Genomic DNA, 57,671 nt, shown 5'->3' on the forward strand with positions numbered 1-57,671 from the left:
GGAGGCGCGTGAGGGACCCGAAGTCGACGTCCGTGCCGGCGGCGATGCGCGTCGCCGCGATCGGCTGCCCCTTCGCCCGTCCCGGGATGAGGACCGGTGCCCACGACCGGATGACGGACGCGTCGGTGCTGAACTCGAGCCCCTGGAACAGCGGGTGCTCGCGCAGGGCCTCGTGGCGCTTGCGGAGGTACTCGACGTTCTTCTCGCCCCAGACGAAGCTCATGTGCGGGGTCGAGTTGATGAAGGCGTCCGGCTGGGGCAAGGCCCCCTCGGCCACGAGGAACGACCAGAACTGCCGCGACACCTGGAACTGCTCGTTGACCTTGACGGCGCTCGACGTGTCGATGGTGCCGTCGGAGCGCTCGGGCGTGTAGTTGAGCTCGCAGAGGGCGGAGTGGCCCGTGCCCGCGTTGTTCCAGGGGTTGCTCGACTCGAGGGCGACGTCGCCCAGCGCCTCGTAGATCTGGATCGTCCAACTCGGCTCGAGCTGTTTGATCATGGCACCGAGGGTGGCACTCATGATGCCTGCCCCGATGAGGGCTACGTCGACGGGCTTCTTCGCATCGGTCACGACGTCAGTCTAGGCCCGGCCCCCTCGGCGACCCCGGGTGGCCGCCGGAGCACGACACCCCGGTGTCTCGATGTCGAGAGACCGGGGTGCGACGCATCACCGGCCCCTCGGGCGACCGGCGTCGACGGATCAGGCGACGGCGCGTTCGGCGGCGACGAGCTCGGCGATCTGCACGGCGTTGAGCGCCGCACCCTTGCGGAGGTTGTCGTTGCTGATGAAGAACGCGAGCCCACGGTGACCGGGGACGCCCTCGTCGTGCCGGATGCGGCCGACGAAGCTGGGGTCGGCTCCCGCCGCCTCGAGCGGGGTCGGGACGTCGGTGAGGACCACCCCGGGGGCGTCGCGCAGGAGTTCTTCCGCGCGCTCCGCCGTGATGTCCGAGGCGAACTCGGCGTTGATCGAGAGCGAGTGCCCCGTGAAGACCGGCACCCGGACGCACGTGCCGCTGACCAGCAGGTCGGGGCGCTCGAGGATCTTGCGGCTCTCGTTGCGCAGCTTCTTCTCTTCGTCGGTCTCGTTCGTGCCGTCGTCCACGATGCTGCCCGCGAGCGGGATGACGTCGAAGGCGATGGGACGGACGTACGTGACCGGCTCGGGCAGGTCGACCGCGCGACCGTCGTGCACGAGGCCGATGGTGTCGCCCTCGATCGCGGCACGGGTCTGCTGCAGCAGCTCGTCGGCGCCGGCGAGTCCACTGCCCGACACCGCCTGGTAGGTGCTGACGATCAGGCGCTGCAGGGTGGCCTCGGTGTCGAGCACCTTCAGCACGGGCATGGCCGCCATGGTCGTGCAGTTGGGGTTGGCGACGATGCCCTTGACCGCCTCGCGGAGGGCGTGGGGGTTGACCTCGCTGACCACCAGGGGCACCTCGGGGTCCATGCGCCAGGCGCTCGAGTTGTCGATGACCAGTGCCCCGGCCGCGGCGAACCGTGGCGCGTGGGCCCGCGAGCCCGTCGCGCCCGCCGAGAAGAGGGCGATGTCGAGACCCGCGGGGTCGGCCGTCTCGACGTCCTCGACCACGATGTCGACACCGCGGAACGGCAGGGTCGTGCCCGCCGACCGGGCGGTGGCGAAGAAGCGGATCTCGGCGATCGGGAAGTCGCGCTCGTCGAGCAGCGTGCGCATGACCTTGCCGACCTGTCCGGTCGCGCCGATCACGCCGACGCGCAGTCCTTCGGCCATGGGTGCCTCCTGGGTTTCGGTGGTGCGGGGTTCGGTGGTGCGGGTCCTGGCCCGGTGGGAGCCGGGTCGGGAGGCGCGGTGCGGTGGCCGCGCGCCTCCTCGGGTGGTGGGTCGCGTCAGCGGCCGGTGCCGCCGTGGACGACGGCGTCGACCTCGGCGTCGAGGCCGAAGGCCGAGTGGACGACGCGTAGGGCGTCGTTCAGGGTGTCGGCCCGCGTGACCACCGAGATGCGGATCTCGCTGGTCGAGATCATCTCGATGTTGATTCCGGCCTCGAAGAGGGCCGTGAACAGCCGCGCCGAGACGCCGGCGTTGGTGCGCATGCCCGCGCCGACGAGGGCCAGCTTGCCGATCTGGTCGTCGTACTGCAGGGACTCGAAGCCGATCTCGGCCCGGTCGGACTCGAGGGCCTGGAGCACGACGGCACCCTCGGACTTCGGCAGGGTGAACGAGATGTCGGTGCGGCTGGTCGACGCCGCCGACACGTTCTGCACGATCATGTCGATGTTGGCGCCGGTCTTGGCGACCGTGCGGAAGATCTGGGCGGCCTTGCCCGGGACGTCGGGGACGCCGACGACGGTGATCTTGCCCTCGCTGAGGTCGCCCGCGACCCCGCTGATGATGGGTTCTTCCACGTTCTCTCCCTCTTTCGGGTTGACGACGAGCGTGCCCTCGTTGTTGTTGAACGACGAGCGGACGTGCAGGGTGACCCCGTGACGCCGGGCGTACTCGACGGCACGGATGTAGAGCACCTTCGACCCGGCGGCGGCGAGCTCGAGCATCTCTTCGCTCGTGACGCGGTCGAGCTTGCGGGCCTTGGGCACGACGCGGGGGTCGGCCGTGAAGACGCCGTCGACGTCGGTGTAGATCTCGCACACGTCGGCGTCGAGCGCCGCGGCGAGGGCGACGGCGGTCGTGTCGGAGCCGCCGCGACCGAGGGTCGTGATGTCGCCCGTGGACCGGTTGAACCCCTGGAAGCCGGCGACGATCGCCACGTACCCGGCGTCGAGCGCGTCACGCACCCGTCCGGGCGTCACGTCGACGATGCGGGCCTTGCCGTGCTGGGCGTCGGTGATCATGCCGGCCTGGCTGCCCGTGTACGAGCGGGCCTCGACGCCCAGGCTGCGGATCGCCATGGCGAGCAGGGCCATGCTGATGCGCTCGCCCGCGGTGAGCAGCATGTCGAGCTCGCGACCGCCGGGCAGCGGGCTGACCTCGTTGGCCAGGTCGAGCAGTTCGTCGGTGGTGTCGCCCATCGCGCTGACGGCCACGACGACGTCGTTGCCGGCCTTCCGCGTCTCGACGATGCGCTTGGCGACGCGCTTGATGCTCTCGGCATCGGCGACGGACGACCCGCCGAATTTCTGCACGATCAAGCTCACGGTGACTCCTGAGAAGGGGGACTGGGCGCGCCGGAGGACGGCTCACGCCTGCGTCCGGCGATTCTATTCGGTGTCGAGAGCGTGTGACGTACGTCGGTCGCGGGGCGTCATCGGCGCCTCTCCCCTACGGTGGACCGATGCCCGACACCACCGACCAGGCCCGCGGCGCCGCCAGCCGCCTCCAGGACAGCCGCGCCCTCACGACCGCCGCCCGCGTCGGCTTCGCCATGAACGGCCTGCTCCACGTCGTGATCGGCGTGATCGCCCTCGGCGTCGCGTTCGGAGGTGGAGGAGAGGCCGACCAGGGCGGTGCCCTCGGGCAGTTCGCGTCCCGCCCGGGCGGGGTCTTCCTCCTCTGGCTGATCGTCGTCGGGCTCTGGGGCCTCGGCCTCTTCCAGCTGCTCGAAGCCGCTCTCGTCCGCGGGACGGACAAGGACGCCTGGGCCGAGCGCGCGAAGGAGGGCGGCAAGGGCGTCGCCTACCTCGCCGTCGGGTTCACGGCCTTCACCTTCGCCCGGGGCTCGTCGTCGGACAGCTCGGGGCAGACCCAGACGCTCAGCGCCCGGCTGCTCTCCGCACCCGGGGGCGTCGTGCTCCTCGTCGTCGTCGCGCTCGCCATCGTGGCGATCGGGGCCTACTTCGTCGTGAAGGGCGTGAAGCAGAAGTTCCGCGAGGACCTCACGCTGCCGGGCGGTGCGGCGGGACGGGGCACGGTCGCCCTCGGCGTCACGGGGTACGTGGCCAAGGGGATCGCCCTGGGCGTGGTGGGCGTGCTGTTCGCGGTCGCGGCCGTCACCTCGGACCCGAGCGAGGCCACGGGGCTCGACGGCGCGCTGAAGGCCCTCGCGGCCCTCCCGTTCGGCGTGGTGGTGCTGACGGCCGTCGCCCTGGGGCTCATGGCCTACGGTGTGTACTGCGCCGTTCGGGCACGGCGCGCCCGCCTCTGACGGGCAGGCGCGCGCCGGACGGGTTCAGGAGGCGCGGGTCGTCATTCGGAGACGAGCCGGCGGCCCTCGAAGGCGCGGCCGAGCGTGACCTCGTCGGCGTACTCGAGGTCGCCGCCCACGGGCAACCCCGAGGCCAGTCGCGTCACCCGGAGACCGAAGGGCGCGAGCATCCGGGAGAGGTACGTCGCGGTCGCCTCGCCCTCGAGGTTGGGATCGGTGGCGATGATGACCTCTTGCACGGTGTCGTCGGCGAGACGCTGCACCAACTGGCGGATGCGCAGATCGTCGGGACCGATGCCGTCGATGGGACTGATCGCCCCGCCGAGCACGTGGTACAGACCGCGGAACTCGCGGGTGCGCTCGATGGCCTGGACGTCCTTGGCCTCTTCGACGACGCAGATCGTGGCGGGCGAGCGACGCGGGTCACGGCAGATGTTGCACGTCTCTTGTTCGCTGACGTTGCCGCAGATCTCGCAGAAACGCACCTTGGTCTTGACGTCGACGAGCAGCTCGGCGAGGCGTGACGTGTCGAAGGACTCGTTCTGCACGATGTGGAACGCGATGCGCTGCGCCGACTTGGGCCCGATGCCGGGGAGGCGACCGAATTCGTCGATCAGCTCTTGGACGATGCCTTCGTACACGCGCTACTCGCTTCTCTGAGGCGTGACCCGGGGGGCGATCGTCTCTTCTTCGATGAACTGGGCCCCGAGGATCTCGCGCACGACGGCCTCGCCGTAGCGCGACCCGGCGGGGATGCCCCGGCGCGGGTCACCGGTCGCCGCGCGACGCTCGGCCACCGACGGACCCGCACCGGCGGAGGCGGTCGGTGTGCTGGTGGCCGCTGTGGAGGGCGACGGGGCGGCGGCGGCGGGGCGAGCCGGGGGCACGTCGACCTCGGGCGGAGGAGGCGCGGCGTCGACCGTCGGGACGCCGCCGGGCGGTTCTTCGGTGATGTGCTCGGGTTCGTCGGGCTCGGGGGCGGGGTCTGCGGGATGGGGGCGACGTCCCACCCGGTGACGGGGGTCGAGCCGCCGGACCGCCCGGCGGACGCGGACGCCGGAGCGCCGGACCGCCCCGCCGACGCGGGCGCCGGGGCGCCGGACCGCGCGGCGGCCTCGGGCGCCGCAGCCGGCGCGGGAGCCAGGGACGGGCTCGGCGCCGGCGACGCGGAGGCCTCGGGCGTCGACGACGTCGCGGCGGGGGCCGTGGCCCGGCCCGTCTCGGACGGCGCCGACCCCGGAGACGCGGGCCCGGACGGCTGGCGTCCGGCCTCGGGCGCCGGTGTGGTCGACCGGCCGGTCTCTCGCGGCGCACCCGACGTGGCGGGAGGGGCGGCGGCGTCGACGGGTGCACCCGTGGGGGTCGGGCCCGCGGGCCCGTCGCCCTCGACGCGGGCGATGTACTTCACCTTGACGCCGAGGACGTCGACGATCGCGCGTCGCAGGTACTCGCTGACGCCCTCGGCCGCGCCCTGCGGCCGCTTGAAGCTCTCGACGTCGTTGGCGCTGGGGAAGGCCAGCGTCAGCACGTCGTCGACGAAGTCGACGACGGTGGCCGTGACGACGACCATCCAGGCCGTGCGCCGCGCCTTCTGGACGACCTCGACGATCTCGGGCCAGCTGTCACGCAACTGCTGGAGCGTGACGGGAGCCGCGCCGCTCCCGGACGCCTGGCCGGTGTCGGGGCTCTGTGCCCACGCGGCCGAGTGCGGTGCGGACGGAGGCGCGGGTTCGGTCGGCGTGGCGGAGTCGGCCTGGTCGGCCCGGGTGGCAGAGGTCGACGGAGCGGCCGTCGCCCAGGACGCCGTCGCACTCTCGACGGCCGACGGGCCACCGGCCGCCTCGGTCGACGGCGTGGCCTCGACGGGCGAGGCGGACGGGGCCGACGCGGACGGGGCCGACGCGGACGGGGCCGACGCGGCGACGGGAGGCGTCGATCGACCCGCCGTCCGGACCTCGGCCGGCCGGGCAGCCGCCTGCGTCGACGGGGCAGCGGACGGACCGGGCACGGCGGACGGACCGGAGCCGGAGCCCTCGACCCCGACGCGTCGTTCGAGGCGCTCGACCCGGGCGAGGGCGCCCCGGCCGGTCTGGTCGCTCTCGGGGACGAGGACGCGCGCGATCATCAGTTCGAGGTGCAGCCGCGGCGAGGTGGCCCCGGTCATGTCGGTGAGAGCGCGGTTCACGACGTCGGCCGAGCGCGACAGCTCCGCGGCGCCGAAGGCGTGCGACTGGTGCACGAGACGGTCGAGCTCGTCAGCCGTGACGCCCCGCAACACGGCCGAGGCACCCTCGACGGTCGCTCCGACGACGATGAGGTCGCGCAGGCGTTCGAGCAGGTCTTCGACGAACCGCCGAGGGTCTTGCCCGGTCTGGACGACGCGGTCGACCGCAGCGAACGCCGCGGCGCCGTCACGGGCGCCCAGCGCCTCGACGACGTCGTCGAGCAGCGATGCATGGGTGTACCCGAGCAGCGCGACGGCGCGCTCGTACTGGATGGCGCCGTCCTCACTGCCGGCCATCAGCTGGTCGAGGAGCGAAAGGGTGTCGCGCACCGACCCGCCGCCGGCACGGACCACGAGCGGGAGCACGCCCGGGGCGGCCTCGACCGACTCGCTCTCGCAGAGTTCGTGGACGTACTCGAGCATCTGGGCCGGGGGCACGAGGCGGAACGGATAGTGGTGGGTGCGCGACCGGATGGTGCCGATCACCTTGTCGGGCTCGGTGGTCGCGAAGATGAACTTGACGTGCTCGGGCGGTTCTTCGACGACCTTCAGCAGGGCGTTGAATCCCTGCGGGGTGACCATGTGGGCCTCGTCGAGGATGAAGATCTTGAAGCGGTCGCGAGCCGGGGCGAACACGGCCCGGTCACGGATGTCGCGGGCGTCGTCGACGCCGTTGTGGCTGGCCGCGTCGATCTCGATGACGTCGAGCGAGCCGCCGCCGTCGCGTGAGAGCTCGACGCACGACGCACAGACGCCGCACGGGGTGTCGGTCGGGCCCTGGGCACAGTTGAGGCAGCGGGCCAGGATGCGCGCGGACGTCGTCTTGCCGCAACCGCGCGGCCCGCTGAAGAGGTAGGCGTGGTTGACGCGGTTGGTGCGGAGTGCCGTGCGGAGCGGATCGGTCACCTGCGTCTGCCCGATGAGCTCGGCGAAGTTCTCTGGCCGGTAACGGCGATACAGGGCGGTGACCACAGAGCAAGAGTAGTCGGGGCTACCGACAACGGTCGACGGCGGGAGTCGCCGTCGAGGGCCCCTCGCGGCGCCCCGGGCGCACGAGAGGGCCCGTCGTGTCGACGGGCCCTCGGGTGCGGCTCCCGGCCGGGGTGGACTACTCGGCGGACCCCCTCGCGCGACGGCGGACCCTGGTCGCCGACACGAGGCCGAGGCCGATCAGCAAGGCGAAGGCCGCGAGCGAGAACCAGCCGAGGGCGTCCGACCCCGTGTACGCCAGGCCCGAGACGGAGCCGGTCGGGACCGCTCCCCCACCGGTGCCGGTGCCGTTACCGGTGCCGGTGCCGGTGCCGGTGCCGCCACCCGATCCGGGCAGCCCCGGGAAGCCGGGGGTGCCAGGGGTACCCGGGGTCCCGGGCGTCCCGGGAGTGCCCGGGTCGCCCGGCGTGCCCGGGGTCCCGCTGGCCGCCGCGACGGTGAACCCGGTGGTGACCGGGGCCGACGTGGCGCCCGCGATCGTCTCGGTCGCGGCGACCACGTGGGGTCCGACGGCGACGCCCGCGAGGACGACCGTCCAGCTCCCCGTCCCGGGGTCGGCCTGGACGACCTGCGCGGTGCCGTCGTCGAGCTGCACCGTCACCGTGGCACCGGGTTCCGCCGTCCCGACGACCGTCACGGGCGTCGTGCCGCCGGTTCCGGCCTGCAGGACCGAGCCGGCCACCGGGCTGGTGATCACCACGGGGTCGACCGAGGCGATCAGGAGGTCCTGGCTCACCGTGGGCGTGCCCGCGTCCGCGGTCTGCGTCGCCGTGACGACGTAGGCGCCGACCGGGACGTCCGTGAAGTCGACCGCCCAGGTGCCGTCGGCCCCGACCGTCGCCGACTGCGTCGGCCCGCCGCCGAGATCCACCGTGACGAGCGCACCGGGTGTGCCGGTGCCCGTCACCGTGACGTCCTCGAGGCCGTTCCCGTCGACGTCGGCGATCAACGCGCCGGGTGCCGGCGAGGTGATGACGACGGCGTCGGTGCTCGCGGCCGGCGAGACCGTGAACACGACGGTCTCGGGGGCCGACACCGCGCCTCCCACGGTCTGGGTCACGGACAGGGTGTGCTGCCCCTGCTCGACCCCCACGAGGGTGGTCGACCAGGCGCCGTCGGCGTCCACGTCGACCACGACCGGGAGGCCGCCGTCGATGCTGACGGCCACCGAGGCGTTCGGCTGGGCCGAACCGCCGACGAGGACGTCCGCCGTCCCCGCCGTGCCCGCCGGCAGGATCGAGCCCTGTTCGGGCGAGGTGACCACGAGCGGCGCGACCTCGGCCGCGGGGGCGAGGGTGACGTCGACCGACGCGCTGCCGGTGACGACGCCGCCGACCGTCTGTTCGACGATCACGGTGCGGGTGCCGACCGGGACCGCCGGCAGGGTCACCGACCAGGTGCCCCCGTCGGTGACGGTGGCCGTCTGCGTGATGCCGCCGACGGAGACGGTGACGGTCGCTCCGGGCTCGCCCGTTCCGGTGACCGGCAGGTCGACGAAGCCGTCACCGTCGGTGTCGACGACGAGCTGTCCGTCGGACGGCGAGGTGATGGTGGGCGCGGCGGCGGGGTCGGCCGGGACGGGCACGACGACCACCGAGACCTCGACGGGAGCGCTCGTGGCGCCTCCGATGGTCTGCACGGCCGAGACCGTGTGCGTCCCGGTGCCGAGCACGACCGGCACCTGCCACGAGCCCGAGGCGTCGACCGTCGTGGTGAGGGGGTCTCCCCCGTCGACCGTGACGGCGACGGGTGCGCCCGGCTGCCCCTGGCCACGGACGACGACCGGCGCGGTGCCGGCGTCGCCCGCCTGGTACTGCTGGCCGTCGGTCGGTGCCGTGATCGTGAGCGTCGCGGCGGCCTCGACCACGACCGTGGTCGTGACCGGAGCCGACTCGACCCCGCCGACGGTCTGCGTCGCGGACACCACGTGCTCGCCCACGCCGACCCCCGCGAAGGTGGTCGACCAGTCGCCGTCGTCGTCCACGTCGACCGTGACGGCCGTGCCGTCGTCGAGCGTCACCGCGACGGTCGCGCCGGCCTGGGCCGAACCGGATACCGGCAGGTCCACCGTCGAGGCGGCGGACGGCACGAGGAGGCGCGTGCCCGTCGCCGGGTCGGTGATCCGGATCGGGTCTGCCGCGACCACCGCGAACGGCTGGGTCACGGGGACCGTCGTGACGGTGTCGTACTGCTGCACCACCGAGATCGGTCCGGCACCCACCGGCACCGCGTCGAAGGTCGTGGTCCACGCCCCCGTCGTCGGGTCGGCCGTGACGGCCTGGGTCAGGTCGCCACCGAGCGAGACCGTGACGGTCGCGCCGGGCTGGGCGGTGCCCGACACCGTGACCGGCGTCGTCCGGCCGTCGAGGACGACGACCGTGGCACCCGGGGCGGGCTCGGTGATGGTGACCGGGGTGCCGACCACCACGTCGAGCTGCTGGGTGGCGGGAGTCGTCGAACCGGCCGGCACCGTCTGCGTCACGACGACCGGGTACGAGCCGACGGGCACGTCGCCCACCGTGACGGTCCAGGTGCCCTCGGGGGTCACCGTCGTCGTCTCGGAGAGGTCGTCGCCCACCGCGACCACGACCGTGGCGCCGGGCTGACCCGTGCCGGTGACCGTGACGTCGGTGGTGTCGTCGGCGTCACGGACGACGATCGACGACCCGGCGGGCGGCGAGGTGATCGTCACCGGGGCGGCCACGACGACCGACACGTCCCGCGTGATCGGGGTCGATACGACGCCGTCGATGGTCTGGGTGACCGAGGCGGTGCGGTCGCCGACCGGGACGCCGTCGACCGTGACGCTCCAGGCGCCGGTCGTCGGGTCGGCCACGACGGTCCCGACCAGGCCGTCACCGAGGTCGACCGTGACGGTCGCTCCGGGCTGGGCCGTGCCGGACGCGACCACCGGGGCGGTGTCGCCCGCGGCGAGCACGACGACCGTCGTGCCGTCGGTGGGCCGGTCGACGACGAGACCCGCTGCCGCCGCGACCGTGAACGGTTGCGTCGCCGCGGCCGAGGTCGCGCCTCGGATCGTCTGCGTGGCGGTCAGGGTGTAGTCGCCGACGGGGACTCCGTCGACGGTCGTCTGCCAGTCACCCTCGGGCCCGACGGTGGCGCCGGCCGTGAGGCCCGTGCCGAGCGAGACGGCGATGGTGGCGCCGGGCTCACCGATGCCCGAGACGACGACCGACGTGGTGCCGGCCGGGTCGAGCAGGGAGACCGTCGCACCGGGGGTGGGGGTGACGATCGCGGGCGCGGCGGGGGCCACGACGATCGACACGTCCCGCGTGACCGGGGTCGAGGTCGAGCCGTCGACGGTCTGCGTGACCGCGATGGTGCGGTCGCCGACCGGGACGCCCGGCACGGTGACGCTCCACGCGCCGGTCGTGCCGTCGGCCGTGACCGTGCCGGTCAGGTCGTCGCCGAGGTCGACGGCGATCGAGGCGCCCGGCTCGGCCGTGCCCGACACGACCAGGTCGGTCGTCGCGTCCGGCGTCGCCACCGCCACGACGGTCCCGACGGCCGGGGCCTCGATGACGACCGCGGCGGCGGAGACCACCGAGAGGGGTTGGGTGACGGCGGGCGACACCGAGGTGCCGAGCGCCTGGGTGGCGGTGAGCGTGCGCTCGCCGACCGTGACGCCGGCCACGACGACGCTCCAGGCGCCGGTGGTCGGGTCGGCGATCGTCGAGGCCACGAGGTCGACGCCGAGGTCGACGCGGACGGTCGCCCCGGGTGCGGCCGTGCCGCTGACCGTGACGGCCGTCGAGGCGGTCGCGTCGGCGACGGTCACGACGTCACCGGGCTCGGGCTGCAGGACCCTCAACCCGGGACCGACCACGATCCGGAACCCGGCCGCGACGGGGGTCGAGGTCGTGCCGGCCACGGTCTGCGACGCCGTCACCTGGTAGACGGCGGTCGGCAGGTCGGCGAGGAGGACGGACCAGTCGCCGGACGTCGGGTCGGCGGTCGTGGTGACGGCCGCTCCCCCGTTCAGTCGGACCGAGACCGGGGCGCCCGGGGACGCCGTGCCCGAGACGGGGACGTCCACGGTGCCGGCCGGGTCGAGCACCGTGAACACGGTGTCGTCCGGGTCGACGATGACGACCGGGGCGGCCGCGCGGATCTCGAACGAGCTCTCCTGCGCCGGCGAGGTGGTGCCGCCGATGCTCTGCGTCACCGACAGGTCGGCCGCGCCCACGGGCACGCCCGGGACGGCCACGGACCACCGGCCCGTGGCCGCGTCGGCCGTCGTCGTGGCGGCGAGGTCGGCGCCCGTCGCGGGATCGAGGACCACGTCGACCGTGGCTCCCGCCGCGGCGGTGCCGGAGACGGTCACCGTGGTCACGACCTCGGGCCCGGCCACGTCGACGACGGAACCGTCGGCGGGGGTCAGGACGACGAGGGGGTCGCCGGCGAGGATGCGGACCACCCGGGTCTCGGGAGCCGAGACCGAGGTGCCCACCGTCTGGGTGGCGGTGACGGTCCGCGTGCCCACGGGCACCCCGGCGAAGGACACCGTCCAGGCACCCGTCGTGGTGCCGGAAGTGACCGTGTCGGTGAAGCCGTCGCCGAGGTCGACGCGGACGACCGCGCCCGGCTCGGCCTGGCCCGACACGACGAGCGTCGTGGTCGAGGACGGGTCGGCGAGGACGATCGGGACGCCGTCGGCCGGGGCGACGATGGTCAGCGGGGCGGCCGGGTCGATCGTCACGACGCGCGTGTCGGCCTGCTGGACGGTGTCCCGCACCGCCTGTGAGGCCCCGAGGACGCGCTCTCCGACGCCGACGCCGACGAGCGTGACCGCCCAGGCCCCGGTGACGGGGTCGGCGAGGGTGCTGCCGACCTCGGCGCCGTCGAGGGTCACGGTGATCCGTGCGCCCGGCTGGGCGGTGCCGGCGACCGGGACGTCCTGCGTGGCCGCGGGCGAGGCGACGACGTAGCGGATGTCGGCGGCGGGCGTCGTGATGACCACGTCGGCCCCGGAGACGATCTCGAAGGCCCGGGTGACGGGCTCGGTGGTCGTCGTGCCATCGACCGTCTGGGTCGCGGAGGCGACCTGGTCACCCACGGGGACGCCCGGAACCGTGACGGACCAGAGCCCGTCGGGCCCGGCGGTCGTCGGGACGACCACGCCGGCCAGGGTGACCTCGACGGACGCACCGGGGTAGGCCGTCCCGGTCACGACGACGGCGGTGGTGCTGTCGGCGCCGGCGACCGTGACGACGTCGCCGTCACCGGGTGCGGTGATGGAGAGGTCGGCCTCGGCCGAGACCACCGAGAAGTCCGTCGGCTCGGCCTCGAGGAGGTCGGGGCCCTGCTGCTGGCTCGCGCCCACGACGTGGTCGCCGACGGCGACCCCGGTCAGGACGAGGGACCAGGCGCCCTGCGCGTCGGTGGCGACCGGGGCCTGGTCGACGCCGTCCACCGTGACGGTGACGGGCAGACCGGCCACGCCGGTGCCCGCGATGGTGACCGGAGCGGTCCCCTGGTCGTCGGCGACCACCAGCTGGGTGCCGGGGACGGGCGCCGTGATGACGACGTCGCCGCCGAGGCTGACCAGGACGTCCCGCGTGACGGCGTCCGAGGTGGAGCCGTTGATGCTCTGGGTCACCGAGACCGTGTGCGGACCGACCGGGACGCCGACGACCGCGACGGACCACTGGCCCGAGACCGGGACGACCACCTGGCCGACGAGGCCGTCGCCGAGGTCGACCTCGACGGTCGCCCCGACCTGGCCCGTGCCCGAGACGACGACGGGCGTCGTGTCCTGCGGTCCCGGGACGAAGTACTCGGCGCCGTCGAGCGGTGCCGTGACGGCCAGGGGCGTGCCCTGCGCGATCGTCAGCGGCTGGGTCACCGGTGCCGAGGTGGTCCCGCCGAGGGTCTGAGTCGCACCGAGCGTGCGGACACCGGCGGGGACGTCGGGGATGACGGCGGTCCAGGCGCCCGTGGCGGGGTCGACCGTGGCAGGCACCTCGAAGCCGGCGCCGAGGCCGACCGTGACGGTCGCCCCCGGGTCGGCCGTGCCGGTGACGGTCACGTCGGCCGTGGTGCCGCCGACGATCGGGATCGTGGCCCCGGGGGCCGGCGTCGAGATGGCGACCGGGGTCCCGGCGACGATCGTCACGACGCGCGTCTGCGCAGGCGACACGGTGCCGCCGACGGTCTGCGTCGCCGAGATCGTGCGCTGACCGACGGGCACGCCGGCGACGTCCACCGACCAGGCGCCGGTCGTGGCGTCCGCCGTGACCCGGCCGGTCAGGCCGTCACCGAGGTCGACGCGGACGTCGGCGCCGACCTGGGCGGTGCCCGAGACGGTCAGCGTGGACAAGGAGGCGCTGTCGGCGACGCGCACCGTGGTGCCCTCCGCCGGGGCGAGGATGTCGAGCGGCGCACCGGCGGCGACCGTCAGCGGCTGCGTGACCGGCACCGAGACGACGACCGCGACCGTCTGCGTGACGCTGATCGTCCGGGGCCCGACGGGCACGGACGACACGGTGGCCGACCAGGCGCCCGTGGCGTCGGCCGTGGTCGTGGCCACGTAGCCGTCGCCCAGGTCCACGCGGACGGGGGCGTTCGGCTCGGCGGCTCCCGTCACCGTGACCGGGGTGGTCGAGGTGGCGTCGGCGACCGTGAGGGTCGCACCGGGCGCCGGCGTCGAGATCGTCACGCCGGTCGCGGCCACGAGGGTGAAGTCGGTGGTCTGCGGGGCGGACACCGCGCCTCCCACCGTCTGCGTCGCGGTGGCCGTGTAGGTGGCGACCGGCAGGGCCGGGAAGGTCACGGACCAGGTGCCGTTGGGGGCGACCGTCGTGGTGAGGTCGCGGCCGCCGCCGAGGGTGACGGCGACCGGGGCCCCGGCCTGCCCGGCACCCGAGACGGTGACGTCACGCGTGGAGTCGGCTCCGGGCAGACGGTACTGCGTGCCGGAGGTCGGGCTCGTGATGGTCAGGCCCGTGCCGGCGACGACGCTGAAGGCGCGCGTCACGGCGGCGGAGACGTCTCCACCGAGGGCTTGGGTCACCGACGCGGTGTAGCCGCCGACGGGCACGCCCGGGACGGTCGTCGACCAGGTGCCGTCCGCGGCGACGAGGGCCGTGGCCGTGCGGCCGCCGCCCAGGTCGACGGCGACGGTGGCCGTGGGGGTCGCGGTGCCCGAGACGATCACGGGCGTCGTGGAGTCGGCGTCGAGGACCGTGAAGACGCGTCCGGCGGTGGGCGTGGTGACGACGAGCGGCTGCTGCGCGACGACGGTGAAGTCCCGCGTGACCGGGCCGGTGGTCGCGGTGCCGAGGGCCTGGGTCACGGAGGCGCTGTAGGCCCCTGCGGGCACGTTCGCGACGGTCACGCTCCAGCTGCCGTCCGCGGCGACCGTGCCGGTGCCCGTGAGACCGGCACCGAGGTCGACCGTGACGGTGGCGCCGGGCTCGCCGGCACCGGTCAGCACGACGCTGCGCGTGGCGCCCGGGGAGGCCGGGACGACGAACACCTGCCCGGCGGTGGGCGTGGCGATGCTGAGGGGGGCGAGGGCCGCGGCGCGGACGGTGGAGGTCGCGAGGTCGACCCGGGACGCGTTCACCAGCGGGAGGACCGAGAGGCTGACCGCGTGGACGGAGCTCGAGCCGGCGTCGGTGCCTCGGCCGTCGCGGAAGCCCGCGCCGTCCTGGGCGTTGATCGTGACGCGGACGAGCTGGTTGAGCAGCGTCGTGAGAGGCGCGAGGGTCGTGACGACCGCGGCGGTCGTGGTGCGCAGGCTGGTCGTCGTGGCGGCGAGCGCCGTGCCGTTCACCAGGGGCGAGTAGAGGCCGCCCACGCTGCCGAGCAGCGTGCCGACGACGGGGAGGAGGGCCCCCCGGAGGACCGTGGCGCCGAGAGCACCGACGAGACCCGACCCGGTGACGGTCGTGGCGGCCGGCTGGACGGTACCGTCGAGCAGCGCGCCGAGGGTGGTCACGGTGCGGGTGCTCAACGTCTCGTTCACGCCGACGACGGCCAACTGGATGCGCAGTGCGACGGCGAGGTCGACGGTCACCTGGGTCGCGCGGATCGCGTCGTCCACGGCTGCCACGAGGTTGGTGGGCAGCTGGTTCTGCAGGATGTCGGTGATGCCGGCGGTGATCGCGGTGATGGTCGCGGGACGCAGCAGGTCGGTGTTCGCGGGCAGACCGTTCAGGGCGTCGAGGTCGATGACCACCTGGCCCGTGCTGGGGATGATGGTCACGGGCCCGCTGGTCAGGGGACGGGCGAGTTCCGCCGAGATCGTCGAGTCGAGGTCGACGGTCGCCTGCACGTTCACCGTTGGCTGGCCGAGCGTGACGGCGCCACCGAGGGGCAGGCCGTTCACGGCCGTGGTGAGCGGGCCGGTGATCGAGTTCGCGAGGCCGCTGACGGCGGTGCTGCCGGCGACCCCGTTGACCGCCGTCCCCAGGCCGCCGACCGTGGAGCGGAGGGACGAGGTCACGCCCTGGACGGCGGGGCTGGTCAGGGTGAACTCCGCACCGGCGACCTGGTAGGCCGTCGTGGGCGTGGTGGCGGTGGCGCCCCGCTGCTGGGTGATCTGCGACGAGAGCGCGCCGAGCTGCAGGGTCACGTCGCTGAGGACGCCCTGCGTGGCGGGCACCTGGGCGAGCAGCGGCTGGAGACGGAGGGTGGTCTGCTGGGCCGGGCTGCCGTCGCCGACGGCGATCGAGCCGTCCTGGGCGATGAGACCGGCCGAGGCGGTGGCGCCGGTCGCGGTGGCGTTCGCGTACTGACCGTCGACGCCGAGGGTGAGCAGCCCGTTGCCCCCGAGGAGGCGGATGCCGTTGCCCAGACCGACCGTGAGCGCGTTGACGGCGGTGAGGTTCAGCGGGTTGCGCGACGTCGGCGGGTTCTGCGTGGTGCCGAAGGCCGAGTAGGCCCCGCCGAGTGCGGCGACCTGGTCGAGCGCGACGATGCCCGTTCCGCCGACGAGCGACGCCTCGGCCTCGCTGCGGTCGGTCGTGGCCGCCTGCGCGGGGACGACGACGACGAGCGCGCCGACGACCGCCGCGACGACGGCGGCCGCCGTCGCCTTCAGTGCGCGGGACGCGTGGGAGCGCCGGGGACGCTCGATCGTCTGGCTTCGCATGGGTGTGCCTCTTCCTGACGGGACGAGCCCGCCGCCTGATCCGAAGAACTCCCGCTGGTGAGGCGGGAGGTGCTGCTGTTCTGTTGTGTCGTCGCCGCGTCGCCGCCCGGGGACGACGGCGAGGCGAACGGGACTACCGCGCGGTGCGCGGGCTCGTTCGCCTGGTGCGGGTGCTGCTGACGTGCCGTGGTGAGGGGCTCATCGGTCCTGATCCTGATCGTGTGGTGCGGGTGCGACGGCGCCGTCGCGCGTGGTCGCACCGTGGTGAGGGGTGCGGCCGGAGCGGTGGTTGATCGCTCCCGACGAGCTGGTTCGGTCTCGTCGTGATGCCGAGCATAGGGGGCATCGCGCGGATCGCGCACCCCACGAAGGGGGGCCACGGGGCCTTCGGCCCCCAAAAGAGAAATGACCCCTCACGCACCCGTCAGAGCCCGGTTACCCTTGCTGCATTTCTGCCCTGGGGGAATTGGCCTGGATGACGCCACGTGAGGAGCCTCGACGAGTTTAGCGGCAACTGAGTGGTCGCCGCGACCCGGGGTGTTGCCTGAGGGCATGAGAATCGTCATCGCCGGAGGACACGGCAAGATCGCCCAGCTCCTCGAACGCCGACTCGCCGACGCCGGGCACGACCCCGTCGGCATCGTCCGCAACCCCGACCACACCGCCGACCTCGAGGCCGCGGGGGCCCGTGCCCTCGTCCTCGACCTCGAACGGACCGACGTCGACACGCTCGCCGGCCACCTCGACGGGGCCGACGCCGTCGTGTTCGCCGCGGGCGGCGGCGGCAGCAGCGGCGCCGAGCGCAAGCTGACCATCGACCGCGACGGGGCCGTCCTCCTGGCCGACGCCGCCGAGAAGGCGGGCGTCACGCGCTACGTCATGGTCTCGGCCATCGGCACGGACGACTTCGACCCGGCGCGGGCCGAGCTGCCCGCCGCGAACGACGACGACGTGTACCAGGTGTACATGCGTGCGAAGAGCGAGGCCGACGCCGACCTCCGCCGTCGCGAGGGTCTGGACTGGACGATCGTCCGTCCCGGTGGCCTGACCGACGACGCCGGCACCGGCCAGGTCACGGTCGGCACGACCGTCGAGCGCGGCAGCATCCCCCGCGCGGACGTGGCCGAGATCATCGCCACCGCGCTGATCGAGGGCACCGCCGTCAAGACGCAGTTCGAGGCCGTCTCGGGCGACGTCACCGTCTCGGACGCGCTGGCGACCATCAAGTACTGACCCGCGCCTCCTGGTCGTCCCCCGACCACGGAGTGACGGACGAGAGCCCCGGAGGCGCGACCAGCGCACCGGGGCTCTCCCACGTCTGAGGGTCGGTCGGGTCGTGCACCCGCAGACGCCTCAGCTGAGGGCGGCGGCCTGTCGCGCGATCTCGAGTTCTTCGTTCGTGGGGACGACGAGGACGGACACCCTCGACCCCTCGGGCGAGATGTACCGCGCCTCGCGGGACGCGAGTTCGTTGCGGTCGTCGTCGACGTGGATGCCGAAGAACTCCAGGCCCATGAGCGTCCGACGACGCAGCAGGGCGTTGTTCTCGCCGACCCCTGCCGTGAAGACGACGGCGTCGAGTCCCCCGAGCTGGGCGACGTAGGCACCGATGTAGTGCCGCAGGCGGTGCCGGTAGACGGCCAGCGCCGCCTCGGACACGGCGTCGCCCCGGGACGCGCTGTCCTGCACGTCGCGCATGTCGCCGCTGCCGGTGAGGCCGAGCAGCCCGCTGCCCTTGTTGAGCAACGTCTCGAGCTCGGCGAAGTCGAGTCCCGCCTCACGGTGGAGGTGGAACACGGCGGCGGGATCGATGTCGCCCGAGCGCGTGCCCATGACGAGCCCCTCGAGGGGCGTCATGCCCATGCTCGTGTCGATGGACCGTCCGCCGTCGATCGCGGCGGCCGACGCGCCGTTGCCGAGGTGCAGCACGATGGTCTTCAGCTCGGCCAAGGGGCGACCGAGGAACTCGGCGGTCTTCTCGCTCACGTACTTGTGCGACGTGCCGTGGAAGCCGAAGCGACGAACGTGGTGCTTCTTCGCCAGCTCGGCGTCGATCGCGTAGGTGTAGACGGCGGGGGCGAGCGTCTGGTGGAACGCCGTGTCGAAGACGGCGACGTGCGGGACGTCGGGGAAGGCCTCAGCGGCCGCGCGGATGCCCTGCAGGTTGGCCGGGTTGTGCAGCGGGGCGAGGGCCGACAGGCGGTCGATCGCCTTCTCGACGTCGGGCGTGACGACCGTCGCGCGGTCGAACTCCTCTCCGCCGTGGACGACGCGGTGGCCCACCGCGACCGGCGGGTACTCGGCGAAGGACGGGCCGTGCGCCTCGAAGGCGGTCAGCATCGCGGCGAAGCCGGCGGCGTGGTCGGCGATCGGCTGGGTGTCGTTGCGGGTCTCGTCGCCCGTGACCTCGTTGCGGTGACGGGTCGACCCGACGTCCTCGCCGATGCGCTCGACGAGACCGCTCGCGAGCGTGCGCTCGCCCTCGAGCTCGATCAGCTGGTACTTGAACGACGACGAGCCGGAGTTGACGACGAGGACGGTGCTCACGAGGAGGCTCCTTCGGTGCTGGTGACGGTGCCGGCGGCGGCTGCGGCCTGCGTGCCGGCCTGGATGGCCGTGATGGCGACGGTGTTGACGATGTCGCCGACGAGAGCCCCGCGGGACAGGTCGTTGATCGGCTTGCGGAGGCCCTGCAGGATGGGGCCGATCGCGACCGCACCCGCACTGCGCTGCACGGCCTTGTAGGTGTTGTTGCCCGTGTTGAGGTCGGGGAAGATGAACACCGTCGCCCGACCGGCGACCTCGGACTCCGGCATCTTGGCGGCGGCCACCGTCGGGTCGGCCGCGGCGTCGTACTGGATCGGCCCCTCGACGAGCAGGTCGGGTCGGCGTTCGCGGACGAGTACCGTGGCGGCGCGGACCTTCTCGACGTCCGCACCCGAGCCGCTGTCGCCCGTGCTGTAGCTCAACATGGCGACGCGGGGCTCGATGCCGAACTGCTGTGCGGTCTGCGCCGACGAGATCGCGATGTCGGCGAGTTGCTCGGCGGTCGGGTCGGGGATGACGGCGCAGTCGCCGTAGACCAGCACCCGGTCGGCGAGCGCCATGAGGAACACGCTCGACACGACGCCGACGTCGGGCAGCGTCTTGATGACCTCGAAGGCGGGCCGGATGGTGTGCGCCGTGGTGTGCTTGGCGCCCGACACCATGCCGTCTGCGAGGCCGAGCTTCACCATCATCGTGCCGAAGTACGAGACGTCGGTCACGGTGTCCATCGCCTGGGAGACCGCGATGCCCTTATGGGCCCGCAGCTTGGCGTACTCGGTCGCGAAGAGCACCTGCAGGCTGGGGTCGAACGGGTCGAGCACGCGGGCGGTGGCGAGGTCGAGACCGAGCTCGGCGCCCCGGGCGCGGATGGCCGTCTCGTCGCCGAGCAGCGTGATGGCGGCGACGCCGCGCTGCAACAGGGTGGATGCGGCCCGCAGCACCCGGTCGTCGTCGCCCTCGGGCATGACGATGTGCTTCTGGGCCCCCCGCGCCCGCTCGAGCAGCTGGTACTCGAACATCAGGGGCGTCACCACCCCGGACGGGCTGACCTGCAGGAGGCGCAACAGCTCGGCCCCGTCGACGTGCGTCTCGAAGAGGGCCAGGGCGAGGTCGTACTTGCGTGGCGAGTCGGCGGCGAGGCGCCCGCGGGTCTGCGTGATGGCGAGAGCCGTGTCGTAGGTGCCGGTGCTCGTGGTCGCGATCGGCAGCGGGCTGTCGAGCCCCTCGAGCAGGCGCTCGACCTGCGGGGCGAGGGCGAAACCGCCGTTGAGCACGATGCCGGCGAGCGACGGGAAGGTCTCGGAGGCGTGGGCGAGCACCGTCGCGACGAGCACGTCGGAGCGGTCACCCGGCACCACGACGACGGCACCCTCGGTGAGTCGCGGCAGCACGTTCTCCATCGACATGGCCGCCACGACGACGCCGAGCGCCTCTCGGTCGAGCAGGGCGTCGTCGCCGCGCAGCAGGGTCGCACCGGTGGCCTGCAGCACGGCGCGCATCGTCGGGGCGACGAGGACGCGGTCCTCCGGCAGCGTCCAGATCGGGACCCGCCCGGTGGGTGACGCCTCGAGGGCGTGGCCGATGCCGTCGACGACCTCGTCGAGGTGGTCGGGGTCGACCCGGTTGGCGACGACGGCCAGCAGGCTCGCGTGCTCGGAACGCAGCTCGGCGGTGGTCAGTTCGGCGACCTGGCGCATGTCGGCGCCCGAGCGCCGCGTCTGGCCGTCGGCGCTGCGGCCGCCGAGAACGAGCAGCACGGGCGCGCCGAGGTTGGCCGCGATGCGGGCGTTGTACGACAGCTCGGTGGGGCTGCCGACGTCGGTGTAGTCGGAACCGATCACCACGACCGCGTCGCACTGCCGCTCGACGGCGGCGAAGCGGCTCACGATGGTGGCGAGCGCGGCATCGGGATCGGCGTGCACCGCGTCGTAGCTGACGCCGACGCACTCGTCGTAGGCCAGGTCGACGCTGTCGTGCGACAGCAGGAGTTCGAGCACGTAGTCGCGCTCGTCGGTCGAGCGGGCGACGGGTCGGAACACCCCCACCCGGCCCACCTCGTGGCTGAGCGTGTCGAGCACGCCCAGGGCGATCGTGGACTTGCCCGTGTGGCCTTCGGCAGAGGTGATGTAGATGCGTGTCGACACGCTCGCCAGCCTACGGGCGGCAGCCTTCGAGCCGCCGGGGAAGCGTGCTGGCGGAGGCCGCGAGACACCTCCTAGGCTCGTCGGCATGCAGATCCGCACCGCGACCGAGACCGACCTGCCCGGCGTCCTCGAGATCCACGCCGACGCCGTGGCGCACTCCCGGGCCATCTGGACCGACGTCACGCCGACCCTCGAGGGTCGGCGCGAGTGGCTGACCAGCCATCAGGAGGCGCGGCGCAGCGCGATCGTCGCGGTGGACGGCGACGAGGTGCTCGGCTACGGCAGCTACGGGCCGTTCCATGCCAAGGACGGCTACCGGCACACCTGCGAGAACTCGGTCTACGTGCGTCCGGGGCAACAGGGCAAGGGACTCGGACGAGCGCTGATGGCCGAACTCGTCGAGCGGGCCACGCGGGACGAGCTGCACGTCATGGTGGCGCTGATCGAGGCGGGCAACGAGGCGTCGGTGCGGCTGCACGCGTCGCTCGGCTTCGAGGACGCCGGCGTGCTGCGCGAGGTCGGCACGAAGTTCGGCGAGTGGCTCGACCTCCGGTACATGATCCGCCGACTGGCCTGACCCGGGCGCGACGGGACCGACGAGGCACCGGGACGACGACGGGCGCCGCCTCCGAGGAGACGACGCCCGTCGTGGGTGGAGCGGTGGGGTCAGCGTCCGGTCGAGCCGTCCTGTCCGGTGTCGCCGGGCGTGTCGAGCCGACCGTCGACGGCCGGGTCGGGCGACACGACGTCGACCTGGAGCGGAGGCTCGGCGACGACGGCCGAGGCGGACGTCGCCCGGCTCGCCGGGGAACCGTCACGGCCACCCCGGACCCGGCGTCTGACCGCCTCCCAGGGGCGGGCGAGTCGTGTGCCACCGGCCTGGGTCGGGGCGTCGACCTCGAGACCGTAGTACGCGCCGACGTGCTCCAGGAGGACGTCGCGCTCGGCCTTGTCGTACGCACGACGTTCGCGGGTGAAGGCGATGATCGTCGACCAACAGGTCAACAGCAGCACGATGCTGAACGGCAGCGCCGTCGTGATCGCCGCGGTCTTCAGGGCGTCCAGACCGCCGGTCAGGAGGAGCGCGACGGCGAGCAGGGCGGCCACCAGGGCGAAGAACACCCGGAGCCAGTTCTTCGGCTCGATGTCGCCGCCCGACGCGATCATCGCCATGACGAGCGATCCGGAGTCGGACGAGGTGACGAAGAACACGCCGATGAGCAGGATCGCGCCGAAGGTCAGGACGGTCCCGGCGGGCAGGCCGCCGAGCAGGGCGAAGAGCGACCCCTCGACGTCGACCGAGCCGTCGGCTCCGACGAGGCCGCCCGAGCCGTCGGTCTGCTGGTGGATGGCCGCACCACCGAGGACGGCGAACCACAGGAAGGTGAGGGCGGTCGGGACGAGCAGCACGCCGAAGACGAACTGGCGGACCGTGCGGCCCTTCGAGATGCGGGCGATGAAGATGCCGACGAAGGGCGCCCACGACATCCACCACCCCCAGTAGAACGTGGTCCAGGCGCCCTGCCACTCCTCGCCGGCGGCGCCCTGCTGGGCGGTCACGTTGAAGGACAGGCCGACGACGTTCTGCAGGTAGGCGCCGATGGACTGCACGAAGTCGCGCAACAGGAACTGCGTGGGTCCGACGATCAGGATGAACAGCAGCAGGGCGGCCGCGAGGATGAGGTTGAAGTTCGAGAGGATCTTCATGCCCTTGGTCACACCGGTGACGAGCGACACGATGGTGACCGCCGTGATGACGGCGATGATCGCGATCTGGCTCACGATGCTGCTGTCGGCGATGCCCGCGGCCTCGAGGCCGGCGCCGATCTGGATGACGCCGAGCCCGAGCGAGGTCGCGACGCCGAACAGCGTGCCGACGAGGGCGATGACGTCGATCAGGTTGCCCCAGCCCCCGCGGACGCGGTTGCCGAGGAGGGGCTCGAGGGCCCAGCGGATGGAGACGGGACGACCCCTCCGGTGGATCGCGTAGGCGAGGGCGAGTCCGAGGACGACGTAGATGGCCCAGGCGTGCAGCCCCCAGTGGAGGAAGGTCTGGGTCAGGGCCTGCTGCGCGAGCTGGTCCTCGGTGCCGGTGACGCCCGGTCGTGGCGAGGCGAAGTGGCTGAGGGGCTCGGAGACGCCGTAGAAGACGAGGCCGATGCCCATGCCCGCGGCGAAGAGGAGCGCGAACCACGAGCCGGTCGAGAACTCGGGCTCGTCCTTGTCCTTGCCCAGCTTGATGCCACCGAACCTGCTGAACCCGAGGAACAGGCTGAAGCCGACGAAGAAGGCGGCGATCAGGACGTAGTACCAGCTGAAGTTGCGGACGATGCCGCTCTGCAGGCCAAGGAACAGCGCCTCGGCCGAGGCGGGCGCGATCAGGGTGTAGGCGACGAAGCCGAGGACGACGACGGCGGCTGGCCAGAAGACCCAGCGGCGCAGTTGAGGGGTGGTCGAGACGGTCTCCGTCAGGGAAGCGGGATGGTCGGCGGGGGGCCCGGAAGGGGGCGGAGTTGTCGTGGCCATGCCTCCATGGTGACGGTTGAGGGGCCCGCCGTCCCAATCACGACGCCGTCCGGGTCACCGATCCTGGTGACGGTAGTACCGGTTGCGGGGTCGCAGGACGGCCGTCGCGAGGACGGCGGCGAGCACCGACGCGACGAGGATGGCCACCTTGGCGTCGTCGTCGTGAGCGCTGCCGAGCCCGTAGCTCAGTTCGGCGACGAGCAGGGACACGGTGAAGCCGATGCCCCCGAGGAGGGCGACGCCGGTGAGGTCCACCCACTTGATGCTCCGGTCGAGTTCTGCCCGGGTGATCCTGGTCGTGATCCAGGTCGTCGCGAGGATGCCGACGGGTTTGCCGAGGACGAGGGCGGCGATGATGCCGATCGTGACCGGACTGGAGAGAGCCGTCCTCAGGCCGTCGAGGCCACCGAAGGCGACCCCTGCGGAGAAGAACGCGAACACGGGGACGGCGAAACCGGTGGAGATCGGCCGGAAGCGGTGCTCGAAGACCTCGGAGAGCCCCGGTCCCGCATCCGGGCCGCCACTGGCCTGGCTCCGGATGACGGGGACGGCGAAACCGAGGAGGACGCCGGCGACGGTGGCGTGGACCCCGGAGGCGTGGATGAGCCCCCACACCAGGACGGCGACCGGAAGGAGGATGAACCAGTTCGCGGCGGGGTGCAGGCCGAAGAACCGTCGGAACCTCTGGGTCAGGAACACGTACGCCGCGAGCGGCACGATGGCGAGTGCCAACGGGACGACCTCGATCGCGCTGGTGTAGACGAACGCGATGATGCCGATGGCGATGAGGTCGTCCACGACGGCGAGGGTCAGCAGGAAGATGCGCAGCGCGCTGGGCAACCTCGAGCCCACGATGGCGAGGACCGCGACGGCGAAGGCGATGTCGGTCGCGGTGGGGATGGCCCACCCCCGCACCGCCTCCGGGTCGGAGGCGTTGACGGCGGCGAAGATCAGGGCGGGGACGAGGACTCCGCCGAACGCGGCGGCCACCGGCACGATCGCCTTGCTGACCTTCCGCAGCTCTCCGGCGACGAACTCCCGCTTGAGCTCCAGCCCGACGAGGAAGAAGAAGATCGCCAGGAGCCCGTCCGCGGCCCACTCCCCCACGCTCAGGTGCAGCCCGAGACCCTCCGGGCCGAACTCGAAGTCCCGGAGCGCGAAGTACGCCCCCGAGAGCGGTGAGTTCGCCCACACGACCGCCAGGACGGCGGCGACGACGAGGACGACCCCGCCCACGGTCTCCTTCCGGAGGATCTCGCCGAGGCGGGTGGACTCCGAGGTCGTCTCTTCGGCGAAGAGTCCGGGAGCGACGGCGGGAGGCGGGGAAGAGGGCAGGTCGTCGTGGGGCATCGTCGTCCTGTCTTACCAGACGACGCCGGGGCGGGCACGGGTCGAGGTGACGGCGACCGTCACGCCCGTGTCAGAGCCGGGGCGAACGTCGCCGCGACGACGGTGACGTCGTCGGCCTGCTCGTCGTCGCCGACCAGCTCGGCGACCTTCTGCACGATGTCGCTCGGGTCACCGGACGAGATGAGCAGCAGTTGGAACTGGCTGAAGGCGTGCAGTTCGTCCGGGAAGAGATCGAGGACCCCGTCGCTGATGCAGACGATCGTGTCGCCTGGGTGCAGCTGGTCGGCGTACGACGTCCAGCGGTCCCCGAGGCCGATGGGGAGGTCGGACGACTGCAGCCGCTCCACGAGACCGGTGGCGCGCCGGATGAGCGCCAGCCCGTGTCCGCCGTCGGCCCAACGGATCTCGCCCGACGGCGTGATGCGGGCGTGGAAGCACGTGGTGAACTGGACGTCGCCGTCACCGCTCGCGAGGCCCGTCGTCGCACGACGCAGGGCCACGGCGGGGTCGAGATCGTCCGACGAACTGCGGATGACGGAACGCACGGCGGCGGCGATCATCCCCGCTCCGACGCCTTTGCCCATGACGTCCCCCACGGTCAGGGCGATGCCGTCCGGGGTGGGATACCAGTCGTAGAAGTCGCCCCCGACGGCGCGGGCGGGGATGCACCTCCCCCGGACGGCGAACATCTCGGGAAGGAGGCTCGTCTTCGGTGGCAGGAGCGACTGCTGGATGGTCGCGGCCCGGTCGAGCTCCCGTTCGACCGCGTGCTGCTGCGCTCGGGACAGCTCCACCTTGCGGCTCGCCTGCCGGGCGAGCTCGTTGATGGCGAGGCCGATGGTGGCGTAGATGGCCAGGGAGAAGGCGATGCGGATGAACTCGCTGGGCGCGCGTCCGCTCGGCTCGATCACGAACGGCAGCATGAAGGTGACCGCCGATCCGATCAGCAGCCACACGATGCTGAGCCGCCCCGGCCACACGGCGATCCAGACGATCGGCAGCAGGATGATGGGGATGAAGACGGACCCGCTGTCACCCGTTCCGTAGCGGAGCAGGCCCACCGCGACGAAGTCGGCGGCGGGGATGACGATCTCCCAGGTGAGCAGGCGGGGACGCCGGGAGACCACCGAGGCGAAGACGACGCCGCAGAACGCGGCGAAGACGCCGGCCCACATGCTCGGTGCATCGCTGACGGGCAACCACGGGATGAGCGTGCTCACGACCGCGGCGAGCAACACGAAGAGGAAGACGAAGCCCTGCTTGAGCAGGGCGACGTGACGTCGCGAGCCGGCCGACATGACCCGCGCGAGGAGGCCGGAGTCGCCCCAGACGCTGGGGCGCAGGGTGTCGTTGCCCAACTGACTGACGCTCATGACCCAAGGCTAGGGCGACCGGGCCTCCATCGGGGAGAAGGCGATGCCCCAGAACGTGGGGCGAGGACGAGAAACGGCCCCTCCCGGGGAGGGAAGAGCCGTCTCGATGCGGAGGATAGGGGATTCGAACCCCTGAGGGCTTGCACCCAACACGCTTTCCAAGCGTGCGCCATAGGCCACTAGGCGAATCCTCCAGGGCGGGCACACGGTGAACCGGCGCACGACCGAGACCAGCGTACCGGACTCCGCGGGGCCCGGGGGACGCCCCCGTGTCGCTGCTGACCTTGAGGCTCCCTCATGGCTACCGTCGGGGCATGACCGACTCGCACCGCCCCTCCTCGGAGCACCTCGACGCCGCCCTGCCGCCGCGGGCCCGCGCCGTCGTCGCCGCCCTCCGTGCCGCCGGTGCCGAGGGCGAGGTCCGCGAGTTCGACGAGTCGACGCACACGGCCGCACAGGCCGCCGCCGCCCTCGGCTGCGAGGTGGGCGCCATCGCCAGCAGCCTGGTGTTCCACACCGGCGGGGAGGCCCTGCTCGTGCTCACCAGCGGCGCCCACCGGGTCGACACCGACCTGGTGGCGTCGACGCTCGGCCGGGGCCCGATCATGCGGGCGAACGCCGACCAGGTGAAGCGCGCGACCGGCCAGGTCATCGGCGGCGTGGCCCCGGTCGGCCACCCCCGCCCGGTGCGGACGCTCGTCGACACCGCGCTCGAGACCCACGACGTGCTCTGGGCGAGCGCCGGCACCGCGAACACCGTTTTCGCCACGACGTTCGCCGAGCTGGTGCGCGTGACCGGGGGCACCCCGGCGCGCGTCGCCTCCGACGACCTCTGAGACCGGCCCCCTCGGTCGTCGACGTCGGCGGCCACCCGTAGCATTTCCCCATGCCGCCCCTCACGTCCGCCCGCGTCGACGCCTGGCTCTGGGCCGTCCGGCTCTACAAGACCCGCTCGGCCGCCAACGCCGCCTGCCGGGCCGGTCACGTGCGGGTGAACGGCGAGCGCGTCAAGGCCGCCCAGGCCGTCCGTCCCGGCGACGAGGTCCGGGCGCGCATCGCAGGCTTCGAGCGGATCGTCGTCGTCAAGACCTGCCTCGTGAAGCGCGTCGGTGCTCCGGCCGCGGCCGAGGCGATGACCGACCTCACTCCCCCGCCACCGCCGCGCGAAGAGGTCGCCGCCGTACCGGTCCGCGACCGAGGCGCGGGCCGCCCGACCAAGCGCGACCGTCGCGAGATCGAGCGCCTCCGGGACCGCGCAGAGAGCTGACACTCGCTCGACTCCCCCGATCGCGGGCTCCCCGCACTGGGGTGGGACGCCCCGGTATCTGTGCGAACGCATCGTCTACGCTGAGGGCACGGCGCTGCCCCGACAGCAGCAGCCTCGGGTCGGGGGACTCGGGGTCACGCCGACCCCAGGGGGACGACATGAACACGACCGACGCGGCGATGCCGACCGAGCGGGGCACCGTCACGGTGCGGCCACGGCGCGAACTCGCCCGGAGCGCCACGCTCACCGGCGTCTTCAGCCTGTCACCCGTGCTGATCGCGGTGCTGTGGCTGACCCTGCCGAGCGGTCACCAGAGCGGCGTGCTGGCCGTCACCTGCGGCGTCGTGGTCATGGGACTGCTCATGTACTGGCGCTACCGCCTCTCGTACGCGGCCGTCACGCGCAGCGAGTTCGTCAAGCGGGGGTGGTTGCCCGGCTTCGTCCGGCTGCGGCGCGACGAGGTCGACTCCCTCGTGCTCGTCCGCACCTACCGGGACCACTCGACCGAGACCGTCACGCAGCTGCTCGCCCTCGACGACGAGGGGCGACGCCTGTTCCGGATGCGGGGCACGTACTGGTCGGAGGCGTCCGTACACGCCGTCGTCGACGCACTCGGCATCCCGACGACCGTCCTGCCCCGGGCCCTCACCCGCCGCGAGTTCTTCGCGGCCTACCCCGACAGCCCCTACTGGTACGAGAGCCGCCCGTGGATCGGGGTCACCATCGCCTGCGGCCTGTTCGCCCTGGCGACCGGCACGCTCGTGGTGCTCTTCCAGGCGTTCGGCAACCCCGCCTGAGGACGTGCCCGCGGGCCCGGGCCTGCACCGCCTCGGGCTGCACCGACTCGGGGGCTGCACCGACTCGGGGCTGCACCGACTCGGGGCTCAGCGGCGACGCAGCGTGCCGAAGATGCCCTTGACGACCTCGCGCACGACCGCCTTGCCGGCACTCGACCCGAGGACCTCGCCGAGCAACCCGCCGGTCGATCCGGACCCCGACGAACGGGACCCCGAGGAGGCGCGGGTCGTCGTCCCGCGCCCGGCACGCGCCTTCGCGGCCGCCCGCTCGGCTCGCTCGAACTCCTTCTGCTGACGTTCGTACTCGGCCTGGGCGGCCCTCCGCTCGCGCTCGGCGGCGGTGACCGCCCGGGCGTCCGCCTTCTCGCGGGCCGCGGCCTCCTTCAGCTGGGCGTCGATCGTCGCCTGACGTGCCGCGGCGTCGGTCCGTTCGCGCTGGTCGAGCGCGGCGGCCTCGAGCTTGCGGGCGAGGATCTCCCGGGCCGAGTCGCGGTCGATCGACGCCCCGTAGGCGGCGGTCAACGGCGACGCCGCGACCGCCGCGGTCATGACGTCGGCCGGGGTCGGCGACATCGAACCGCGCGGGGCACGGAGGCGCGTCCACGCGACCGGGCTGGGAGCCCCCTTCTCGTTCATGACCGTCACCACCGCCTCCCCGGTGGCGAGGCCGGTGAGCACCGCGGCGAGGTCGTAGTCGCTCGTCGGGTACGTCGACACCGTCGCCCGCAGGGCCTTCGCGTCGTCGGGCGTGAAGGCGCGGAGCTGGTGCTGGACGCGCGAGCCGAGCTGGGCGAGCACCTCGCCCGGGACGTCCTTCGGGGTCTGGGTGACGAAGACGATGCCCACGCCCTTGGACCGGATGAGCCGGACGGTCTGCGTGATCTGCGCCAGGAACTCCTTCGAGGCGTCGGCGAACAGCAGGTGCGCCTCGTCGAAGAAGAAGACGAGCTTCGGCTTGTCGAGGTCGCCCACCTCGGGCAGGTCGTTGTAGAGGTCGGCGAGCAGCCACATCAGGAAGGTCGAGAACAGCGCCGGCTGGTCGTGCACGCCGGGCACCTCGAGCAGGCTGACGACGCCACGACCGTCCTCGGCCGTGCGGAGGAACTCGGCGGTGTCGATCTCGGGCTCGCCGAAGAACGCGTCGGCCCCCCGGTCGGCGAACGTGATCAGCTCGCGGAGGATCACCCCGACGGTCTGTCTGCTCAGCCCGCCCAGCCCCTCGAGCTCGCGCTTGCCCTCGTCGCTCGTCAGCCAGGTCAGCACGGCCCGCAGGTCGGACAGGTCGAGCAGCGGCAGCCCGGCCTGCGCGGCGTAGTGGAACACCAGGCCGAGGCTGCTCTCCTGCGTGTCGTTGAGGCCGAGCACCTTGCTGAGCAGCAGCGACCCGAAACCGCTGACCGTCGCGCGGACCGGCACGCCGGTGCCCTTGCCGCCCAGGGCGAAGTACTCGGTCGGTGCCGCCTGCGGCGACCAGTCCTGGCCGATCCCCCGCGTGCGGGCCAGCAGCTTCTCGTTCGCCTCGCCCGGCGTCGCGATGCCCGACAGGTCGCCCTTGACGTCGGCCGCGAACACCGGGACCCCGGCCGCCGAGAGCTGCTCGGCGAGCACCTGCAGGGTCCTGGTCTTGCCCGTGCCGGTCGCACCGGCCACGAGCCCGTGCCGGTTGAGCATCGCGAGCGGGATGCGCACGGGCACGTCGACCCGGGCATCGCCGTTCACGAGGGCGCCGAGCTCGAGGGCGGGACCGTCGAAACCGTAGCCCGCGCGGACGAGGTCGACCGCCGACTCGTCGAGCGGCCCGCCGGGCGGGACGGGCAGGCCGTCGACCGGGGTGCCGGCGACCGGCTCGGGTTCGGTCAGCCCGGCGTCCGCCGCGGCGTCGGCGACGTCCGCCTCGGCCGCGAGCCGCTCGGCCCGCGCGAGTGCCGCCTCCGCGTCCTGCTTCGCCTTCTCGGCGGCGGCGACCGCTGCGGCGGCCTCCGCCCTGGCCTGCTCGAGCGCGTCCGTCATGCGGCCAGCCTAGGCACCCTGCGCACCGCGGTCCGGGCGAGTTCGGCCACACCGGGCGACGCCGCACGCCGGCCTCGTCCGGACCCGCCCGTGATCGACCGCGCGAGCGGCGCCGAGAGCGCCCCGGTCGTCGACCCCGCGAGCGGCACCGTCAGGCGTGGCGCCCCTGCCAGATCCAGCCGCGACCCCGCACGTGCTCCTGCTCGTCGAGCAGCCGGTGCGCGACCGGGGCCCAGAGGACGACCGCGACCCCGGCACCGATCAGCAGCCCGCCGATCGTGTCGGTCAGCCAGTGCGCCCCGAGGTAGGTGCGGCTGAGCAGCATCAGCACCGTGTAGGCCGCGCCTGCGACCCACACCCAGACGCGTCGCAGGATCACCCCGAGCACGACGGCCAGCGTCGCGGCGTTGGACGTGTGGCCCGAGGGGAACGAGCCGTAGTCGCTCACCACGAGGATGTCCTCGGGACGGGCCCGGCCGAACGTGTGCTTGACGACCTGGACCACGCCCGCGCTGAGCGCGCAGGCGGCGATCCAGTAGAGCGCGGCCCAGGGGCGACGGCGCAGCAGGAAGAGCGCGGCGACGCCCAGCGGGACGACGAAGACGCCGACCACGCCCGCGCCGATCGAGTTGAAGATCAACGAGGGGACGTCCCAGAACGGGCTGCGGTGCTCGACCAGTTCGCCCATGAACCGCTCGTCGACGCCGATCACCCCCGCCCGGGCCGTGATCACGACGCCGAGCAGCAGCACGACGCCGATGGCGCCGAGCGCGCTGAACACCCACCAGCGGCGCTGCACGCGGCGGGCCACCCGTTCTTCGGACGGCGAGGCGGGCTTCGGGGCGAGCGGGTCGGTGCGCATCCCCAGACGGTACCGGGAGGCGCGGGTCGGCGACCGGGAGGCGCGGATCGGCGACCGGGAGGCGCCGGTCGTCGACGCTCGACGACGGACGACCGGGAGGCGCGGGTCAGCGACCCAGCGCCGGCACCGTCCGCGGGCGCACCAGCAGCCACAGGCTCGCGATGGCCACGCACGAGGTGGCGACCATGACACTGCCCATCGGCACGGCGGACCCGATGCCGAGAAACCCGACCACCGGCGAGATGAGCCCCGCCAGGCCGAAGTTCAGCGCGCCGAGCAACGACGCCGCCGTCCCTGCCTCCTTGCCGTGGTTGGCGAGCCCGAGCACCTGGACCTGCGGGAACGAGAAGCCGCAGGCCGCGATGAAGAACCACAGCGGCACGAGGATGCCCACGAGCCCGGCACCGAGCGAGTCGAGCACGACGATCGACGCGGCGGCGAGCAGCAGGACGATCGTCGAGCAGGCGAGGATCCACTGCGGCCCGACCCGCCGGGCCAGCCGCGAGCTGATCTGGACGCCGGCGACGATCCCGAGCGAGTTGATCGCGAACAGGTAGCCGTACTGCTGGGCGTTCAGGCCGTAGACCTCCTGGAAGAGGAACGACGAGGCCGAGAGGTACGAGAACAGACCCGAGAAGACCATCGCCCCGATCAGGGCGACGCCGACGAAGATCCGGTCGCTGAAGAGCACCTTGTAGCGCTGCCCGAGGGTCGTGTGCCCGGCCTCGTGCCGCCGGGCGGGCGGCAGGGTCTCGACGATCAGGAAGATCGCGGCGATGATCACGAACGCGCCGTAGGCCACGAGGAACACGAAGATGCCGCGCCAGCTGGTGAAGGCCAGCAGCTGCGAGCCGATGACGGGCGCGACGATGGGGGCGAGCCCGTTCACCAGGGCGAGACGCGACAGCATGCGCACGAGCGGCAGCCCACCGAACAGGTCGCGCACCGTCGCCATGGCGACGACGCCCCCGGCGGCGGCACCCATGCCCTGCAGCACCCGGAAGACGGCGAGCAGCTCGATGGTCGGCGCGCTGGCGGCGCCGATGCTGGCGAGGATGTGCACGGCGGTCGCGACGATCAGCGGCGTGCGACGGCCGACCTTGTCGCTCCACGGCCCGACCAGCAGCTGCCCCACCCCGAAGCCGATCGTCGTCGCCGTCAGCGTCAGCTGGATGACGCCGCTGTCGACGGAGAAGTCCCGGCTGAGTTCGGGGAACGCCGGCAGGTAGAGGTCGATCGTGAACGGCCCGAGCGCGGTGAGCGCGCCGAGCACGACGACGTAGACGAGCCGCTGGCGGCGGGTCAGGGAGTCACCCGGGTGGACGACGGTGGTCACGAGGCAGGTCCTGTCTGGGGGGTCGCGGAGGGGCGGTCACGGAGGGAGGGCACGGGGCGGTCACGGATCGGGGCACGCGAGGAGGCGCGGCCACGACGACGAGGCCGGCTCGCGGCTCGAATCGATGCGACCGGGCCGTCGCGCACGACCACCACGAGATCGCAGGGGGTGGGAGGAGGGAGGGGAACGGCGTCGCTGCACGACACCCGTCGGTTCTCAGCCTAACCCTGCCGTGCACCCCCGCGACAGACCTTCCGCCTCGGCGGCTCGCGCCGTGCCGTGTCGGCGCGTCGGCCCGGTCTAGGCTCGACCTGGCCTCGGACGCGATCGTCCCGTCCGAGCACCCGAGGAGGAACGTCCATGGTCGACGCGCGCATCGTCCAGACCACGAAGGCACTGCACGCCGCCGTCGTCGAGCTCGCCTCGACCCGGCCCGTGTCGAGCATCTCGGTCGCCGACGTCACCCGGGCCGCGGGCATCAACCGCGCCACGTTCTACAGCCACGCGACCTCGCCCGGCAGCCTGCTCACCGCGGTGCTCACCCCCGAGCTCGACGCGATCCGTGACGAGGACCACGCGCTGCGGCTCGACGGCCGGGCCGACGGCCCCGACGCGACGCGGCGTGCGATGGAGAAGGTCGTCGACCACGTCGTGCGGTACCGCGAGATCTACCGTCTCGCCCTGCCCGACCCGCTCGACGCGTCGATCCACCAGGCGCTGGCCCGCCACTTCGAGGAGTCGAGCGTGCAGCACCTCGCCGGCCTGCCCGCCGGCAGCCTCCCCGAGGGGCTCGCGGTGCACATCGCCGCCGGCCACCTGGCACACGGGCTCGTGGGAGCCGTCGAGGCCTGGCTCGGCGGCAAGCGGACGAGCCGCCGCGCCCTGCTCGACACCATGAACCTCATGCTGCCCACCTGGTGGGGTTGACCCGCAGCGCTCCCCGTTCCGACGGCTCGGCGGGCCGCCCAGCCGCCTAGGAGGCGCGCAGCAGTCCCGGCCCCACGCGCAGCACCCCGTCGGTGAGCGGTTCGCATCGCACTCCCCCGCGGCCCCGGAGCGCGCGGAAGGCCCCCGCGCCGAACACCACGTCCATCCACGCGCACGGGTTCGCCGCCCGGTTCGCGCGGAACGACACCGGGCCGTCGCCCGTGTCGAGGTCGAACTCGCGACCCACGAGGGCGTCGACGTCGATGCCGCGCACGACCACGTTGCGACGCGTCAGGGCGGCGTCGAGCACCGTGCCCTCAGGCAGACCGAGCTCGCGGGCCAGGTGCCCGAGCTGCTCGGCGGCGAAGAGGGTGACCGAGGCCCCGCGGTGCGCCGGGGCGTTGAAGTAGCGGTCGCCCACGATGCCGAGGTAGGCGCGCACGGTGACGGCGTCGTGCGACTCGGGGCCCGTGGTCGGGGCCGGGGCCGGGCCGTCGGCGGGGCGGCCGACGTAGCGGGACCGGGGCGAGGCGAGCAGCAGTTCGACCCTCACGGGAGAGGCGCCCGAGACGGGCAGCCGATCGTCCGGTCCTCGGGGCACGGGCCGAGCTTAGCCATCCGGCACCGCGGGACACCCCGTCAACGGTGAGACGCGCGAGGATGGGTCCTCGTGTCGTCCTCCGGTCCTCACAAATGTGGACTGGACCCCGCCACTCCTCAGGGCCAATGTGATGCCTGTGCAGAGTTGCACGACGGGCAACGACCCGGACACAGAGAAGAGACACCCATGAACAATCCCTCGATCGGTCGGACCGGCGCGATGAAGATCCTGATCACGATGGTCACCGCCATCGCCCTCCTCTTCGCGGGAACGGTGGCGTCACCGCAGGCCGCTCACGCCGACGTCGCGGGCAAGTACACCTGGGTCTGCATCGCGTCGAACGGCTCGAGCAACACGCTTCGCTCGGGTGCCGCCCTGAGCACCTGCAAGGGCTCGTACCTGAAGGGGTACATCAGCGGCAAGCAGGTCATCTCGATCGAAATGACGGGCAGCGGCAAGGTGGCGACGAACAACTTCACCCCGGAATGCATCGTCGCGACCTTCGGTGGCGTCATGAAGATCATCTCGACCGGTGGGGTCGGACTCCTCGTGTCCGTCAACAACGCCGCGTCGAAGCAGAAGGGCGCCTGTCACGCGTGATTCGCGGGCGGACCTGATCCACGCCTGAATCGGACCGGCCGGACTCTCGAACGAGGGTCCGGCCGGTTCTGTCCGTGCGTGTACACGCACACCCAAGTCGGCGGATCGATCAGGGTAGACTCGTCTGTCCGATTACGCTCACATGTCGACGAGACGGTACCAGCGGGGCACTCCGGATGCTTGCCTGTAATCGGCCTCGCAAAGCCGCGAGGTCGTGACGAAAGAGAGGCAGCATCATGAACACCTCTGTGAACACCACGAAAAGGAAGACCTTCGCCAAGGTCGCGACGACGATGGCAGCCGCCGCCGCACTGGTGGTCGGCGGTTCGACTGCGGCCCAGGCCGACCCCGCGGGCCAGTACTACTACGTCTGCGTCCAACCCGACGGCTCGAGCCTGACCTTGCCGGCCGGCACGTCCCTGCAGACCTGCCGAGGATCGTACTTGCAGAAGTACCTCGACGGAAAGCTGATCAGCTCGGCGAACCTGGCCGCACCGGGTCAGGTGGCCGACCCCAACGCCATCACGATCGACTGCGCGATCGGTCTGGCAGGCACGGCGATCGCCGTGTACACGACGGCCGGGGCCGTCGCCTACGTCGGTCTCGCGCTCGGCGGGCTCGGGACCTATCGCGCCTGCACCGCTTGACGGCTGGAACGTCAAGAGCCGGTCACCCCTGATGGGGTGACCGGCTCCGTTCGTCCGTCGGCCGACGCGAAGACACCGTCGACGGTAGAGGGCGGGTTACTTGGTGAGCGGCTCGAGCGTCGTGTCGTTGGCGTACGCCTCGGCGGCGTTGTCCTTGGTCACGATCTGCGGGGGCAGCAGGTAGGCCGGGACGACCTTGCTGCCGTTGTCGTACGACTTGTCGTCGTTCGTCTCGGCCTTGTCGCCCTTGCTGAGCGAGCTGACCATCGCGACGGCCTGCTTCACGAGGTTGCGGGTGTCCTTGTTGATGGTGGAGTACTGCTCGCCGGCCATGATCGACTTGACCGACTCGACCTCGGAGTCCTGACCGGTGACGACCGGGATGTCCTTGCCGGCCTGCTTCACCGAGGTGATGATGGCGCGGGCCAGGGTGTCGTTCGGGCTGAGGACGCCGTCGAGCTCGGTGGAGCCGTAGGTGCTGGTGAGCAGCGAGTCCATGCGGCGCTGGGCGTTCTCGGGCTTCCAGCCGTCGGTCGCCGTCTGCTTGATGTCGGTCTGACCCGAGGCGACGACGAGGGTGCCGTCGTCGATCTTGGGCTGCAGGACGCTCATCGCACCGTCGAAGAAGACCTTCGAGTTGGCGTCGTCGGACGAGCCGGAGAACAGCTCGATGTTGTAGGGCCCCTCGGCCTTCTTGGCGGCCATGCCGTCGAGCAGGGCCTGGCCCTGGAGCTCGCCGACCTTGAAGTTGTCGTACGCCACGTAGTAGTCGACGTCGTCGGTGTTGAGGATGAGACGGTCGTAGGCGATGACCACGGCGCCGGCGTCGTGGGCCGCCTTGACCTGCGTCCCGAGCTGACCGCCGTCGGCGGCACCGATGACGATGACCTTGGCGCCCTTGGTGACCATCGACTGGACGATCTCCTGCTGGTTCGCCACAGGGGCGGACGCGGCAGCGTACTGGACGTCGGGTTTGAATCCGGCGTCGGTGATGTCCTGGGTGAAGAGGTCGCCGGCGAGGACCCAGTTCTCGCTGGTCTTGGCGGGCAGGGCCACGCCGACGAGGGAGCCGGACTCGAAACCGGTCGCCGCGTCTCCCGAACCCGCGTCGGTGCGGGTCGAGTTCGAGCAGCCGCTCAGGATCAGCGTCGTTGCTGCGGCGACCGCGAGGGTCGTCAGCGCGAGTTTGCGCATGCTGTGTCTACTTTCTCGTTGTGAGGGGTGGTGCCGTGTGGTCGCCCGCGGTGCGGACTCCCGGTGGAGGCGCGCCCGGCCGTCGATGGACGGGCGCGCGGGTGGTGGGTCTAGTTGGGCGTGGTGGCCTTGGGTCGCTGCACGTCCGAGATGTCGCCGTTCGGGGTGAGGGCGGGCTCGGTCGTCTCGGCGTCGCGGCCGACACCGCTCTGGGTGCCCGAGGGCAGGTCGGAGGCGGCGATGCCGTTTTTGTCGCGACGCAGGCCCCGGGTGAGGAAACCGGTGATCGAGGGCCGACCCTGGCTCTTGTTGTAGACGTCGACGGCGACGGCGATGAGCAGGACGAGGCCCTTGATCATCTGGACCTTGTCGGACTCGACCCCGAGCAGCTGCAGCCCATTGTTGAGGACGGCGATGACGAATCCACCGACGATCGATCCGGTCACCGTTCCGATGCCGCCGGCGACCGCCGCACCACCGATGAATACGGAGGCGATGGCATCGAGCTCCCAGCTCACCCCGTCCTGGGGGCCGGAGGCACCGGCCCGAGCGACGTAGATCATGCCTGCCAGCGCGGCCAGCACGGACATGTTCATCATGACGAAGAAGTTGATGCGCTTCGCCTTGACGCCCGAGAGCTCGGCGGCGTGCGAGTTGCCACCCACCGCGTAGATGTGCCGACCGAAGATCGTGTTCTGCGTGACGAAACCGTAGACCAGGACGAGTACGCCGAGGATGATGCCCGACACGGGGAACGAGGTGCCGACGCGTCCGCCACCGAAGAGCGTCGCGGCGTAGGCGATGATCCCCACGAGCACGACCAGCTTTACGAGACTGACCCAGAGAGGGGCCCGTTCGGAACCCATCTTCTGCTGGATGCGGCGCAGGCGGAACTCGTTGTAGACCACGGCGACGATGATCACCAGGCCGAGCAGCAGGGTCGCGTTGTTGTAGCCGGTGTTCGGACCGAACTCGGGCAGGTAGCCCGCGCCGATGACCGTGAAGGCCTCGGGCACCGGCAGGGTCGTGGCGTCGCCGACGAACTGGTTAGCACCACGGAACAAGAGCATGCCAGCGAGGGTCACGATGAACGCGGGGACACCCACGTACGCGACCCAGAAGCCGTGCCAGGCCCCGATGGCGGCCCCGACCACGAGGCCGAAGACGATGGCGAGCGGCCATGGGAAGTTCCAGTTGCTCATGGCGGTGGCGACCATGATGCCGACGAAGGCGGCGACCGAACCGACCGAGAGGTCGATGTGCCCGGCGACGATCACCATCACCATGCCGATGGCGAGGATCAGGATGTACGAGTACTGGCTCACGAGGGCGATCAGGTTCGGCGGGTCGAGCGTCAGGCCACCGGTCAACACTTGGAAGAACACGATCGCCACGACGAGCGTCGCGATCATGCCGAACTGGCGCGCGTTCGACGTGTTGCCGCCGAACACCTTCTTCAGGTCTTTGATGCCACTCATGCGGCTTGCTCCTTCTTCTTCGAGGTCATGGTTCGCATGAGCGTCTCGGCGTCGGCCTCGGAGGCCTCGATCTCGTTCGTGACGGAACCCTCGAAGATCGTGTAGATGCGATCGGAGAGCCCCAGCAGCTCGGGCAGTTCGGACGAGATGACGATCACGCCTTTGCCCTGGGCCGCGAGCTGGTTGATGATGTTGTAGATCTCGAACTTGGCGCCCACGTCGATGCCTCGCGTGGGCTCGTCGAGGATGAGCAGGTCGGGGTCGGTGAACATCCACTTCGCCAGGACGACCTTCTGCTGGTTGCCGCCGGAGAGCTTGGCGACCCCCTCGTCGACCGTGGGGGTCTTGACGCGCAGGCTCTTGCGGTAGTCCTCGGCGATCGAGTGCTCTTCGTAGGTGTTGACCACGGAGGCCTTCGAGATCTTGGTCAGCTTGGCCGCGACCGTCGAGCGCTTGATGTCGTCGAGCAGGTTGAGCCCCAGCACCTTCCGGTCTTCGGAGACGTAGGCCAGGCCGTTGTCGATCGCGTCCGAGACGTTCTTGATCTCGATCTTCCGGCCGTCCTTGACGATCTCGCCCGAGACGAACTGACCGTACGAGCGACCGAAGATGCTCATCGCGAGTTCGGTGCGACCGGCGCCCATCAGGCCGGCCAGGCCGACGATCTCGCCCTTGCGCACGGTGATGGACGAGCCCTTGCAGACGAAGCGTTCGGCCGTCTGCGGGTGGCGCACCCACCAGTCCTTGACCTCGAAGAAGACCTCTCCGATCTTCGGGGTGCGGTCGGGGAATCGGCTGGCCAGGTTGCGGCCGACCATGCCGCGGATGATGCGGTCCTCGTTGACGCCGTCCTCTTTCACGTCGAGCGTCTCGATGGTCTTGCCGTCACGGATGATCGTGATGGAGTCGGCGATGGCCTCGATCTCGTTGAGCTTGTGGCTGATCATGATCGACGAGATGCCGCGACCCTTGAGGCCGCGGATGAGGTCGAGCAGGTGCTGCGAGTCGGCCTCGTTGAGGGCCGCGGTCGGCTCGTCGAGGATCAGCAGCTTGACGTTCTTGTTCAGCGCCTTGGCGATCTCGACGAGCTGCTGCTTGCCGACGCCGAGGTTCTTGATGGCGGTGTCGGGGTCGTCCTTGAGGCCGACGCGGGCGAGCAGGTCGATGGCCTTCGTCTTCGCCGCGCGCCAGTCGATGGCCCCGAAGCGGGTCGGCTCGTTGCCGAGGAAGATGTTCTCGGTGATCGAGAGCTCGGGGATCAGCGCCAGCTCCTGGTGGATGATGACGATGCCCTGCGACTCGCTCGAGCGGATGTCGCGGAACCGCATCTCGGCACCCTGGTAGACGATGTCGCCCGTGTAGGTGCCGAACGGGTAGACACCCGAGAGGACCTTCATCAGCGTCGACTTGCCGGCGCCGTTCTCGCCGCAGATCGCGTGCACCTCACCGGCGCGGACCTGCATCGACACGTCGTCGAGCGCCTTGACGCCCGGGAACTCCTTCGTGATGGAGCGCATCTCGAGGATGACGGGAGAGTCAACGCCCATGCGGGGCACCCCCGGGGATGTGGCTGCTCGCGAGCTGTTCGCTCTGCGTCACGGCACTGGGCACGTCGTCCTCGACCTTCGACCTCGTCGTCGTCCGCCGGTGATGTGCACCGACGGGCATCCTGTGATTCGTCGCCGCCGTGCCGGGCCGTCCGTCGAGCCTGGCGAAGGGGCCGGACCCGCCGAATGTGACCGTTCACACTGCGACTGGAGCAAAGCTAATCCCGAGAGGGGGTGCTGTCAAATGCCGATGCCGATCCGTTATCGAACGCGGGCCGACCGACGCGCGCCGCGCCTCCTGACGGCTCGTCCCGCCGTGCCGTGACGGGCCGTCAGAGGAACCAGGGGCGCGAGGTCGACCCGCGCACCACCAGTTCCGGAGGGATCAAGGTGCGATCGACGACCGTGCCGCCCTCGAGCTCGGCCACGACGAGTTCGACGGCGCGTCGGCCGATCAGGGCGAAGTCCTGACGCACGGTCGTGAGCGGCGGCCACAGGTGCGGTGCGGTCGGCGAGTCGTCGAAGCCGACGACGCTGACCTCGCGGGGCACGTCGACGTCGGCCTCGCGGAAGGCGTGCAGCAGCCCCACGGCCATCAGGTCGTTGGCCGAGAACACGGCGGTGAAGTCGCGGCGACGCAGCAGCTCCTGCCCGGCCGTGTAGCCGAAGTCGGCCGTCAGGTCGCCGAGGATGGGCGGCTCGATCGACAACTCGGCCTCGCCCATCTCGAAGAGGAAGCCCTGCATCCGCTCGTCGGCCTCGATCCAGTCCTGGGGTCCGGCGACGTGCACGATGTGCCGGTGACCGAGGTCGATCAGGTGCCGGGTGGCGAGGCGCGCCCCTTCGAACTGGTCGACCGAGAGGCTGTGCGCCCGGGCCCGCTGCGTCGAGTCGAGCGCGACGATGGGGACGTCGAGGTCGAGCTCGTCGATGACGTCGAAGAACTTGCGTTGCGGGGCGATGACGATGATCGCCTCGACCGCCTGGTTGGTGAGCAGCTGCAGGCTCGCCCGGACGTCGTCCGACACCGTCGTCGTGCTCGCGATGCTCAGCCGGTAGCCGGCCGTCCGGGCCGCGACCTCGATGGCGTTGACGATCGTCTGCGGACCGAAGTGGACGTTCTGCAGGGTGAGCACGCCGATGGCCTTCGACCGGCTGGTGACCAGCGCCCGCGCGGCCTGGTTCGGTCGGTAGCCGATCTCGTCGATGACGTCGAGCACCTTCTGCCGCGTGCTCGGCCGGATGCTGGGACTGTCGTTGAGCACACGCGAGACGGTCTGGTACGAGACACCTGCGAGAGCGGCCACGTCGCGGATGTTGGGAGCACGCACCTTGTCGATGTCAGGCTTCACCGTCGCTCCGTCGCTCTGTGACCGGGCGATGTGACCGTACACATCGTCGTCCGGAGACCATTATGCATTCCCCGGAGGTCGCCGACGTCCCGGACGGGGGTCACCGCCCCGTCGCGACGCCCGGCGCCGGCACCGGCATCGGCGGAGCGGCAGCACCATCGGCGGGCAGGAGGCGCGGTCACCGTCCGCGGGGCACCGCGCGGCCGCTCAGGGCGAGCGCGAGCGCCGCGACGCCCGTGCCGACGGCGAAGCAGGCGACGAAGGCGAGGGGGCTGGACGCGCCGCCGAGCACCCCGAACGCGGCGCCGGTCAAGGCCAGCGCGACGGCCGAACCGGTGGAGTCGGCGATGGTCAACGCCGAACTGTTGAACCCGCGCTCGGACTCGGTCGACAGCGCGAGGACGAGCACCGAGAAGCGGGGGTACATGAACCCCATGCCGAATCCGGCGACGGCCCAGGTCGCGATGAGGAAGGCCGGGGGCAGGTGGAACAGGGGGGTCAGCGCGGCGACCACGACGCCGAGGAGCACGAGGACGATGCCGATGCGGATGCCGTCGCGCTGGGCCACCCGGTCGCCGAGCCTGCCCTGCACCCAGCTCGCGAACGCCCAGCCGAGCGCTCCCAGGGTCAGCGTCACGCCGGAGGCCGAGGCGCTGAAGTCGTATTCGGCCGAGAGCATGTACGGGATGTAGACCTCGCTGCCGAGGAACGCCGCCCCCACGAGACCGCGCAGCAGCACCAGGGTGGGCAGCCCCGGGGCGGCGCGCAGCGTGCCCGGCGGCAACAGGGGCCGGAGCGCCACGGCGAGCACGACCACCGCCACCACGATGACGACGACGGTCAACCAGGTCGGGAACTCGGAGACCAGGTTGAGGGCCAGCACGCCGAGGGCCGCGCCGACCGACCAGAGGATGCGACCGATGCTCCAGGGCACGCGCCGCGCGCCCTCGGCCACCTCGGGCGGAGGGACGCGACGCAGGCTCGGCAGGACGGCGAAGAACGCGGGCACGGCGAGGCCGAGCGCACCGAGGAAGACCCAGTGCCAGCCGACCGTCTCGGCCACGACGCCCGCGACGAGTGGCCCGACGAGACCCGGGACGACCCAGGCCGCGGCGAACCCCGCGAAGATCGACGGGTGCAGGCCCGGCGGGTACAGCCGGGCGACCATGACGTAGAGCCCGACGATGACCGCGCCGGAGCCGACGCCCTGCACCAGACGGCCGAGCAGCAGCACGACCATGTCGGGCGCGGTGCCGACGACGAGCAGCCCGACGGCGAACAGCAGCATCGAGGCGATGACCACGACGCGCGGCCCGCTGCGGTCGGCCCAGTTGCCCGCCACCACCATGCCGACCAGGCCGGACGCGAGGGGCGCCGCGAAGCTGAGCGAGTAGAGCGCTTCGCCGTCGAGCTCACGGCTGATGATCGGCATGATCGTCGTGACCGCGAGCGACTCGAACGCCGCGATGCCGATCAGGGCGCACATGCCGAGGGTGGCCAGCCGGTACCGACCGCTGAGCACGCCCTCGGGGCGGGTGCTCACGGCGGCGGCGTCGGTCATGTCGTCAGCCTAGGCCGAGCCACCGACGGCACCCCCTCCCCTAGGATCGCCCTCAGGCGGCGAGGGGCGTCGCCTGCGTCTGGGGGTCTGTCTCGTGTCCACTTCTTCTCACCGTGCCGGGTCCGTCCGCGGTCTCGCCCTGACGGTCGCCCTCGGCGTCGTCCTCGGGCTCGGGACGACCACGGTCGCCGTCGCGGCTCCCGTCACCGCCGGTTCGACCTCGTCCCCGACGCTCGCCCAGCAGGACGCGGGTTCCGACCACGAGATGGGGGCATCGGGCGGCACCCGGGACGGGGCCGACGAACGCCTCTCGCGCGCCGCGGCCGTCTCGCCTCCTCGTGGCGTGCCCGGCTTCGACGTCAGCTCGTACCAGCCGTCCCCCGACTTCGCCGCCGCGCGTTCGGCGGGTGCCCGCTTCACGTTCGTCAAGGCCTCCGAGGGCGTGCCCGGCACCTACACGAACGGCAACCCCACCGGCAGCACCAACCGCTACCGTTCCGCCCAGTTCGCCGGCGCGCAGGCGGCGGGGCTGACGGCCGGTTTCTACCACTACGCGTTGCCCTTCTACTCGTCCGGGGCACCGCAGGCGCAGTTCTTCCTCGACAACGCCACGGCCTGGAGACCCGGCATGCTGCCCCCGGTGCTCGACGTCGAGGTGTCGACCAACCCCACCAAGCAGGGTGGACGCTGCTGGGGGCTGTCGCAGTCCGAGATGGTCACCTGGATCCAGTCGTGGATCGGCACCGTCGTCGCCCAGCAGGGCGTCCAACCGCTGATCTACACCAACCAGGACTTCTGGAGCTCGTGCACGGGCAACAGCTCGGCGTTCCCGAAGGACCGCCTCTTCGTCGCGTACTACCCGACGGCGACCACGAACACCCCGGTCGCCCCGCCGACCTCGTCCTTCGCGACCTGGACGTTCTGGCAGTGGTCCCAGACCGAGGACTCGCCCTACCCCGGTGACCAGGACGTGTTCAACGGCACCGAGGCCGACCTCGCGGCCCTCACCCGACCGACCACCCCGGCCGTGGGCCGTCTCTCGGGAGCCGACGCCTTCGCCACCGCGGCGACCATCGCCGCCAGCGCCTTCACCCCACCGGTCGTCGTGAACGGGAACGCCCCGACCAAGGCCTCGATCCCCCTGGTCTACGTCGCGTCGCGCAGCACCTACCCCGACGCCCTCGCCGGGGGCGCGGCCGCCGGCTACCGGGGCGCTCCGGTCCTCCTGACCTACCCCGACACCCTGCCCGACGCGACCCGCGCCCAACTCGCCGAGCTCCGCCCGCAACGCGTCGTCGTCCTGGGCGGCGTGGCCGCGGTCTCCGACACGGTGCGTCAGCAGCTCTCCCAGATCGCGACGACCGGCGCCCCCGGCGTCACCCGCGTCTCGGGTGCGGACCGATTCGACACGTCTGCGACGACCTCGAGCACGACCTTCCCGAAGGATCGGGGCGGGACGGCCTACGTCGCGACCGGCCTGGACTTCCCCGACGCCCTCTCGGGCGCAGCCCTGGCCGGCGGCCCCGACAAGGGCCCGATGCTGCTCACGCGGCCCGACGCCCTGCCGCAGACGGTCTCGACCGAGCTCACCCGGCTGGCCCCTGCCCGCATCGTCGTGCTCGGCGGGGTCAACGCGGTGGGAGAACCGGTCATCGCCCAGCTCCGGGCCGTCGCGCCCACGTCGCGGCTCTCGGGTGCCGACCGTTTCGACACCTCGGCCGTCATCGCCGCCGCCGGCTACCCCGCCGGTTCCGACGTGGCGTTCGTCTCGACGGGTGTGAACTTCCCCGACGCGCTCGCCGGAGCACCGACCGCGGGCCGGCTGGGCGGTCCCGTCCTGCTCACGCGACCCGACGCGCTGCCCGTCAGCGTGCGCACCGCCCTGACGAAGCTCGGCACCGACGGCCTGGTCGTGCTGGGTGGCCCCAACGCCGTCAGCCCGGCGGTCGAGGCCGGGCTCTGACCGGGGCCCGTCCCTGATGGACGCGCTCGACGTGGCCACGTGACGGAGGCGCGGTGCGGGACCACCCGCACCGCGCCTCCGTCGTCTCTCGCGAGGTCGCCTACGCGTCGAGGCGGGCGAGCGCCTGCGTGACGTCGCCGAGCAGGTCGTCGACGTCCTCGATGCCGACCGACAGCCGCACGATCGAGTCGGGCACCTCGAGCTCGGTGCCGCGCACCGAGGCGTGGGTCATCTCGCTCGGGTAGCCGATGAGCGACTCGACGCCGCCGAGCGACTCGGCCAGCTGGAACAGCTCGGTCGACTCGGCGAACCGTCGGGCCGCGGCGGCACCCGCGCTCAGCTGCACCGAGAGCATGCCGCCGAACGCCCGCATCTGCCGGGCGGCGAGTTCGTGGCCCGGGTGGGACTCGAGCCCCGGGTAGTAGACGCGCTCGACCGCCGCGTGCCCCTCGAGGGCCCGGGCGATGGCGAGGGCGTTCGACGAGTGGCGGTCGACGCGCACGCCGAGCGTCTTGATGCCGCGCACCGTGAGCCACGCCTCCATCGGCGCCGACACGGCACCGACGCCGAACTGGACGAAGCCGACCTTCGCGGCGAGCTCGTCGTCGCGCACGACCACGGCCCCGCCCACGACGTCCGAGTGACCGCCGATGTACTTCGTCGTCGAGTGGACGACCGCGTCGGCCCCCAGCGCGAGGGGCTGCTGCAGGTACGGCGACGCGAACGTGTTGTCGACGACGACGACGGCCCCGGCCGCGTGCCCGATCTCGGCGAGCGCCGCGATGTCGCTGATCTTCATCAGCGGGTTGCTCGGGGTCTCGACCCAGAGCACGGCCGTCGGAGCGGCCTGGACCGCGGCTCGCACGGCGTCGAGGTCGCTCATCTCGACGGTGTCGAGCGTGACGCCCCAGGGTACCCACACCCGGTTGACGAGGCGGTGCGTGCCGCCGTAGACGTCGTTGCCCATGACGATGCGCGTGCCGGGCGCCAGGACCGAACGCAGCAGCGCGTCCTCGGCCGACAGCCCCGAGGCGAAGCTGAACGCGGCGCTGCCGCCCTCGAGGTCGGCGAGCAGGGTCTGCAGCGAGTCGCGCGTCGGGTTCGCCGACCGCGCGTACTCGTAGCCGCCGCGGAACCCGCCGATGCCGTCCTGGACGAACGTGGACGACTGGTAGATCGGGGGGACGACGGCACCGGTGGTGGGGTCGAAGTCCTGGCCGGCGTGGATCGCCCTGGTCGAGAAGCCGTGGGTCATGGGATGTCCTTTCGAGGGGGACGGGTGGTGCAGACGGAGGGGGGACGAGGAGGCGCGGGCCGGGCCGCCGGGTGACGGTGCCGCCCCGGCCGCTCAGGAGGACAGGAAGGAGAGGACGTCCTGTCGGGTGACGACGCCGACCGGGCGGCCGTCGTCGGTGACGAGCAGGGCGTCGACGGACTCGAGCGCGGACCGGGCCGCCGAGACGGGTTCGTTCACGCCGATCAGGGGCAGGGGGTCGCCGAGGTACGCCGAGACGGCGTCGCCCATGGTCGCGCCGCCGCGGAAGATGGCCTCGAGCAACGCCTTCTCCTCGATGGCGCCGACGACCTCGCCGATGACGACCGGGGGCTCGGCCGAGAGCACGGGCATCTGCGAGACGCCGTAGGTCTTCATGATGCCGATCACGTCGTGGACGGTGTCGGACGGGTGGGCGTGGACGAGGTCGGGCAGCTGCCCGGTCTTGGAGGCGATCAGGTCGCGGACCGACCGCTCGTCGTGGCTGACGCCGAAGCCGTACGAGCGCATCCACGCGTCGTTGAAGATCTTGCCGAGGTAGCCGCGCCCGCCGTCGGGCAGCAGGGCGACGACGACGTCGTCCGGGCCGAGCTCGCGGGCCACGTCGAGGGCGGCCGCGACGGCCAGGCCGGACGAGCCGCCGACCAGCAGTCCCTCCTCGCGGGCGAGGCGCCGGGTCAGCTCGAACGAACGGGCGTCGTCCGCGGCGATGATGCGGTCGACGACCGAGGGGTCGTAGGCGGCCGGCCAGAAGTCCTCGCCGACGCCCTCGAGCAGGTAGGGACGGCCGGTGCCCCCGCTGTAGACGCTGCCCTCGGGATCGGCGCCGACGACCTGCACCGCGCCTCCGGACACCTCCTTGAGGTAGCGGCCGGTACCGCTGATGGTGCCGCCGGTGCCCACGCCCGCGACGAAGTGCGTGATGCGGCCGTCGGTGTCGCGCCAGATCTCGGGGCCCGTCGTCTCGTAGTGGCTGAGCGGCCCGTTGGGGTTGGCGTACTGGTTCGGCTTGAACGCCCCGGGGATCTCGCGCGCCAGGCGGTCGGAGACGCTGTAGTACGACTCGGGGCTGGCCGGCTCGACGGCGGTCGGCGTGACGACGATCTCGGCGCCGTAGGCCTTGAGGACGTTGCGCTTGTCCTCGCCGACCTTGTCGGGCAGGACGAAGACGCAGCGGTAGCCGCGCTGCTGGGCGACGAGGGCGAGGCCCACGCCGGTGTTGCCACTGGTCGGCTCGACGATGGTGCCCCCGGGCCCGAGCAGGCCGTCGCGCTCGGCCGCGTCGATGATGCGCGTCGCGATGCGGTCCTTCGACGAACCGCCCGGGTTGACGTACTCGACCTTGACGAGCACGGTCGCCGTGATGCCCTCGGTCACCTTGTTCAACTTGACGAGCGGCGTGTCACCGATCAGGTCGAGGACGGTCTCGGCGTACTTCACGGGTGCTCCGGTTCTCGCGGGGCCCTCGTGGGGCGCGCGCAGGTCGACGACTCGGGTGGTCGGGTCGGTCGGGGCGTCCCCGCCGGACCCGTTCGTCGAGTCTAACGACGGGGTCGCGGCGTGTGACGGAGGGTCGGCGGGCCCGACCGGCTGGCACGCGCCTCCCAGGCAGTCGTGAGAGAAAATGGGTGACGCATCCACGATCGGGTGCGTCCCGACCACCTCCCCGACCCCAGAGGACCCCCGTGGCCAGCAGCGACAAGCCGACCGACAAACCCACCGTCAAGCAGCAGCGAGACGCCCGGCGTCACGAGAAGGTGGCCGAGCTCAAGCGGCAACAGGCCCGGGCGAAGCGCAACCGCACCATCGGCATCGTCACCGCCTCGGTCGCGGGCGCGGCGGCGATCGCGCTGGTCGTCACCTTCGTCGTGACGAGCGGCCAGCCGCGGCAGGACCCCCAGGCCATCGAGATCGACGGCGTGAAGACCTACTCCGACCTCACCGCGAACCACGTCGGCGGCAGCGTCGACTACGCGATGACCCCTCCCGCGGGCGGCGACCACAACCAGATCTGGCTGAACTGCGGCGTCTACACCGAGCCCGTGCCGAACGAGAACGCCGTCCACGACCTCGAGCACGGCGCCGTCTGGTTCACCTACGACCCCGAGCAGGTCAGCGAGGGCGAGATCGAGGCGCTGCGCGACTTCGCCCCCGACACGTACGCGGTCGTCTCGCCCTACGAGGGCCTCGACTCCCCCATGTACGTCTCGGCCTGGGGTGCCCAGTTGCCCTTCGCGAACGTGACCGACGACGAGGCCACCGTGTCCGACTTCGTCACCAAGTACTGGAAGTCCACGAACGCCCCCGAGCCCGGTGCGCCGTGCAGCGGCGGCGTGGACGGCACCGGCAAGATCGCGTGACGGCACCGGGGCACGACGACGACGCGACCGCCGGGGCGGGGCCGCACCGCGCCTCCTCGGGTCGTCGGCTGAGGCTGGTGATCGCGGGGGTCCTGACCGTGGCGATCGTGCTGCTGGTCGGCGTCGCGCTCGGGCGGCTCAGCTCGCCCACCCCCGTCACGCCCGGTACGGACAGCGTGGAGGCGGGGTTCTCGCGCGACATGCAGGTGCACCACGAGCAGGCCGTGCAGATGGCGATGATGGTCCGCGACCGGACCGACGACCCCGCGGTCCGCTCGTTGGCCTACGACATGGCCCTCACGCAGTCGCAGCAGGCCGGTCAGATGTACGCCTGGCTCGAGCTGTGGCGCCTGCCACAGGCGCCCTCGGAGCCGACCATGACCTGGATGACCCGACCGACCCTCGACGGGGACTACGGCAGCCACCACATGACCGACGACGGAGGCGCGGGCGGCTCGGCCACGCCCGTCGCCACCCACGAACCCGGCGGCCGCATGCCGGGGCTGGCGACCGACGAGCAGCTCGCGTCCCTGGACTCCGCGAACGGCGTCGAGGCCGAGCGGATCTTCCTGACCCTGATGATCGCGCACCACGAGGGCGGCATCGAGATGGCCGACGCCGTCCTGGCGCGCAGCGAGGTGCCGCAGGTGCGGGCCTTCGCCTCGGGCATGCTGCAGACGCAGCAGAGCGAGGTCGACGCCATGCAGGCGATGCTCGTCGAGCGCGGCTGACGGGACGCCGCAGCGCTACGACGACACCTGCTGCCCGTAGAGCTCGGCGTACACCCCGCCCAGGGCCAGCAGCTCGTCGTGCGTCCCCCGCTCGACGACGCGACCGGCCACCACGACGAACACGACGTCGGCGTCGCGCACGGTCGAGAGCCGGTGCGCGATGGCGATCGTCGTCCGGCCACGGGTCGCCGTGTCGAGGGCCTCTTGCACCACGCGCTCGGACACCGTGTCGAGGGCGCTCGTCGCCTCGTCGAGGACCATGACGGCGGGGTCCTTCAACAGGACGCGAGCGATGGCGATGCGTTGTTTCTCACCGCCCGAGAGCCGATAACCCCGCTCGCCCACGATCGTGTCGTAACCGTCGGGGAACGACGCGATCGTCTCGTGGATGTTCGCCTGCCGGGCTGCGTCGACCAGCTGTTCGTCGGTCGCGTCGGGTCGCGCGTACCGGAGGTTGTCGCCGATGCTGGCGTGGAAGAGGTAGGTCTCCTGGCTGACGATGCCGATGTTGCCGACCAGCGATTCTTGGTCGAGGCGCCGGACGTCGGTGCCGGCGAAGCGCACCGCTCCGCCGGACGCCTCGTAGAACCGCGGGATCAGGTACGAGACGGTCGTCTTGCCCGCACCGCTCGGGCCGACGAAGGCGGCGAACTGACCCGGTGCGATGTCGAACGAGACGCCGTCGAGGGTCTTCTGCCCGGGCTCGGCGTCGGGGTACGAGAACGAGACGTCGTCGAACTCGACCCGGCCGAGCTGCGTCTCGTCGACCGGCTCGGCCGAGGGGTCGTTCGTGATCGCCGGGTGGAGGTCGAGGTACTCGAAGATGCGGGCGAACAGCGCTCCGGAGGTCTGCAGGTCGAGGGCCACCCGCAGCAGCCCCATGAGCGGGAAGGTCAAGCGGGCCTGCACCGTGGTGAAGGCCACGATCGTGCCCGCCGTCACGGGCACGTCACGGAGGATCAGCCAGGCCGCGACCAGGTAGATGAGGGCGGGGATGACCGAGAGGAAGATCTGGACGACGGCGAAGAACCACTGCCCGCTCATCTGCTGACGCACCTGCAACCCGATCTGGGTGCGGTTCTCGGCCGAGTAGCGCTCGACCTCGGCGCGCTGCTGGTTGAAGCTCTTCGCCAGCAGGATGCCGCTGACGCTCAGCGCCTCCTGCGTGATGGCGGTCATGTCGCTGAGCGACTCCTGCGTCTTGGTGGCGATGCGGGCGCGCACCTGGCCCACCCGTCGCTGGGCCACCACCAGCAGCGGCAGCAGGACGACCGTGACGACGGTCATCTGCCAGCTGAGCACGAGCATGGACACGAAGGCCGCGATGACCGTGACCGTGTTGCCGAGGACGCTCGAGATGGTGTTGCTCAGCACGTTCGCGACGCCGCCGACGTCGTTCTGCAGGCGCGACTGGATGACCCCGGTCTTGGTGCGGGTGAAGAACGCGAGCTCCATGCGCTGCAGGTGGCCGAAGAGGCGGATGCGCAACGCACCCATCACCTTGTTGCCGACCGTGGCGGTCAGGTACGTCTGCCAGACGCCGATGCCGGCGGACAGCACCCAGAGTCCCACCATGGCGCCCACGAGTTCGAGCAGCACGGGCACGTCGGGACCGCCCTGGGGGAACAACCCCCGGTCGAACGCCTGCTTGGTGAGCAGCGGTGGAGCCACGCTGACGGCGGCCCCGATCAGGACGAGCACGACGGTGACGACGAGGGCTCGCCGGTGCGGGGCGAACAGGCCGCGGATGCGACGGAACAGGTCGGGGATGCGCGGCGCGGTGGCGTTCGCCGCACGCTGGGCCTCGGCGTCGCCGCTCGAGACCCGGCCGGACCCGCCCGGTCGGCCTCCGCCCCGGGGACCGCCTGCGGGGGCGTGCATCGAACTCATGCGGTCAGCGTAGGCCCGACCCCCGTCACGAGTGGCCCACCGTCGGACGTCGACGCCGCGACACGCCGTAGAACGACCGTTCGTCCCCCAGTTGTGGGCGCAATGCCCGACAGACCATACGGCGTAATGAACACTCAGTTTAGTATGGCGGTGTCGGTGCACCTGACCAGGCTCCGGCAGCCGCGTTCTCCCTACCCGACGGGCGAGCCTCCCGAAGCGGCCGAGCTAGGACCATCGTGAACACGTCGAACCCCACGGCCGTCGAACCGCCGAGTGCCGAACTGCAGCCCGCCGACCACCGGGCCGCTCTCGATGCCATCGAGCAGGGCTGGACCCAGATCGCCCCCTTGCAGGGAGCGCGTCTGCGCGAGGCCATCCGCTCGACGCCCGAAGAGGAATGGCGCGGCCGACCCCGCATCCTGCTCGCCCTGGCGGCGAGCCACCGCTCGGTCGGCTCCCGCTCGCGCAGTGCGGCCCTGCCCTGGTTCCGCGGCGTCGCCAAGGCGCTCGACGCCGACCCCGACCTGCCGCTCGACATCCGGGCGGGCTACCACGTGCACCTCGGGGCGTCGCTGCGCACCCTCGGCAACTTCGTCGTGGCCCACGAGCACCTCGAGGTCGCCCGGACCCTCATCGAGAACGACCTCGCCGAGTCGATCAGCGTGCGCATCTCGCTCAGCGCCTCCTTCTCGTTGCAACTCGGCCTCATCCGGCTGCACTACGGCGAGATCGACCAGGCCCGCTTCGCCCTGAGCCTCGCGAACGGTCTCGGCGAGGACCACCTCAGCACCGCCGAGCGGGTCGAGTGCCTCTCGGCGCTCGCCTTCGTCGCGATGCTGATCGGCGACTTCGACCTCGCCGACCGCCACGTCGACCTCGCCCGCGAGCTCGCCGACGGCACCGACCTGCTGGGGAGCTCGTTCGGGGCCCTCACCCAGATCACGCGCGTGCACCTCGCCCTCGAACGCGGCGAGGCCGTGAGCGGCCACGAGGGCCTGCTCGCCGACGTGCGGCAGGCGTCGCGCGGCAGCGACTGGGAGGCGCTCGGCCTGTTCGCCGAAGCGCACGTGCTGCTGTCCGAGAGCCGCTACATCGAGGTGCTCGACCTGCTGGCGCGGATCACCCGCACCATCGACGGGTTCACCGGGCACAGCGCCCTCACCGACTCGGCCACGGTGTTGCGGGCCGAGACCATGCGCCTGCTCGGTCAGCCGCACGAGGCCCGTCGACTCGCGTCGTCGGTGACGTCGTCGCACCACCACATCCGCTGTCCCGGTCGCGTGCTCGCCCTCGTGCACCTCGCCGCCGGTGAACCCGAGGCCGCCCTCGAGGCGCTCGAACCGTGCCTCGCCATCGGCGACCTGCACAGCGAGCGCACGATGGGCCAGGTGCACGCCCTCCAGGCGGCCGCACACCTCGCCCTCGGCGACGCCGCGCGCATCGACATCGCCTTCGACCAGGCCCTGCTGAGCGCGGGTCACAACGGGTCGATCTGGCTCTTCGCCACCCTGCCGGAGGACGTCCTCGACCACCTCGTGCAGCGCGCCGTCGGCCGTCGTCAGCCGGCCGCCATCGTCGGGGTGCTCGACCGCCTGCGCGGGACCACGGCCGACGTCGTGCCGCAGCTCGCCGAGCCGCTGAGCGACCGCGAGCTCGTGATCGTCCGGCACCTGGCCACCGGTCAGACCCTCGGCCAGATCGGCAGCCAGCTGTTCATCTCGGTCAACACCGTCAAGAGCCACGTCCGCAGCATCTACCGCAAGCTGCAGGCGTCGTCGCGGCGCGAGGCGATGACCCGCGTCAAGCAGCTCGGCCTCGACCTCGACGACTAGGGACGAGGAGGCGCGGTGCCGGCCGTGGGGTAACCTCTCGCGGTGCCCCACGAGTCCCGCGTCACGTCCCGTCCGTCCCTCCTCGCCCAGCTGAGGGCGCGCAAACCCCTCGAGGCCTACGTCGCCGAGAGCGCGGCATCCGCCGACGGCGGCCCCCGTCTGCGACGCACCCTGGGCGTCTGGCACCTCACGGCGATCAGCATCGGGGCGACCCTCGGCACGGGCATCCTGGTCGTGCTGGGCACCGCCGTCCCGCTGGCCGGCCCCGCCGTCTGGATCTCTTTCGTGCTCGCGGGCGTCGCGGCCCTGCTGTCGGCCCTGTCGTACGCCGAGATGGCGGGCAGCGTGCCCGTGTCGGGGTCGAGTTACTCGTACGCGTACGCGACGCTCGGCGAGGGCATCGCGTGGGTCTGCGGGTGGTGCCTCGTGCTCGAGTACGCCGTCTCGGTCGCGGCCGTCGCCGTCGGGGCGGGGCAGTACGTGAACGAGGCCCTCGACGTGTTCGGGCTCGCCCTGCCGGCCGCGATCGCCGAGCCCCCGGGCGCCGGCGGCGTCCTCAACCTGCCCGCCGCGGTCCTCGTCCTGCTCGCCACCCTCGTGCTCGTTCCCGGCGCCCGGGAGAGCGCCTGGGTCAACACCCTGCTCGTCGTCGTCAAGGTGGCGCTCCTCGTGTTCTTCGTCGCCGTCGCCTTCACGGCCTTCCGCGCCGGGAACTTCGAGCCGCTGGCACCGATGGGCGCGGCCGGCGTCTCGGCGGCGGCCTCGCGCCTGTTCTTCTCGTACATCGGCTTCGACGCGGCGTCCACGGCCGGTGAAGAGGCCCGCGACGCGAAGCGTGACCTGCCGCGCGCCATCATCGCCTCGATCGTGATCATCACGGTGCTCTACATCCTCGTGGCCGTCGCCGCGATCGGCGCGCGCCCGTGGACGACCTTCACCGACGGCGAGGCGACCCTCGTCACGATCGTCGCCGACATCACGGGGCAGCCGTGGGTCGCCTTCCTCTTCGCCGTGACCGCCGTGGCGGCGATCGCGAGCGTCGTGTTGACGGTGCTCTACGGTCAGACGCGCATCTTCGTCTCGATGGCCCGCGACGGGCTCGTGCCCCGCGTCCTCGGCCGCGTCTCGGCGCGCACGCAGACACCCGTCGCCGGCACCCTGATCGTCGGCGGAGCCGTGGCCGTCGCGGCGGCGGTGATCCCCCTGGGCGCCCTGGCCGACGCGACGAGCATCGGCACGCTCTTCGCCTTCGCCCTGGTCAACGTGTCGGTCATCTGGCTGCGGCGCAACCGACCGGAGCTCGACCGCACCTACAAGGTGCCGCTCTACCCGCTGACCCCGGTCCTCGGCTGCGCCTTCTGCGTGCTGCTCATGGTGACCCTCGGGTGGGTCACCTGGGCGGCCTTCGCCGTCTGGATGCTCGTGGGCACCGCGGTGTACCTCGGGTACGGCCGCCGACACTCGGTCCTGGCCCGCGCCTCCTGACCCGGCCGTCCGTGTGGTCGGCGCGCCCCACCGGAAACGCCGAAAGGCGCCACCCCGAGGGGTGGCGCCTTCCGTGTGGTGCTGAGCAGACGTGCCGCTCAAGCGCAGAGGGCCGCGAGGGCCCGCCGACTACTTGAGGGTGATCGTCGCGCCGGCGGCCTCGAGCTGAGCCTTGGCCTTCTCGGCGGCGTCCTTCGTGGCACCCTCGAGGACGGTGCTGGGAGCACCGTCGACGACGGCCTTGGCCTCGCCGAGACCGAGGCTCGTGAGCGCGCGGACCTCTTTGATGACCTGGATCTTCTTGTCGCCGGCAGCCTCGAGGACGACGTCGAAAGCGGTCTGCTCTTCGACCTCTTCAGCGGCGGCGGCGGGGCCGGCGGCACCGGCAGCGGCCACGGGGGCAGCAGCGGTGACCTCGAAGACCTCTTCGAACTTCTTCACGAAGTCGCTGAGCTCGATGAGCGTGAGCTCCTTGAAGGCCTCGATCAGTTCGTCCTGCGTGAGCTTCGCCATGGTGTTCTCCTTATGGGTTTTCTAAAGTGTGGGTTGGTACGACAGCTGTTTAGCTGTCGGCTTCCTGCTTGGCACGCAGCGCCTCGACCGTGCGAACGGCCTGGGACAGCGGTGCCTGGAACAGGTAGGCAGCACCGAACAGCGAAGCCTTGAAGGCGCCGGCCAGTTTGCCCAGCAGCACCTCTCGGGACTCGAGATCGGCGAGCTGCTTGACCTCGTCTGCCGTGAGCGGGTTACCGTCGAAGTAACCGTTCTTCACGATCAGAGCGGGGTGTGCCTTGGCGAAGTCACGCAGGCTCTTGGCGACGGCGACAGGGTCACCGTGCACGAAGGCGATCGCAGACGGTCCGACGAGTTCGTCGTCGAACGAGCTGATTCCGGCGTTGTTGGCCGCGATCTTGCTGAGCGTGTTCTTCACCACGGCGTACGTCGCGTCTGCACTGATGGACTTGCGGAGCTCTTTCAGCTCGGCAACAGTGAGACCGCGGTACTCGGTGAGCAGGACGGCGGTCGAGTCACGGAAGTTGTCCGTGAGCTCGGCGACCGATGCTTCCTTGTTCGCCATGGCTCTCCTAAAACGTGGGTGTGCCGGCAGCCCCCGGGAACTCGACTCGGCCGCGCCGAGACCGGCGCCGCACCAATGAAAAAAGCTCCGGCGCAAGCGCACGGAGCTGGATCTCTTCGAGAAGAGGAACGACTTCACACACCTGCGCTGGTCGCTCTCTCTCGAGAACCTTCGGCACCCGTCTGCGAGCAGACGACTACAACCGGCGGTCTTGGGCTTCGTACAGAGTAGACGCAGGAGGCGCGCTCACGCAAGTCGCGCCTCCTCGGCTTCGTGGTGGGGTGCGTCCGCGGGCGTCGCGAGCGGCAGGCGGACGGTGAAGGTCGCTCCCCCGGCCGAGCTCGCGACGTCGACGGTGCCGCCGTGGGAGTGGACGACCGCCTGGACGATCGCGAGGCCGAGACCCGTGGAGCCGGCCTTCCGCGACCGCGAGCTGTCGGCGCGGGCGAACCGCTCGAACAGCACGGGCAGCACGGCCGGGTCGATGCCCGGCCCGTCGTCGGCGACCGAGACGACGGCCTCCCCCGACGTGTCGTCGACCGTGAGCGAGACGTGCACGTGGGTGCCGTCGGGCGTGTGGGTGCGCACGTTCGTCAACAGGTTCGCGACGATCTGGTGCAGGCGCATGGCGTCGCCCGACACGGTCACCGGCTCGTCGGGCACGTACACGTCGACGTCGTGCGTGGGTCCGGCCACGTGGGCGTCGTTGACCGTGTCGAGCACGACCCTGGTCAGGTCGACGTCGCCCGTGACGAGGTCGCGGCCCTCGTCGAGGCGGGCGAGCAGCAGGAGGTCCTCGACGAGCGAGGTCATCCGCAGCGACTCCGACTCGATGCGGCCCATGGCGTAGACCACGTCGTCGGGCAGTCCGGTGTTCATGCGGCGGGTCAGCTCGGCGTAGCCGCGGACCGACGCGAGCGGGGTGCGCAGCTCGTGCGAGGCGTCGGCCACGAACTGCCGCACCTTGTTCTCGCTCTGCTGACGGGCCTCGAGGGCCCCGGCCACGTGGCCCAGCATGCGGTTGAGCGAGGCACCGACGCGGCCGACCTCGGTGCGGGTGTCGGCGTCGGCCTCGTCGACGCGTTCCGCGAGGGCCACCTCGCCACGGTCGAGCGGCAGTTCGGCGACCCGCAGCGCCGTGTCGGACATGCGCTCGAGCGGGCGGAGGGCGCTCCGCACGACCCCGTAGGCGATCGCGATCGCGACCGCGAGGCCGATGAGGGTCACCGCGAGGATCGTGACCACCATGACCGTGATGGTGCGGTCGACGCTGCTCGTCGGCAGACCGACGACGAGGTACGCCGGCGTGGTGGCGAGGGAGCCCGACGTGGTGGTCGTCTGGTAGCCGACCGCGAGCGACTCCACCCGGTACGACCCCAGCGCCGACCCGAGCGAGACGGACTCGGGCGCGGTCGAGCCGGCGACCGTCGTCACGACCGAGGTCAGGTCGTCGGTCAGGCGCGGCGTGACGACCCGGCCCGACTGCTCGACCTGGTACGCCGCCACGACCGTCCCGTTCACGACGACGGCCGTGAAGGTGCCGGGCGACTGCCGCGGGCCCGAGAGGTCGTCGCCGTCGGGCGTCAGGTAGGGCCGGCTCGTCGAGCCCTGCGCGTTCACCATGGGCACGGAGCGGCCCGTCGCCCCCTCGAGCTCGTCGTCGAGCTGACGCATGAGCGACGCCTGGAGCACGAAGACGCTGACCGAGCCGATCACGATGGTCAGCAGCACCACGAGCGCGACGATGCTGAGGATCAGGCGGTTGCGCAGCGTGAGCGGCCCGGCGAGACCGGGCGCCCGGCCCACCAGGCCCCGGAGGCGCGAGCCCACCCGGGCGGGCAGGGCATCGCTCACGACGTGGGCTTGATCACGTAACCGACGCCGCGCACGGTGTGGATCATCGGCTCTTCGCCGACGTCGATCTTCTTGCGCAGGTACGAGATGTAGATCTCGACGACGCTGGACTTGCCGCCGAAGTCGTAGCTCCAGACCCGGTCGAGGATCTGCGCCTTGCTCAGCACGCGGCGCGGGTTGCGCATCAGGAAGCGCAGCAGCTCGAACTCGGTCGCGGTCAGCTCGATCTCGCGACCGGCGCGCGTCACCTCGTAGCTCTCCTCGTCGAGCACGAGGTCGCCGACGACGATGCGCGAGTCGCCCGCCTCGCTGATGGCCGAGGCCGACCGGCGGATCAGGCCGCGCAGGCGGGCCACGACCTCTTCGAGCGAGAACGGCTTGGTGACGTAGTCGTCGCCCCCGGCGGTGAGACCCGACACGCGGTCCTCGACGCTGTCCTTCGCGGTGAGGAACAGGATCGGGGTGTCGTCACCGCTCGACCGCAGTCGACCCAGCACCTGGATGCCGTCGATGTCGGGCAGCATCCAGTCGAGCACGATCGCGTCGGGCTTGAACTCGCGCGCCGTGGCGAGGGCCGCCTGACCGTCGGAGGCCGCCTTGACGTCCCATCCCTCGTAGCGGAGGGCCATCGAGAGCAGGTCGGTGAGACTGTTCTCGTCGTCCACGACGAGG

General features: G+C 71.8%; 41 protein-coding genes, 1 tRNA gene and 1 other RNA gene (2 of these 43 running past the window's edge). 14 read left to right on the forward strand and 29 right to left on the reverse strand.

Annotation, left to right across the window (positions count from 1 at the left end; translation table 11 throughout):
• From OVA02_RS14710 to OVA02_RS14720, 3 genes are all read right to left on the reverse strand, one after another.
• Window positions 1–571: the beginning of a malate:quinone oxidoreductase gene (locus tag OVA02_RS14710; RefSeq protein ID WP_123570488.1), read on the reverse strand. 911 nt of this gene lie to the left of the window's left edge; only the first 571 of its 1,482 coding nucleotides appear in the window; its start codon is at window positions 569–571; its stop codon lies beyond the left edge, outside the window.
• Window positions 572–700: 129 nt separating this feature from the next.
• Window positions 701–1,753 carry an aspartate-semialdehyde dehydrogenase gene (locus tag OVA02_RS14715; RefSeq protein WP_173151274.1) on the reverse strand — a complete coding sequence of 351 codons (1,053 nt, stop codon included), beginning with the start codon at window positions 1,751–1,753 and terminating at the stop codon, window positions 701–703.
• 116 nt (window positions 1,754–1,869) lie between these two features.
• The gene (locus OVA02_RS14720) at window positions 1,870–3,135 is read right to left on the reverse strand and encodes an aspartate kinase (RefSeq protein ID WP_056046470.1); all 1,266 of its coding nucleotides are present in this window, start codon (window positions 3,133–3,135) and stop codon (window positions 1,870–1,872) included.
• A gap of 137 nt (window positions 3,136–3,272) precedes the next feature.
• Between OVA02_RS14720 and OVA02_RS14725 the strand changes: the two genes are divergently transcribed.
• Window positions 3,273–4,082 (forward strand): DUF1206 domain-containing protein, encoded by an 810-nt coding sequence (locus OVA02_RS14725; protein WP_192124693.1) that lies wholly within the window; start codon window positions 3,273–3,275, stop codon window positions 4,080–4,082.
• A 41-nt stretch (window positions 4,083–4,123) separates the two neighbouring features.
• On the opposite strand, the gene recR is transcribed toward OVA02_RS14725, so the two are convergent.
• The 4 genes from recR to ffs form a co-directional block, all read right to left on the reverse strand.
• On the reverse strand, window positions 4,124–4,723 hold the full coding sequence (gene recR, locus OVA02_RS14730) for a recombination mediator RecR (RefSeq protein ID WP_043595550.1): 600 nt from the start codon (window positions 4,721–4,723) through the stop codon (window positions 4,124–4,126).
• Complete coding sequence (locus OVA02_RS14735) at window positions 4,696–7,278, reverse strand: DNA polymerase III subunit gamma and tau (RefSeq protein ID WP_267658737.1); 2,583 nt, start codon at window positions 7,276–7,278, stop codon at window positions 4,696–4,698. Before OVA02_RS14735 ends, recR begins: the two co-directional genes overlap by 28 nt.
• A gap of 136 nt (window positions 7,279–7,414) precedes the next feature.
• Window positions 7,415–16,414, reverse strand: a complete 9,000-nt coding sequence (locus OVA02_RS14740) for a choice-of-anchor G family protein (protein ID WP_267658738.1) — start codon at window positions 16,412–16,414, stop codon at window positions 7,415–7,417.
• Between the two features lie 401 nt (window positions 16,415–16,815).
• Window positions 16,816–16,912: signal recognition particle sRNA small type (gene ffs, locus OVA02_RS14745), an RNA gene on the reverse strand.
• Between the two features lie 54 nt (window positions 16,913–16,966).
• On the opposite strand from ffs, the gene OVA02_RS14750 reads away from it, so the two are divergent.
• Window positions 16,967–17,647 carry an SDR family oxidoreductase gene (locus OVA02_RS14750; RefSeq protein WP_056046478.1) on the forward strand — a complete coding sequence of 227 codons (681 nt, stop codon included), beginning with the start codon at window positions 16,967–16,969 and terminating at the stop codon, window positions 17,645–17,647.
• Window positions 17,648–17,767: 120 nt separating this feature from the next.
• Here OVA02_RS14750 and OVA02_RS14755 read toward each other — a convergent pair whose 3' ends face one another.
• Window positions 17,768–18,961, reverse strand: coding sequence for an acetate/propionate family kinase (locus tag OVA02_RS14755; RefSeq protein ID WP_267658739.1), 1,194 nt, complete (start codon window positions 18,959–18,961; stop codon window positions 17,768–17,770).
• A complete protein-coding gene (gene pta, locus OVA02_RS14760; RefSeq protein ID WP_056046482.1) occupies window positions 18,958–21,105 on the reverse strand; it encodes a phosphate acetyltransferase in 2,148 nt (715 codons plus the stop codon). The genes OVA02_RS14755 and pta overlap by 4 nt, the downstream gene beginning before the upstream one ends.
• A gap of 85 nt (window positions 21,106–21,190) precedes the next feature.
• Between pta and OVA02_RS14765 the strand changes: the two genes are divergently transcribed.
• Window positions 21,191–21,682: a GNAT family N-acetyltransferase gene (locus OVA02_RS14765; RefSeq protein ID WP_159826141.1), complete on the forward strand. Its 492-nt coding sequence runs from the start codon at window positions 21,191–21,193 to the stop codon at window positions 21,680–21,682.
• Between the two features lie 89 nt (window positions 21,683–21,771).
• Here the strand turns inward: OVA02_RS14765 and OVA02_RS14770 are convergent, their stop codons facing one another.
• The 4 genes from OVA02_RS14770 to OVA02_RS14785 form a co-directional block, all read right to left on the reverse strand.
• On the reverse strand, window positions 21,772–23,631 hold the full coding sequence (locus tag OVA02_RS14770; RefSeq protein WP_267658740.1) for a BCCT family transporter: 1,860 nt from the start codon (window positions 23,629–23,631) through the stop codon (window positions 21,772–21,774).
• A 54-nt stretch (window positions 23,632–23,685) separates the two neighbouring features.
• Entirely contained in the window at window positions 23,686–24,981 is a 1,296-nt protein-coding gene (gene nhaA / locus OVA02_RS14775) for a Na+/H+ antiporter NhaA (protein ID WP_267658741.1), read from the reverse strand.
• Window positions 24,982–25,040: 59 nt separating this feature from the next.
• Window positions 25,041–26,354 (reverse strand): PP2C family protein-serine/threonine phosphatase, encoded by a 1,314-nt coding sequence (locus OVA02_RS14780; RefSeq protein ID WP_123570498.1) that lies wholly within the window; start codon window positions 26,352–26,354, stop codon window positions 25,041–25,043.
• A gap of 109 nt (window positions 26,355–26,463) precedes the next feature.
• Window positions 26,464–26,548: transfer RNA gene (locus OVA02_RS14785), tRNA-Ser, on the reverse strand.
• A 120-nt stretch (window positions 26,549–26,668) separates the two neighbouring features.
• On the opposite strand from OVA02_RS14785, the gene OVA02_RS14790 reads away from it, so the two are divergent.
• From OVA02_RS14790 to OVA02_RS14800, 3 genes are all read left to right on the forward strand, one after another.
• Complete coding sequence (locus tag OVA02_RS14790; protein WP_192124619.1) at window positions 26,669–27,190, forward strand: YbaK/EbsC family protein; 522 nt, start codon at window positions 26,669–26,671, stop codon at window positions 27,188–27,190.
• A gap of 50 nt (window positions 27,191–27,240) precedes the next feature.
• Entirely contained in the window at window positions 27,241–27,621 is a 381-nt protein-coding gene (locus OVA02_RS14795) for an RNA-binding S4 domain-containing protein (protein WP_056046493.1), read from the forward strand.
• Between the two features lie 158 nt (window positions 27,622–27,779).
• Window positions 27,780–28,418, forward strand: a complete 639-nt coding sequence (locus OVA02_RS14800; protein ID WP_173151297.1) for a hypothetical protein — start codon at window positions 27,780–27,782, stop codon at window positions 28,416–28,418.
• Between the two features lie 87 nt (window positions 28,419–28,505).
• Here the strand turns inward: OVA02_RS14800 and OVA02_RS14805 are convergent, their stop codons facing one another.
• From OVA02_RS14805 to OVA02_RS14815, 3 genes are all read right to left on the reverse strand, one after another.
• Window positions 28,506–30,428 (reverse strand): helicase HerA-like domain-containing protein, encoded by a 1,923-nt coding sequence (locus tag OVA02_RS14805; protein ID WP_192124617.1) that lies wholly within the window; start codon window positions 30,426–30,428, stop codon window positions 28,506–28,508.
• A 151-nt stretch (window positions 30,429–30,579) separates the two neighbouring features.
• The gene (locus OVA02_RS14810) at window positions 30,580–31,290 is read right to left on the reverse strand and encodes a phosphatase PAP2 family protein (RefSeq protein WP_192124615.1); all 711 of its coding nucleotides are present in this window, start codon (window positions 31,288–31,290) and stop codon (window positions 30,580–30,582) included.
• A 106-nt stretch (window positions 31,291–31,396) separates the two neighbouring features.
• Complete coding sequence (locus tag OVA02_RS14815) at window positions 31,397–32,626, reverse strand: multidrug effflux MFS transporter (RefSeq protein WP_056046500.1); 1,230 nt, start codon at window positions 32,624–32,626, stop codon at window positions 31,397–31,399.
• 360 nt (window positions 32,627–32,986) lie between these two features.
• Between OVA02_RS14815 and OVA02_RS14820 the strand changes: the two genes are divergently transcribed.
• The gene (locus tag OVA02_RS14820; protein ID WP_043592905.1) at window positions 32,987–33,553 is read left to right on the forward strand and encodes a TetR/AcrR family transcriptional regulator; all 567 of its coding nucleotides are present in this window, start codon (window positions 32,987–32,989) and stop codon (window positions 33,551–33,553) included.
• A 46-nt stretch (window positions 33,554–33,599) separates the two neighbouring features.
• On the opposite strand, the gene OVA02_RS14825 is transcribed toward OVA02_RS14820, so the two are convergent.
• Window positions 33,600–34,154: an MOSC domain-containing protein gene (locus OVA02_RS14825; protein WP_267658742.1), complete on the reverse strand. Its 555-nt coding sequence runs from the start codon at window positions 34,152–34,154 to the stop codon at window positions 33,600–33,602.
• Window positions 34,155–34,340: 186 nt separating this feature from the next.
• On the opposite strand from OVA02_RS14825, the gene OVA02_RS14830 reads away from it, so the two are divergent.
• Together OVA02_RS14830 and OVA02_RS14835 are read left to right on the forward strand one after the other, a co-directional pair.
• Window positions 34,341–34,754: a hypothetical protein gene (locus OVA02_RS14830; RefSeq protein ID WP_192124613.1), complete on the forward strand. Its 414-nt coding sequence runs from the start codon at window positions 34,341–34,343 to the stop codon at window positions 34,752–34,754.
• A 236-nt stretch (window positions 34,755–34,990) separates the two neighbouring features.
• A complete protein-coding gene (locus OVA02_RS14835; protein ID WP_192124611.1) occupies window positions 34,991–35,401 on the forward strand; it encodes a hypothetical protein in 411 nt (136 codons plus the stop codon).
• 96 nt (window positions 35,402–35,497) lie between these two features.
• Here the strand turns inward: OVA02_RS14835 and OVA02_RS14840 are convergent, their stop codons facing one another.
• The 5 genes from OVA02_RS14840 to OVA02_RS14860 form a co-directional block, all read right to left on the reverse strand.
• Window positions 35,498–36,595 (reverse strand): sugar-binding protein, encoded by a 1,098-nt coding sequence (locus OVA02_RS14840; RefSeq protein WP_192124609.1) that lies wholly within the window; start codon window positions 36,593–36,595, stop codon window positions 35,498–35,500.
• A 110-nt stretch (window positions 36,596–36,705) separates the two neighbouring features.
• Window positions 36,706–38,064, reverse strand: a complete 1,359-nt coding sequence (mmsB, locus tag OVA02_RS14845) for a multiple monosaccharide ABC transporter permease (protein WP_420709660.1) — start codon at window positions 38,062–38,064, stop codon at window positions 36,706–36,708.
• Window positions 38,065–38,069: 5 nt separating this feature from the next.
• On the reverse strand, window positions 38,070–39,620 hold the full coding sequence (mmsA, locus tag OVA02_RS14850) for a multiple monosaccharide ABC transporter ATP-binding protein (RefSeq protein ID WP_056046505.1): 1,551 nt from the start codon (window positions 39,618–39,620) through the stop codon (window positions 38,070–38,072).
• Between the two features lie 332 nt (window positions 39,621–39,952).
• Window positions 39,953–40,972 (reverse strand): LacI family DNA-binding transcriptional regulator, encoded by a 1,020-nt coding sequence (locus tag OVA02_RS14855; RefSeq protein ID WP_233568360.1) that lies wholly within the window; start codon window positions 40,970–40,972, stop codon window positions 39,953–39,955.
• A gap of 178 nt (window positions 40,973–41,150) precedes the next feature.
• Window positions 41,151–42,533 carry an MFS transporter gene (locus OVA02_RS14860; protein WP_056046506.1) on the reverse strand — a complete coding sequence of 461 codons (1,383 nt, stop codon included), beginning with the start codon at window positions 42,531–42,533 and terminating at the stop codon, window positions 41,151–41,153.
• Between the two features lie 94 nt (window positions 42,534–42,627).
• On the opposite strand from OVA02_RS14860, the gene OVA02_RS14865 reads away from it, so the two are divergent.
• Window positions 42,628–44,496, forward strand: coding sequence for a cell wall-binding repeat-containing protein (locus tag OVA02_RS14865; RefSeq protein WP_267658743.1), 1,869 nt, complete (start codon window positions 42,628–42,630; stop codon window positions 44,494–44,496).
• A 100-nt stretch (window positions 44,497–44,596) separates the two neighbouring features.
• Here OVA02_RS14865 and OVA02_RS14870 read toward each other — a convergent pair whose 3' ends face one another.
• Both OVA02_RS14870 and OVA02_RS14875 read right to left on the reverse strand, forming a co-directional pair.
• Window positions 44,597–45,751, reverse strand: a complete 1,155-nt coding sequence (locus tag OVA02_RS14870) for a cystathionine gamma-synthase (RefSeq protein ID WP_056046507.1) — start codon at window positions 45,749–45,751, stop codon at window positions 44,597–44,599.
• 93 nt (window positions 45,752–45,844) lie between these two features.
• Window positions 45,845–47,209, reverse strand: coding sequence for a cystathionine beta-synthase (locus OVA02_RS14875; RefSeq protein ID WP_267658744.1), 1,365 nt, complete (start codon window positions 47,207–47,209; stop codon window positions 45,845–45,847).
• 245 nt (window positions 47,210–47,454) lie between these two features.
• Here OVA02_RS14875 and OVA02_RS14880 point away from each other — a divergent pair, with 245 nt between their 5' ends.
• Window positions 47,455–48,129, forward strand: a complete 675-nt coding sequence (locus OVA02_RS14880) for a DUF3105 domain-containing protein (RefSeq protein WP_123570507.1) — start codon at window positions 47,455–47,457, stop codon at window positions 48,127–48,129.
• Entirely contained in the window at window positions 48,126–48,860 is a 735-nt protein-coding gene (locus OVA02_RS14885) for a DUF305 domain-containing protein (protein ID WP_082460309.1), read from the forward strand. The genes OVA02_RS14880 and OVA02_RS14885 overlap by 4 nt, the downstream gene beginning before the upstream one ends.
• Before the next feature lie 15 nt (window positions 48,861–48,875).
• Here the strand turns inward: OVA02_RS14885 and OVA02_RS14890 are convergent, their stop codons facing one another.
• Window positions 48,876–50,750 (reverse strand): ABC transporter ATP-binding protein, encoded by a 1,875-nt coding sequence (locus OVA02_RS14890; protein WP_123570508.1) that lies wholly within the window; start codon window positions 50,748–50,750, stop codon window positions 48,876–48,878.
• A gap of 236 nt (window positions 50,751–50,986) precedes the next feature.
• Between OVA02_RS14890 and OVA02_RS14895 the strand changes: the two genes are divergently transcribed.
• Both OVA02_RS14895 and OVA02_RS14900 read left to right on the forward strand, forming a co-directional pair.
• Entirely contained in the window at window positions 50,987–52,582 is a 1,596-nt protein-coding gene (locus OVA02_RS14895; protein ID WP_267658745.1) for a LuxR C-terminal-related transcriptional regulator, read from the forward strand.
• Window positions 52,583–52,624: 42 nt separating this feature from the next.
• The gene (locus OVA02_RS14900; protein WP_267658746.1) at window positions 52,625–54,067 is read left to right on the forward strand and encodes an APC family permease; all 1,443 of its coding nucleotides are present in this window, start codon (window positions 52,625–52,627) and stop codon (window positions 54,065–54,067) included.
• A 129-nt stretch (window positions 54,068–54,196) separates the two neighbouring features.
• Here the strand turns inward: OVA02_RS14900 and rplL are convergent, their stop codons facing one another.
• The 4 genes from rplL to OVA02_RS14920 all read right to left on the reverse strand — a co-directional run.
• Window positions 54,197–54,580, reverse strand: coding sequence for a 50S ribosomal protein L7/L12 (gene rplL / locus OVA02_RS14905; protein WP_056046519.1), 384 nt, complete (start codon window positions 54,578–54,580; stop codon window positions 54,197–54,199).
• 49 nt (window positions 54,581–54,629) lie between these two features.
• Complete coding sequence (gene rplJ, locus OVA02_RS14910) at window positions 54,630–55,145, reverse strand: 50S ribosomal protein L10 (RefSeq protein ID WP_043592926.1); 516 nt, start codon at window positions 55,143–55,145, stop codon at window positions 54,630–54,632.
• A gap of 246 nt (window positions 55,146–55,391) precedes the next feature.
• Window positions 55,392–56,999, reverse strand: coding sequence for a sensor histidine kinase (locus tag OVA02_RS14915; protein ID WP_267658747.1), 1,608 nt, complete (start codon window positions 56,997–56,999; stop codon window positions 55,392–55,394).
• Window positions 56,996–57,671 carry the 3' portion of a response regulator transcription factor gene (locus OVA02_RS14920; protein WP_420709661.1) on the reverse strand. 83 nt of this gene lie beyond the right edge of the window, so 676 of the gene's 759 nt are visible here — the last part of the coding sequence; the start codon falls outside the window, past its right edge — the gene reads right to left on this strand; it ends in the stop codon at window positions 56,996–56,998. Before OVA02_RS14920 ends, OVA02_RS14915 begins: the two co-directional genes overlap by 4 nt.

This window comes from Frigoribacterium sp. SL97 (genome assembly GCF_026625765.1).
In the GTDB taxonomy this organism is placed as follows: Bacteria; Actinomycetota; Actinomycetes; order Actinomycetales; family Microbacteriaceae; genus Frigoribacterium.

What these genes read in the sequence shown, in the direction of transcription:
- OVA02_RS14715 (WP_173151274.1), bottom strand. Translation starts at nt 1,753, where the DNA reads ATGGCCGAAGGACTGCGCGTCGGCGTGATCGGCGCGACCGGACAGGTC.
- OVA02_RS14725 (WP_192124693.1), top strand. Translation starts at nt 3,273, where the DNA reads ATGCCCGACACCACCGACCAGGCCCGCGGCGCCGCCAGCCGCCTCCAG.
- OVA02_RS14740 (WP_267658738.1), bottom strand. Translation starts at nt 16,414, where the DNA reads ATGCGAAGCCAGACGATCGAGCGTCCCCGGCGCTCCCACGCGTCCCGC.
- OVA02_RS14750 (WP_056046478.1), top strand. Translation starts at nt 16,967, where the DNA reads ATGAGAATCGTCATCGCCGGAGGACACGGCAAGATCGCCCAGCTCCTC.
- OVA02_RS14765 (WP_159826141.1), top strand. Translation starts at nt 21,191, where the DNA reads ATGCAGATCCGCACCGCGACCGAGACCGACCTGCCCGGCGTCCTCGAG.
- OVA02_RS14770 (WP_267658740.1), bottom strand. Translation starts at nt 23,631, where the DNA reads ATGGCCACGACAACTCCGCCCCCTTCCGGGCCCCCCGCCGACCATCCC.
- nhaA (WP_267658741.1), bottom strand. Translation starts at nt 24,981, where the DNA reads ATGCCCCACGACGACCTGCCCTCTTCCCCGCCTCCCGCCGTCGCTCCC.
- OVA02_RS14780 (WP_123570498.1), bottom strand. Translation starts at nt 26,354, where the DNA reads ATGAGCGTCAGTCAGTTGGGCAACGACACCCTGCGCCCCAGCGTCTGG.
- OVA02_RS14790 (WP_192124619.1), top strand. Translation starts at nt 26,669, where the DNA reads ATGACCGACTCGCACCGCCCCTCCTCGGAGCACCTCGACGCCGCCCTG.
- OVA02_RS14795 (WP_056046493.1), top strand. Translation starts at nt 27,241, where the DNA reads ATGCCGCCCCTCACGTCCGCCCGCGTCGACGCCTGGCTCTGGGCCGTC.
- OVA02_RS14800 (WP_173151297.1), top strand. Translation starts at nt 27,780, where the DNA reads ATGAACACGACCGACGCGGCGATGCCGACCGAGCGGGGCACCGTCACG.
- OVA02_RS14805 (WP_192124617.1), bottom strand. Translation starts at nt 30,428, where the DNA reads ATGACGGACGCGCTCGAGCAGGCCAGGGCGGAGGCCGCCGCAGCGGTC.
- OVA02_RS14810 (WP_192124615.1), bottom strand. Translation starts at nt 31,290, where the DNA reads ATGCGCACCGACCCGCTCGCCCCGAAGCCCGCCTCGCCGTCCGAAGAA.
- OVA02_RS14820 (WP_043592905.1), top strand. Translation starts at nt 32,987, where the DNA reads ATGGTCGACGCGCGCATCGTCCAGACCACGAAGGCACTGCACGCCGCC.
- OVA02_RS14830 (WP_192124613.1), top strand. Translation starts at nt 34,341, where the DNA reads ATGAACAATCCCTCGATCGGTCGGACCGGCGCGATGAAGATCCTGATC.
- OVA02_RS14835 (WP_192124611.1), top strand. Translation starts at nt 34,991, where the DNA reads ATGAACACCTCTGTGAACACCACGAAAAGGAAGACCTTCGCCAAGGTC.
- OVA02_RS14840 (WP_192124609.1), bottom strand. Translation starts at nt 36,595, where the DNA reads ATGCGCAAACTCGCGCTGACGACCCTCGCGGTCGCCGCAGCAACGACG.
- mmsA (WP_056046505.1), bottom strand. Translation starts at nt 39,620, where the DNA reads ATGGGCGTTGACTCTCCCGTCATCCTCGAGATGCGCTCCATCACGAAG.
- OVA02_RS14860 (WP_056046506.1), bottom strand. Translation starts at nt 42,533, where the DNA reads ATGACCGACGCCGCCGCCGTGAGCACCCGCCCCGAGGGCGTGCTCAGC.
- OVA02_RS14870 (WP_056046507.1), bottom strand. Translation starts at nt 45,751, where the DNA reads ATGACCCACGGCTTCTCGACCAGGGCGATCCACGCCGGCCAGGACTTC.
- OVA02_RS14890 (WP_123570508.1), bottom strand. Translation starts at nt 50,750, where the DNA reads ATGAGTTCGATGCACGCCCCCGCAGGCGGTCCCCGGGGCGGAGGCCGA.
- rplL (WP_056046519.1), bottom strand. Translation starts at nt 54,580, where the DNA reads ATGGCGAAGCTCACGCAGGACGAACTGATCGAGGCCTTCAAGGAGCTC.
- rplJ (WP_043592926.1), bottom strand. Translation starts at nt 55,145, where the DNA reads ATGGCGAACAAGGAAGCATCGGTCGCCGAGCTCACGGACAACTTCCGT.